The sequence below is a fragment of the Bradyrhizobium sp. 157 genome, assembly GCF_023073815.1.
Classification (GTDB): domain Bacteria; phylum Pseudomonadota; class Alphaproteobacteria; order Rhizobiales; family Xanthobacteraceae; genus Bradyrhizobium.
Genome location: NZ_JADPKF010000039.1, coordinates 1 through 53,724 on the forward strand (window position 1 = coordinate 1; position 53,724 = coordinate 53,724).

Below are 53,724 nucleotides of genomic sequence, written 5' to 3' on the forward strand. Positions count from 1 at the left end.
TCCTTGCGTGAGGCTCTGCCCGGCCCATCCGGGTAACCCTCGCACTCGCATCGAGGGTGAGTCGCCTCCGCATCGGAAGAGGGACATACGGTCTGAGGACCCCGCAGGGCGGGCGTCTCGAAGGATGTAGGCCACAGACCGGGGCCCCATGGTTCGAGACGCGCTTCGCGCTCCTCCACCATGAGGGGCTGTATCGTTCAAGCTACTTGCATTGCGCGGCGTTTCTCACCGCGGTCAGGTCGGCCCCGGAATTGTTCGACGGACGCTTCTTGGCGGCTTCATCCGCTGCTGCGCACGCCGCCGCGTCACCGTTCTGGAAGCGAGCCACGGCGAGATTGGTCCAGGCGTCACCGAAATCCGGCGCATCCTTGACCGCCTGCTCCAGCACGGGCTGGGCGTCGCGCGGGCGCTTTGCGATCAGCAACATGCGGCCATAGTCGGCTCTCAATGCCTTCACCGGATTGGGCTGCTTGAGCGCGATCTTGAAAAGCTCGTCCGCGGCATCGAGGTCGTTGAAGCGAAATTGCGCGACCACCGCGAGGCCGTGATAGACGGCGCTCTGCTCCGGTGAAATGAGAAACGCCTGGTTAAACCGCAGCGCGGCTTCCCGGATCTTGCCGGTATTTACCGCCCTCCAGCCCCGCATGGTTATTTCCTCAAACGCCTTCTCGCGCGAGCCGGTGGCCCCGATGATGGCGCTTACGAATTTCTCGTCGCCGGTCTTTTCCTCCGCATTCCTGGCCGCAAATCCGAAGAATGGCTGCTCGTTGGTCGGCGCTGCTGCATATGTTCGCTTCGTCACCTGCACGCCCGGTGCCACCTCGACGCTCTCAGCGGCGGCAGCAAGCGGCGACGCCAGCATCAACACACATGCGACGGCCCGAACAGCCTGCTTCAGATGGTTCTCGAAACGCTTCATTCGCCTTGGCCTCGTTCCTTACGCAGCTTCGCCCAGTAATCCAGCCGCTTGCGTATTTCGCGTTCGAAGCCGCGATCGGGCGGATCGTAAAAGGTCTGCCGCCCCAGCGCTTCCGGAAAGTAGTCTTGTCCGGAAAAGGCATCGGGCGCGTCGTGATCGTATTCGTAGCCGGAGCCATAGCCTTCCGACTTCATCAATTTTGTCGGCGAATTGAGAATATGTTTCGGCGGCAGCAGCGAGCCGCCCTCTTTCGCCGTGCGCATCGCAGCGCCAAAGGCCTTGTAGGCGGCGTTCGATTTCGGCGCGGTGGCCAGATAGATCACGGCCTGCGCGATCGCGAGCTCGCCCTCGGGATGGCCGAGGAAGTCGAAGGCATCCTTGGCCGCATTGCAGATCACCAGCGCCTGCGGATCGGCAAGCCCGATATCCTCCACCGCCATCCGCACGACGCGCCGGGCCAAAAACAGCGGGTCCTCGCCGGCGTCCAGCATTCGCGCAAGGTAATACAGCGCGGCATCGGGATCGGAGCCGCGCACCGACTTATGCAGCGCCGAAATCAGGTTGTAGTGGCCGTCGGCGGACTTGTCGTAGATCGGCGCGCGGCGCTGCAGGATTTCCTGCAACTGCGCAGCATTGAAGATTTCTTCCTTGCGCGCGGCGCGCCAGACCTCTTCGGCCAAGGTCAGCGCGGCGCGGCCGTCACCGTCGGCCATCCGCACCAGCACGGCGCGCGCCTCGGCATCGAGCGGCAGTTTTCGGCCTTCGACCTTCTCGGCATGCGCAAAGAGCTTTTCGATCGCGGGGGCGTCGAGCGAATGGAACACCAGCACGCGCGCGCGCGACAGAAGCGCGGCGTTGAGCTCGAATGACGGGTTTTCCGTGGTGGCGCCGACCAGCACCACGGTGCCGTCTTCCATTACGGGCAGAAACGAATCCTGCTGCGCGCGGTTGAAACGATGCACCTCGTCGACGAACAGCAGCGTGCCCTTGCCCATCTCGCGCCGGGCGCGCGCCGCGTCGAACACCTTCTTCAAATCGGCGACGCCGGAAAATACTGCCGAAATCTGCTCGAAATGCAATTCGGTGGCGTCCGCCAACAACCGCGCCACCGTGGTCTTGCCGGTGCCCGGTGGTCCCCAGAACACCAGCGACCCCAGCGTGCGCGTCTCCAGCATCCGCGTCAGCGCGCCGTCGGGACCGAGAATGTGATCCTGTCCGACGACATCGGCGAGCGAGCGCGGGCGCAGCCGGTCGGGAAGCGGACGCGGCGCATCCTCCTCCATCCCTGCCGCAGCAAAGAGATTGGTCGCCTCGCGGGGTTTCTTCGGGCTCATCCGCCCAACGTCACGTTGATCTGCTGGCCGCCGCGCACCACGACGATGCGCCAGAGCCTGGATGAAGTTTTCGAAGCCTTGTCGAGGTCGCTGGTCTTGCTGATCTTCTGGTTGTTGACCGCAAGAATGATGTCGCCTTTCTGGAAACCGACGCTTGCCGCAGTACCACCATCGGCAAGATCGATCACCACGACGCCCTCGGCCTGGGAATCCAGATGCAGCTCGTCGGCAACCGCCGGCGAAATGTTGGCGACCTTGGCGCCTTGGAACGGCGAGCGCGCAGTGAGCACGATTTCATCGCGGTTAGTGTCGGGCGCAGTCTCCAGCGGCACCGTCAGCTTGACGGTCTTGCCGGCGCGCTGCACGTCGATCTGCGCAGCGCCGCCGAGCTGCCTTGTAGCGAAGCGGTAGTCGAACGCGTTGGGTTCGTCGATCGGCTGCCCTTCGATGGCGACGATCAGGTCCGACGGCTTCAGACCGGCGCGGGCGGCCGGACTGTTCGGCGCGACATTGGCGACCAAAGCGCCGTTCGGCAGTTTCAGCCCCAGCGTCTCGGCGATTTCAGGCGTCACCGCCTGCAGTTTCGCGCCCAGCCACGGCCGCTTCACGGCCTTGCCGCCGCTCTTGGCGGAGGCCACGACGACGCGCACCATGTTGGCGGGAATCGCAAAGCCGATGCCCTGCGAGCCGCCGGAGCGCGAGAAGATCGCGGTGTTGATGCCGACGAGCTTGCCGGTCATGTCGACCAGCGCGCCGCCGGAATTGCCGGGATTGATCGCGGCATCAGTCTGAATGAAGAACTGGTAATCGGTGATGCCGACCTTGGTGCGGGCCAGCGCAGAGACGATGCCATGGGTCACGGTCTGACCGACGCCGAAAGGATTGCCGATCGCGAGCACGACGTCGCCGACCAGCAATTCATCGGAATTGGCAAAATCCAGCGTCGCAAATTTCTCTCGTCCGTCCTTCACGCGCAGCACGGCCAGATCCGTGCGGCTGTCCTTCAGCACGATCTCGGCCTCGAATTCGCGCTTGTCGGCGAGCGATATCTTGACCTGATCGGCGCCCTCGATGACGTGGTTGTTGGTGACCACGAGCCCCGAAGCATCGACCATCACACCCGATCCCAGCGAGCGCTGCATCTGTTCGGGCTGCATTCCGGGCACGCCGAAGAAGCGGCGGAAGATCGGGTCGTCCAGGAGCGGGTTACGATTCTGTACGGTCTTGGCGGCATAGACGTTCACGACTGCCGGCTGCGCGCGCTGCACGATCGGCGCGTACGACAGACGCAGTTCGGCGCCCGAGGTCGGCACGCGCCGATCCTGCGCCAGCGCCGGCGTTGCAACGACTGCGGAAACCAGCAGCAAGGCGAAAGAGCGGATCGTCAACGTCATGCAAGGAATCCCAAAATTGATGGCCTCAGATATAGATGCGAGGCAGCAACGAGAGAAGATAAGGCGGTACACAATACTGCCGGTCAGGCCGCGCGGTCTGACGTTTTGACGGTGTCGGAGGCCGGCGCACAGGATAGCCGTTCCTGATGGCCCTCGCCCCATGCCCTGAGCGTCTCGATCACAGGCCGCAGGCTCTCGCCGATTTCCGACAGCGTGTATTCGACCCGCGGCGGCACTTCGGCGTATACCTTGCGGATCACGAGCTTGTCGTCCTCGAGCGCGCGAAGCTGCTTGGTCAGCATGCGCTGGGTAATCCCGGGCATCCGCCGCCGCAACTCCCCGAAGCGCTGGGTGCCGGCCTGCAGATGAAACAGGATCACGCCTTTCCACTTGCCGTCGATCAGATCGAGCGTCGCTTCAACCGCGCAGCCCGGCCGACGGGCAAAATTCCGCCGTTTCATGGTTTTTTCCTGGAATTTTCCCAATAGTATCCAAACAGGGACTAGTTCCCCGAATTTACAGTACTTGCCAATCCGATGCCAGCGCGACAGTTAAGCAACTATCCTCAAGCAAGGCAGGAGAAACGGGCATGAAGGCCGTCGGATACAGAAAATCGCTCCCCATCGAAGATGCGAATGCGCTGATCGATTTCGAAGCTCCCACGCCGGAACCGAAGGGCCGCGACATCAGAGTCGCCGTCAAGGCGATCTCGGCCAACCCGGTCGATTACAAGGTCCGCAAGCGCGCCGCCCCGCCCGAGGGCGAGACAAAAATCCTGGGCTACGACGCTGCCGGCATTGTCGATGCCGTCGGCCCGGACGTCACGCTGTTCAAACCGGGTGACGAAGTGTTTTACGCCGGCTCGATCCTGCGCCAGGGCACGAACGCGGAATTTCACCTGGTCGACGAGCGGATCGTCGGCAAGAAGCCGAAATCTTTGTCGTTCGCGCAGGCCGCGGCGCTGCCGCTAACCTCGATCACATCAGGGGAATTGCTGTTCGACCGGCTCGGCGCCGTACCGGGCAAGAGCCTCGATCCGCGCACGCTGCTGATCACCGGCGGCGCCGGCGGCGTCGGCTCGATCCTGATCCAGCTCGCGCGCCGCCTGACCGGGCTGACGGTGGTTGCTACTGCCACGCGTCCCGAATCGCAAAAATGGTGCATCGAGCTCGGCGCGCATGCGGTGATCGATCATTCCCAGCCGATGAAAGAGCAGATCGAGAAACTGAAAGTGCCGCCTGTCGGCCTGGTCGCGAGCCTCACCTTCACCGACCAGCACTACAAGGCGATCGCAGATTTCATCGCGCCACAGGGCAAGTTCGGCCTGATCGACGATCCCCCGGAATTCACCGTCAGTGCCTTCAAGGGCAAGGCGGTCTCCATCCACTGGGAATCGATGTTCACGCGCTCGTCGTTCCAAACGCCTGACATGATCGCCCAGCATCACCTGCTGAACGACGTCTCCGACCTCCTGGACAAGGGCGTGCTGCGCACCACGCTCGACCAGACCTTCGGCACCATCAACGCCGCCAATCTGAAACGCGCGCATGCGCTGTTGGAAAGCGGCAAATCGCGCGGCAAGATCGTGCTGGAGGGGTGGTAGGTGGTTGCTCGCCAATTCCACCCCGAGTTCCAGATCGGAAAAAATGGCGGATTCGCCTCCTCTGACGACTTGACTGTCGGGCCTCGCCTGAACACACATTCATCAAAATTAAATTTACCGCCAAAGGCCTTTGAAAGCGGGCACTTAAGCAACAAACTTCACCCCAATGTGTTTAGCGAGTGTCTGTTTTACGGAAAGGAGTAGTCCATGAGGAAAGCACCTTTAGCCTTGGCCGCGGCGGCGGTCCTGGGCTTGACGGCCGTAACGGCACCGTCGCCGGCCGAGGCCCACTGGCGCGGAGGAGGATTTTTTCCGGCCGTGGCTGGCGGATTGATCGCGGGCGCGGTGATCGGCGGACTGGCTTCGAGCGCCTACGCCTATAGTCCCGCATATTACGGCGGGTATTACCCGGCCTACTATGGCGGATATTACGACGAGCCGTACGTGCCTGTGGTTCGCTACCGTCGCGTCGTTCGCCCGGCATTCGCCTACTATGGCGGCCCGCGGTTTTACCACCGCCACCACCACCACTGGGGTCACCACCACTGGGGTCACCGCCACTGGCGTCATTGGTGATCAAGCAAAAGAAAAGGGCCGCCGAGTTGGCGGCCCTTTTTATGGATGAAGCGTCAGTCGATTTCATGCACCACGGTGCGGGTGGCGGGGTCGACCAGCATCACGCGGTTGTTTGAGTACACATAGCGATACTTCGTCACTGACGGGCCCCAATCGGACGGCACCGGCGCGAGTTCGACATCGGTCGGTACCTTGGCGCCAACCACGATCCTTTCACGCGTTTCCACCGGACGGACCTTGTGCTCGGTCACGTAGCTCTTGATCTTGGTGCGATATTCCGGCTCGATCCGAACCGTGGCGCCCGCAGCTCCGGTCGTCGTCTCAACGGTGGTGGTCTGTGCATTGGCCATCGTCGCAACCAGCGACGCTGCCGCCGCAATCATGAACAGCTTCTTCATCTAGTTCCTCCTCAAACCGCATAAGCGCGGCTACAGGAAAAACAGATTTTCCACTCACTTGTTCCGGGAAGAATGCGGCACAGCAACGCGTTGAGCGCGCAGCAATATCGCCGACGCACCCCCGTTGTCAGCGCGACATTGCAGTGCAAGCTCAAGCCAACGGGACGCCGTCAACGAAGATCAACCGCCGATCGAACGCGGTCTGCCGCCCGTTCAGCGCCTCCGCGTATTCCGGCGAGGCGTACCATTCGCGCAAACGCTCCATCCTGGGAAATTCGACGACAATGATGTTTTTCGGCGGTGGGCCACCTTCGATCAAATTGGCGGCGCCGCCACGGATCAGATAGCGGCCGCCATAATGCGCGATCGCCTTCGCGGCGAGGCTGCGATAGACTTCGAACTCTGCCGGATCGCGCACATCATCGACTTCGGAAATAACGTAAGCTGACATCCTTCGCCTCACGGACGGTGTTACGCTTCACCGGATTTCGACGATCTCCGCTTCACCTCCGGCGATGGCGACGACATCACCGACACCCTTGCCGAACAGCGCGCGCGCCAGCGGCGATCCGTGCGAGATCGTCCCATGCGCGGGCTCGGCCTCGTCTTCACCGACGATCCGGAACGTCTGTCGCCGGTCATCCTCGCGCACGATGGTGACGGTGTGGCCGAAACGCACGACGGAATTGTCTGATGGCTCGGGCGCCACCCTCGCCGTGGCGCGGCGAGCATTCCAATAGCGGAAGTCACGGCGGGCGCTGGCCAGCGCCGCGCGATCGCCAGCGGATTGCGCCGCAGCCTGGGCCGCCTCGGCCGCGGCCAACGCCTGCTCGATCCGGCGCAGGCCTTCAGCCGTCACGTCATTCGGAAGATCGGAGATTGGCCGGTCAGGCAGACCTTCGACGTCCTCTGTGTCTTTGACGAACGCCCTACTCATACATGTTGAACGTTCATCGGCCCGGGAGGGTTCCTATGAATCACGCGCCGGCGCGATGGCGGGCACGGGCAACAAAAAAGCGGCGCCCGCGGCGCCGCTTTTGAAAACTGCGATTTGGAAGAGTTACGCCGCTTCGGCGGACTTCTCCTCCACCGGGCCGGAATCTTGGCCCTTCGCATCAACGTCGCGGTCGACGAATTCGATCACGGCCATCGGCGCGTTGTCGCCGTAGCGGAAGCCGGCCTTGATGATGCGGGTGTAGCCGCCCTGGCGGTCCTTGTAGCGGGGCGCCAGCGTGTCGAACAGCTTCTTGACCTGGTCGACGTCGCGCATCTCGGAGATCGCCTGACGGCGCATGGCGAGCCCACCCTTCTTGCCGAGGGTGACGAGCTTCTCGACGATCGGACGCAATTCCTTGGCCTTCGGCAGCGTGGTGACGATCTGCTCGTGCTTGATCAGCGCGGCGCACATGTTGGCGAACATCGCGCGGCGATGCTCGGCGGTGCGGTTGAGCTTACGATGAACCTTGCCGTGACGCATTGATCTGTTCCTTGACTTGTCTTCGTCGCGACGGTTCGTCGGACATGTTGCTCAGGTGGGCTGCCTGCGTTCGCCCCAGTCATTCCGGGGCGCGCGTGAGCACGAACCCGGAGTCTCGAGATTCCGGATCGCCGCTTCGCGACGTCCGGAATGACGAAATCAGTAGTGATCCTCGAAGCGCTTGGCGAGTTCGTCGATGTTCTCCGGCGGCCAGCCCGGCACTTCCATGCCGAGATGCAGACCCATCTGGGCCAGCACTTCCTTGATCTCGTTCAGCGACTTGCGGCCGAAGTTCGGGGTGCGGAGCATTTCCGCTTCCGACTTCTGCACGAGGTCGCCGATATAGACGATGTTGTCGTTCTTCAGGCAGTTTGCCGAACGCACCGACAGCTCGAGCTCGTCGACCTTCTTGAGGAACGCCGGGTTGAAGGCGAGATCGGGAATGATCTCCTGCGCGACTTCCTTGCGCGGCTCTTCGAAGTTCACGAACACGTTGAGCTGATCCTGCAGGATGCGTGCGGCATAGGCCACCGCGTCCTCCGGCGAGATCGCGCCGTTGGTCTCGATCGTCATGGTCAGCTTGTCATAGTCGAGGATCTGGCCCTCGCGGGTGTTCTCGACCTTGTAGGAGACCTTGCGCACGGGCGAGAACAGGCTGTCGACCGGGATCAGGCCGATCGGCGCATCCTCGGGCCGGTTGCGCTCGGCGGCGACGTAGCCCTTGCCGGCGGCGACCGTGAACTCCATGCGGATTTCAGCGCCCTCGTCCAGCGTGCAGATCTGCAGCTCGGGATTGAGCACCACGATGTCGCCGACGGTCTGGATGTCACCGGCGGTGACGACGCCCGGACCCGACTTCTTCACGACCATGCGCTTGGGGCCCTCGCCCTGCATCTTGATCGAGATGTCCTTGATGTTGAGCACGATGTCGGTGACGTCCTCGCGAACGCCCGCGATCGAGGAGAACTCGTGCAGCACGCCGTCGATGTGCACCGACTGCACGGCGGCGCCCTGCAGCGACGACAACAGGATGCGGCGTAGCGCGTTGCCGAGCGTCTGGCCGAAACCGCGCTCGAGCGGCTCGGCGACGACGGTCGCAAACCGGGTCGCGTCGGAGCCCGGCGTTACCTGCAGCTTGTTCGGTCGAATAAGTTCTTGCCAATTTTTCTGGATCGTCACTTTGTCACCCCTTCGGGTCAATAGACCGGCCAGTCGATCCGCCTTCAGATCACTGGCGTTGGAGATCGCGGGTCAGTCCGCGGAAAAATTCCAAAAGCAATCGCGAGCGGCATAACCGCGCGCGACCAGTATCAAACGCGCCGGCGCTTGCGCGGACGGCAACCATTGTGCGGGATCGTCGTCACGTCGCGGATCGACGTCACGGTGAAGCCCGCCGCCTGCAGCGCGCGAAGCGCCGATTCGCGGCCCGAACCGGGGCCGGCAACTTCCACTTCCAGCGTGCGCATGCCGTGTTCCTGCGCCTTCTTGGAAACGTCTTCGGCCGCGACCTGCGCGGCATAGGGGGTCGACTTGCGCGAGCCCTTGAAGCCCATCGTGCCGGCCGAGGACCAGGCAATGGTGTTGCCCTGGGCGTCCGTGATGGTGATGGTCGTGTTGTTGAAGGACGAATTCACGTGCGCGATGCCGGAGGCGATGTTCTTGCGTTCGCGACGGCGGACGCGGGTGGCTTCCTTGCCCATATTACCTAAAACCTTTCCTGTGATCTCAACGCCGCCGTAATGCCAGCGGCTACACCTAAAAACGCGAGTGGCGAACGGCGAGTAGCGAATAGGTTTCTATTCGCCGTGCCCTATTCGCAATTCGCCGAATTACTTCTTCTTGCCGGCGATTGACTTGGCCGGGCCCTTGCGCGTGCGCGCATTGGTGTGGGTACGTTGACCGCGCACCGGAAGTCCGCGGCGATGACGCAGACCGCGATAGCAGCCGAGGTCCATCAGACGCTTGATGTTGATGCCGGTCTCGCGGCGAAGGTCGCCTTCGACGAGATAGTCGCGGTCGATGACTTCGCGGATCTGCAGGACTTCCTGGTCGCTCAACTGGCTGACGCGACGATCAGCCGGGATCTTGACCTTCTCCATGATCTCGGACGCGTTCTTCTGGCCGATGCCATGGATGTACTGGAGCGCAATCAGAACGCGCTTGTTGGTCGGGATATTCACGCCGGCTATACGGGCCACGGACTTCTCTCCTGTCGCCGATCCCTCATGGATCGGGCTATGTTCTTGCTAACTCGGGCAGGTGTGTCCGCAAACGCGAACACGACGCCCTTCCCCTCATCTCTTTCGGGGCCCGGCATCGTCAAAAAACTATCCGACTTGGATGCGGGGCTTATTAAAGGATTCAACTTGGTTTCGTCAACCGTCTCTATCGCTTAGCTCGCTTTTTCGTGACCTTTTTGGCAACCTTGCGGACGGTCTTCTTGGCGGTCTTTTTGGCCTTGCCGGCCGCCCGCCCCTTGGCAGTACCTTTGGCAGCCGAGGCGGCGGTGCGGGTCACCTTCAGAGCCCCCTTGGAAGCCGCTTTCTTGCCTTTTCCGGCCGCTTTGGCCGCCTTCCCGACGGTTTTGGCAGCTTTTTTACCCGCCAGCTTCGCGCTCTTGCTGGTGCCCGCCCTGGCCTTCCTGGCCGGTGCCGCGGACCTGGCCGCCTTGGGTTCCACCGCACCGACGGCGGACAGGATCCGGTTAATCTCCCGTGTGACCTGCTCGATGGTCATCATGCCGTCGACGGTGGCCAGCTTCCGACGCTCGGAATAATAGTGGATCAGCGGCTCGGTCATCGAACGGTAGCTCGCGAGCCGCTTCGACAGCACTTCCGGGGTGTCGTCGATTCGCACTTCCTCGCCGCGGGCCTGCATCTCGGCGACGCGCGTCTCGACGCGATTCAGAAGCGCGCTCTCGTTGACGCGCAGTTCGATCACGGCGTCGAGCTTGATGTGCTTCTTCTTCAGGAGTTCGTCGAGGGCCGCCGCCTGCGGCACGGTGCGCGGAAAGCCGTCGAGAATGAAACCCTTCTTCATGTCGGGCTGGTCGAGACGGTCGGAGATAATCCCGATCACGATCTCATCCGGCACCAGCGCGCCGCTCGCCATGATGTCCTTGGCCTGAAGGCCGACCGGCGTTTCGGCGGCGACTGCAGCGCGCAGCATCTCGCCGGTCGAGAGCTGCACGATGCCGTACTTCTGGACCAGCCGCTGTGCCTGGGTCCCCTTGCCCGCGCCCGGCGGACCCAAAAGGATCAATCTCATGACTATTCGCCCCCCGGCTTGGTGAGCGAATCGCCGCACACCTTGTCTTGAATTTCAGACCACGCGTGTCCGCGAAATCAGCGGCGGCGGCCCCTCAGCTTGGATTTCCGGATCAGCCCCTCATACTGATGGGCCAACAGATAACCCTGCACCTGCGCCACCGTATCCATCGTCACGCTGACGACGATCAGAAGCGAGGTTCCGCCGAAATAGAACGGCACCGAGGCGTAGGAAATCAGGATTTCGGGAATCAGACATACGATCGCCAGATAGATCGCGCCCAGCACGGTGACGCGCGACAGCACGTAATCGATATACTCGGCTGTGCGTTCGCCCGGACGAATGCCCGGTATGAAGCCGCCATGCTTCTTCAGATTGTCTGCGGTCTCGGTCGGGTTGAACACGATCGCGGTGTAGAAGAACGCGAAGAACACGATCAGGCCCAGATAGAGGATCAGGAACAGCGGACGGCCGTGGCTGAGTTGGGTGTTGAGCCACTGGAACCATTCCGGGCCCTGGCCGGCGTTGAAGTTTGCGACGGTCGCCGGCAGCAGCAGCAGCGACGAGGCGAAGATCGGCGGGATTACGCCCGAGGTATTGAGCTTGAGCGGCAGATGCGAGGACTGGCCCTCGAACATCTTGTTGCCGACCTGCCGCTTCGGATACTGGATCAGAAGCCTGCGCTGCGCGCGCTCCATGAACACGATGAAGGCGATCACGACGACCGCCATCACGATCACGAGCAGGATCAGGCCGGTCGACAGCGCGCCCTGGCGTCCCAATTCCAGCATGTTGGCGAGAGCAGACGGCAGCTCGGCAACGATGCCGGCCAGGATGATCAGCGAAATACCGTTGCCGATGCCGCGCGAGGTGATCTGCTCGCCGAGCCACATCAGGAACATGGTGCCGCCGGTCAGCGTGACCGTGGTGGAAATCAGGAAGAACAGCCCGGGTTCGCTGACAACGTTGCCGGCACCCTGGAGGCCGACGGCGATGCCGTAGGCCTGGAACGTGGCGAGAATCACCGTGAGGTAGCGGGTATACTGGTTCAGCGTCTTGCGGCCCGCCTCGCCTTCCTTTTTCAAGGCTTCGAGCTTGGGCGATACCGTCGTCAGGAGCTGGATGATGATCGATGCCGAGATGTACGGCATGATGTTCAGCGCGAAGATCGCCATGCGGTTGATGCCGCCGCCGGCGAACATGTTGAACATGCCGAGAATGCCGCCGGCCTGCGACTTGAACACCTGCTCCCAGGCCGCGGGATCGATGCCGGGCAGCGGGATATAGGTACCGAGCCGATAAACAAGCAGCGCACCCAGCGTAAACCAGATGCGCTTCTTCAGTTCGTCGGCTTTGGCCAAAGCGCCGAAATTGAGGTTTGCCGCAAGTTGTTCTGCTGCTGAGACCATGTTCAGGCTTTCTCCCGCCGCCCTCGCGCCGTCGCTCCGATAACGGGCGACCGGCAGACGCCGGACATTATTTGGTGCTCGGCTTCGATAAGTCCATCATCCTATCGTGCGTAACGCCCGCGGTCAGCGGGCGATGACGCAGATTTTACGCCGCCTCGCCTTCTTCCTTCTTGGCCGGGGCCAGGATCTTCACCGTGCCGCCGGCCTTCTCGACCGCCGCAACCGCGGATTTCGAGGCGCCGTGCACCTCAATCGCGAGCTTGGACTTGAGTTCGCCGCGGCCGAGCAGCCGCACGCCGTCCTTCACGCGACGGATCACGCCGGCCTTGACCAGCGATTCCGCTGTAATGGTTTCCTTGGTATCGACCAGCTTGGCGTCGATCGCCTCCTGCAGCCGGTCGAGATTGATCTCGGCAAAGTCGAGCCGGAAGATGTTGTTGAAGCCACGCTTCGGCAGGCGGCGATGCAGCGGCATCTGGCCGCCCTCGAAGCCCTTGATGCGCACGCCCGAACGCGCGGTCTGGCCCTTGCCGCCGCGGCCCGAAGTCTTGCCCTTGCCGGAACCGATGCCACGGCCAACGCGCATGCGCTTTTTGCGCGAGCCGGCGTTGTCGGCGATATCGCTGAGCTTCATCGCCCTGTCTCCTTACTTACTTCTCGCCGACGATACGGACGAGATGTTGAACCTTGCTGATCATGCCGCGAACTTCAGGGGTGTCCTGCAGCTCGGCAACCCGGCCGATCTTGTTGAGCTTGAGGCCGATCAGCGTCGAACGCTGCGAGTGGTGGCGGCGAATCGCGCTGCCGGTCTGCTCGACCTTGATCGTCTTTGCGGCCTTGGCCATCGTCTTAACTCCAAATAGCGCTTAAAGTTCGCGCCGGTTATTCAGCCACCGCTTCGGCGTCGCCGCCGACGCGGCGCGATTGCAGCGTGGACACCTTGATGTTGCGGCGCGCCGCGACCGAGCGCGGCGAATCCTGATGCTTCAGCGCGTCGAAGGTCGCGCGAACCATGTTGTAGGGATTCGACGAGCCGATCGACTTCGCCACCACGTCCTGGATGCCGAGCGTCTCGAACACCGCGCGCATCGGGCCGCCGGCGATGATGCCGGTACCGGCCGGAGCGGCGCGCAGGTAGACGCGGCCGGCGCCGTGACGGCCGGCAATGTCGTGATGCAGCGTGCGGCCTTCGCGCAGCGCCACGCGGGTCAAATTACGCTTGGCCGACTCGGTCGCCTTGCGGATCGCCTCGGGCACTTCGCGCGCCTTGCCGTGGCCGAAACCGACGCGGCCCTTCTGGTCGCCGATTACGACCAGCGCCGCAAAGCCGAAGCGCTTGCCGCCCTTGACGACCTTCGCCACGCGATTGATGTGGACGAGCTTGTCGACGAACTCGCTGTCGCGCTCCTCGCGATCCCTGCTCCGTTCGCGTCCGCCGCGTTCGCGTTCACCTGCCATGGTGTTTTCCAATCTTTAGGGGAAGAAAGCCCCTGTCCTCGTAATTATCCAAAACCGTTTCGTTAGAAGCTCAGTCCGCTTTCGCGGGCAGCGTCCGCGAGCGCCTTGACGCGCCCGTGGTAGAGATAGCTGCCGCGATCGAACACCACTTCCTTGACGCCGTTCTTCACGGCGCGTTCCGCCAGCAGCTTGCCGACGGCCTTGGCCGCATCGATGTTGGCGCCGGTGTTGCCGGCCTCGCGCATGGTCTTTTCCAGCGATGAGGCGGAAGCCAGCGTCTCGCCCTTCAGGTCGTCGATGACCTGGGCGTAGATGTGCTTCGACGAACGGAACACCGACAGACGCGGGCGTCCATTGGCGGACCGGCGCAGCGAGTTGCGCACTCGCTGCTTGCGCCGGGCATTCGTGACCTTGAGTGACATGACCGGCTCCGTTACTTCTTCTTGCCTTCCTTGCGGAAGATGAATTCGTTGGCGTACTTCACGCCCTTGCCCTTGTAGGGCTCCGGCGGACGGTAGGCGCGGATCTCGGCGGCGACCTGACCGACGCGCTGGGAATCGGTGCCCGAAATCGTGATCTCGGTCGGCTTCGGCACCGCGATGGTGATGCCCTCCGGGATCGCATAGACCACGTCGTGGCTGTAGCCGAGCGCGAGCTGCAGGTTCTTGCCCTGCATCGCGGCGCGATAGCCGACGCCGGTGATCTCGAGCTTCTTCTCAAAACCCTTGGTGACGCCCTCGACCAGGTTCGCCACCTGCGCGCGCGCGGTGCCATACATGGCTTGCGCACGGTTGGTCTTGAACTTCGGCGCGACCTTGATCGCCCCGCTTTCGGACTTCACCTCGACGTCGTCATGCACGACGAACTGAAGCTGGCCCTTCGGCCCCTTCACCTTGACGGTCTGTCCCTCGACGGTCGCCGTCACACCGGACGGGATCGCCACAGGCCGTTTGCCAACACGTGACATGGCTAAAAATCCTTCCTCAGAACACCGTGAAGAGAACTTCGCCGCCCACATTCGCGTCTCGCGCGGCGTGGTCGGCCATGATTCCCTTCGGCGTCGACAACACCGAAATGCCGAGACCGTTGTTCACGCGCGGCAGGTTCTTCACCGAGGCGTAAACCCGGCGGCCCGGCTTCGAGACCCGCTCGATCTCGCGAATGACGGGCTCGCCGTCGAAATATTTCAGCTCGATCTCGAGCTCGCTGCGCCCCGAGGCATGTTCGACGCTGGCGTAGCCGCGGATGTACCCCTCGGACTTCAGCACTTCGAGCACGCTGGCGCGCATCTTTGAGCCCGGGGTCGAGACCTTGGACTTCGAGCGCATCTGCGCGTTGCGGATGCGGGTAATGAGATCGGAGATCGGATCGTGCGTTGACATGGTTCCGACCCTCCTTACCAGCTCGACTTCACGAGCCCGGGAACCAGGCCCTTGGAGCCGAGTTCACGCAGCGCGATGCGGGAAAGCTTGTTCTTGCGGTAAATCGAGCGCGGACGTCCGGTCATTTCGCAGCGGTTGCGAATCCGCGTGGTCGAGGAGTTGCGCGGCATCTGGGCGAGCTTCAGCGTCGCCGCGAACCGCTCTTCCATCGGCTTGGTCTTGTCGGCAATGATCGCCTTCAGCTTCGCGCGCGCAGGCGCGGCGTTCTTGGCCATCCGCTTGCGCCGGTTGTTCTTCTCGATCGAACTCTTCTTTGCCATGCTTGGCTCCTGGGTTTCCGCGTTTGAGAGGCTTAGCTGCGTCTCACTGCCGGAACGGGAAATTGAATGCGGTCAACAAGGCGCGCGCCTCGTCGTCGGTCTTCGCCGTGGTGCAGACCGTGATGTCCATGCCGCGGGCTTCCGAAACCTTGTCGAAATCGATTTCGGGGAAAATGATGTGCTCCTTGAGGCCGAGCGAGTAGTTGCCGCGGCCATCGAAGCTCTTCGGATTGAGACCACGGAAGTCACGCACGCGCGGCAGCGCCACGTTCACCAGCCGATCGATGAACTCGTACATCTTGGCCTTGCGCAGCGTGACCTTGCAGCCGATCGGCTGGTTCTCGCGCAGCTTGAAGGTCGCAATCGCGATCCGCGAATAGGTCACGATCGCCTTCTGGCCGGCGATCAGCGTCAGTTCGGCAGCCGCGGTCTCGGCCTTTTTGCGGTCGTTGACGGCATCGCCGACGCCCATGTTGAGCACGACCTTGTCCAGCCGCGGCACCTGCATGACGTTGGCATAGCCGAACTGTTCGGTCAGCTTGCCGCGAATGCTCTTGTCATACTCCGCGCGCAGGCGCGGCACGTAAGCGGTATCAGCCATCGATCTCTGCTCCCGAGCTCTTGGCAATGCGTACCTTCTTGCCATCAGCCTGAATCTTGAAGCCGACGCGGGTCGGCTTTCCGTCCTTGCCGACATAGGCAAGGTTGGACAGGTGGATCGGCGACTCCTTGGAGATGATGCCGCCTTCCTGGTTCTGGGTTTGCTTCTGGTGACGCTTCACCATATTGACGCCGCGCACCAGCGCCTTGTTCTCGGCGGGGCGGACCTCGAATACTTCGCCGGTGCGACCCTTGTCGCGACCGGTCATCACCATGACCTTGTCACCTTTCCGGATCTTGGCGGCCATCACAGCACCTCCGGCGCAAGCGAGATGATTTTCATGTGGTTCTTGGCGCGAAGCTCGCGCGGCACCGGCCCGAAGATACGGGTGCCGACCGGCTCCGACTGGTTGTTGATCAAGACGGCGGCGTTGCGGTCGAAGCGGATGACCGAACCGTCGGCGCGGCGGATGTCCTTGCGGACCCGCACCACGACGGCCTTCATCACGTCGCCCTTCTTCACCTTGCCGCGCGGAATCGCTTCCTTGATCGACACGACGATAACGTCGCCCACGGTGGCATAGCGGCGCTTGGAGCCCCCCAGCACCTTGATGCACATGACACGGCGTGCGCCTGAATTGTCGGCCACGTCGAGGTTGGTCTGCATCTGAATCATTGATGCACCTCGTCCTCTTTCTGCGCTTCAGCGCGCTCAAAATTTCCCTGAAATCCCTCGGTTAAACCGAAGTTATCAGGCCGTTTTCTTCTGTTCGCCCCGGACCACGGTCCAGCGCTTCAACTTCGAGATCGGCTTGCTTTCCTCGATCCACACCATGTCGCCCGGCTTGAACTCGCTGTTCTCGTCGTGCGCGTGGTAGTTCTTGGAGCGGCGGATCGTCTTCTTGTAGATCGGATGGGTGAAGCGGCGATCGACGCGCACCACCACCGTCTTGGCTTGCTTGTCGCTCACGACCACGCCCTGAAGGGTACGTTTCGGCATAATACGGCCTCTTACTTCTTCTTCGCGCGAAGCTGCGCGGCGATGGTCTTGATGCGGGCGATGTCGCGGCGGGCTTCGCGCAGCCGCGAGGTGTTTTCCAACTGCCCGGTGGCGCGCTGGAAACGCAGGTTGAAGCGTTCCTTCTTCAGATTGAGGACGGCATCCTCTCTCTGGTCGTCGCTCATCGCGCGGATGTCTTCAACTTTCATCGGGGCCATGAGTGTTACTCCGCAATGCGCGCGACGAAGCGCGTCTTGATCGGCAGCTTGGCGGCGGCGAGCGTGAGCGCTTCCTTCGCGGTCTGCACGTTGACGCCGTCGATCTCGAAAATCACCCGGCCCGGCTTGACCCGCGCCACCCACAATTCCGGCGTGCCCTTGCCGGAGCCCATGCGGACCTCGGCGGGCTTCTTCGACACTGGCACGTCCGGGAACACGCGGATCCAGACGCGGCCGGCGCGCTTCATGTGGCGGGTCAGCGCGCGGCGCGCGGCTTCGATCTGTCGGGCAGTGACGCGCTCGGGCGCCATCGCCTTCAGGCCGAACTGGCCGAACGACAACGTCGCACCCGAAGTCGCAACGCCGTGGATACGGCCCTTATGCGCCTTCCGGAACTTCGTTTTCTTTGGTTGCATCATGGCTTTGAGCCCTCAAACCTTCCTAATGTCTCACGCTGCGGCGGTGTCGCGGCGCGGACGCGCGGTATCGCCTTCGGCCATCTTCTTGTCCTGGGCCATCGGATCGTGCTCGAGGATCTCGCCCTTGAAGATCCAGACCTTGACGCCGCAGGTGCCGAACGTGGTGAACGCCGTCGCCACGCCGTAATCGACGTCGGCGCGCAGCGTGTGCAGCGGCACGCGGCCCTCGCGATACCACTCCATGCGCGCGATTTCGGCGCCGCCGAGACGGCCCGAGCAGTTGATGCGGATGCCTTCGGCGCCAAGACGCATTGCCGATTGCACCGCCCGCTTCATGGCGCGGCGGAACGCGACGCGGCGCTCGAGCTGCTGCGCAATCGACTCGGCAACCAGGGTGGCGTCGAGTTCGGGCTTGCGGATTTCGACGATGTTGATGACGACGTCGGAAGCCGTGATGTCGGCAACCCGCTTGCGCAGCTTGTCGATGTCGGCGCCCTTCTTGCCGATCACGACGCCCGGACGCGCCGAGTGGATCGTCACGCGGCACTTCTTGTGCGGACGCTCGATCACGATGCGAGCGACGGCCGCCTGCTTGAGCTCCTTGTGCAGGATCTCGCGGATCTTGACGTCTTCATGCAGCAGCTTGCCGTATTCGTTCTTGCCGGCGAACCAACGCGAATCCCACGTGCGGTTGATGCCGAGACGCAGTCCGATTGGATTGATCTTTTGACCCATCGTTTTCTCCCGCGCCGCTTTAAGCGCTTGCCTCGGCCTCGACCTGACGAACCACGATGGTCAGGTGCGAGAACGGTTTATAGATACGGCCCGAACGGCCACGGCCGCGGGGCGAAAAACGCTTCATGACGATGCCGTTGCCGACATGGGCCTCGGCGACGACGAGATCGTCAACCTCGAGGTCATGGTTGTTTTCGGCATTCGCGATCGCCGATTCCAGGCACTTCTTGACGTCGACCGCGATCCGCTTGCGCGAGAACTGCAGGTCGGCGAGCGCAGCAGACGCCTTCCGGCCGCGGATCAACTGCGCGACAAGATTGAGCTTCTGCGGGCTGACGCGCAGCATCCGGGCGACTGCCTTGGCCTCGTTGTCCGCGAGGCTACGTTCGCGCTTTGGTTTGCTCATCGTCTATTCCTCAAGCCTTCTTGGCTTTCTTGTCGCCCGAGTGGCCATGGAAGGTACGGGTCGGCGAGAACTCGCCGAACTTGTGACCCACCATTTCCTCGTTGACCGAGACCGGCACGTGCTTCTGGCCGTTGTAGACGCCGAACACCAGGCCGACGAACTGCGGCAGGATGGTCGAGCGGCGGCTCCAGATCTTGATGACGTCGTGACGGCCGGACGCGCGCGCAGCATCTGCCTTCTTGAGCAGAGAGGCTTCGACGAACGGGCCTTTCCAGACTGAACGAACCATGTCCGGCGTTCCTTACTTCTTCCGCTTATGGCGGCTTAGGAGGATGAATCGATTGGTCGACTTATTCGAACGGGTCTTCTTGCCCTTGGTCGGCTTGCCCCACGGCGTGACCGGGTGGCGGCCGCCCGAGGTGCGGCCTTCGCCGCCGCCGTGCGGATGGTCGATCGGGTTCATGACGACGCCGCGGTTATGCGGACGCCAGCCCAGCCAGCGGGTGCGGCCGGCCTTGCCGATCGAAATGTTCATGTGATCGGGGTTCGACACCGCACCGATGGTGCCGCGGCAACGACCGTGCACCAGGCGCTGTTCGCCCGAGTTCAGGCGCAGAATGACGTATTCCTGGTCGCGCCCCACGATCTGGGCGTAGGTGCCGGCGGAACGGGCGATCTGGCCGCCCTTCCCGATCTTCATCTCGATGTTGTGGACGATGGTGCCGACCGGCATGTTGCCGAGCGGCATGACATTGCCGGGCTTCACGTCGACATAGTTGCCGGCAACCACCGTGTCGCCCGCAGCCAGACGCTGCGGCGCCAGGATGTAAGCCTGCTCGCCGTCCTGATACTTGATCAGCGCGATGAACGCGGTGCGGTTCGGATCATACTCCAGCCGCTCGACGACGGCGGGAACGTCGACCTTGTTCCGCTTGAAGTCCACCAGGCGGTAGGCCTTCTTGTGGCCGCCGCCGCGGAAGCGCACGGTGATGCGACCGGTGTTGTTACGGCCGCCATTGCCGAGCTTGCCCTCGGTCAGCGCCTTCACCGGCTTGCCCTTGTAGAGCGCCGAACGGTCGACCATCACCAGTTGGCGCTGGCCCGGCGTCGTCGGATTGTATGTTTTCAATGCCATCGCTGTGTCGCCTTATAGTCCGGTGGTGACGTCGATGCGGTGGCCCTCTTCGAGGGTCACGACAGCCCGCTTCACGTCCGACTGCGAACCGAAATTGCCGCGGAACACCTTGGTCTTGCCCTTGCGGACCAGCGTGTTCACGCTCTTCACCTTGACGTCGAACAGCTTCTCGACGGCTTCCTTGATTTGCGGCTTGGTCGCCTTGCTGGCGACCTTGAACACGACCTTGTTGTGCTCGGACGCTACCGTCGCCTTTTCGGTGACGACAGGAGCTACGATCACGTCGTAATGGCGCGGATCGATGTTCTTCATTTGAAGCGCGCCTCCAGCGCATCGACTGCCGCCTTCGTCAGCACGAGCTTCTGACGACGCAGAATGTCGTAGACGTTGATGCCCTGGATCGGCAGCACGTCGATGTTCGGAATGTTGCGGGCCGCGGTCGCGAAACCCTGGTTGAGCTCGGCGCCGTCGATGATCAGCGCGTTGGTGAGCCCAAGGCCGGAGAAGTGACCGACCAGCGCCTTGGTCTTGGCTTCCTTGACTTGCGCGCTGTCGATCACGATCAGGCCGCCATCCTTGGCCTTCGCCGACAGCGCATGCTTGAGCGCGAGCGCACGCACCTTCTTCGGCAGGTCGGTCGCGTGCGAGCGAACCACCGGACCGAACGCACGGCCACCACCGCGGAACTGCGGCACGCGGGCCGAGCCGTGACGGGCGCCGCCGGTGCCCTTCTGCTTGTACATCTTCTTGCCGGTACGCCAGACGTCGGCGCGGCCCTGCGTCTTGTGCGTGCCGGCCTGGCGCTTGTTGAGCTGCCATTGCACGCAACGCTGGATGATGTCGGCGCGCGGCTCGAGACCGAAGATCGCGTCCGAGAGCTGGACCGATCCGGCTTCCTTGCCCTCAAGGGTCGTGACTTTCAGTTCCATCTCACGCGCCCTCCTGCTCGGCCGGCGCAGCAGCAGCCTGCTCACCGCCAGCAACCCTAAACTTGCCGGGCTTCGGAGCTTCCTTCGGCAACGGCTTCTTCACGGCGTCGCGCACCGAGATCCAGCCGCCCTTGGAGCCGGGAACGGCGCCCTCGACCAGGATCAGACCGCGCTCGACGTCGGTCTGCACCACACGCAAATTAAGCGTGGTGATGCGATCGACACCCATGTGACCGGGCATCTTCTTGTTCTTGAAGGTCTTGCCGGGATCCTGACGTCCGCCGGTCGAACCGATCGAACGGTGCGAAACTGACACGCCGTGGGTGGCGCGCAGGCCGCCGAAATTCCAGCGCTTCATGCCGCCGGCAAAACCCTTACCAACCGAGGTGCCGGTGACGTCGACGAACTGGCCGACCACGAAATGGTCCGCCTGGATCTCGGCGCCAACCGGAATCAGCGCATCTTCCGAGACGCGAAATTCGGCGACTTTCCGCTTGGGCTCGACCTTGGCCGCGGCAAACTGGCCGCGCTCCGCCTTGGGCAGATACACGGTCTTGCGGGTGCCCGCACCGAGCTGCAGCGCGACGTAACCGTTCTTTTCGGTCGTGCGGTGGCCCAGCACCTGACAATTGCCCAGCTTCAGCACGGTCACAGGGATATGTTCGCCGGCCTCCGTAAAGACCCGCGTCATCCCGACCTTTTGTGCGATCACTCCGGAGCGCATCGGCGTGCTTCCTGTTCTTTCTGTCCGCTAAATTCGGACGAGCTAAAAAATCTTAGAGCTTGATCTCGACGTCGACACCGGCGGCCAGATCGAGCTTCATCAGAGCATCGACGGTCTGCGGGGTCGGGTCGACAATGTCGAGAAGGCGCTTGTGGGTGCGCATCTCGAATTGCTCGCGGCTCTTCTTGTCGACGTGCGGCGAACGGTTGACGGTGAACTTCTCGATGCGGGTGGGCAGCGGAATGGGTCCGCGAACCTGGGCACCGGTGCGTTTCGCCGTGTTCACGATCTCGCGGGTCGACGTATCGAGGATTCGATGGTCGAACGCCTTGAGACGGATGCGAATATTTTGGCCGTTCATTGCCGTTTGTCTTTCTTTGTCGCGTAGGGCGAGTGGTGAGCAGCGAATAGCGAATGGAACCAGTCCACTCGCTACTCGCCATTCCCTATCCGCTTATTCGATGATGGCGGCGACGACGCCGGCGCCGACGGTGCGGCCGCCTTCGCGGATCGCGAAGCGCAGCTTTTCTTCCATCGCGATCGGAACGATCAGGTGCACTTCCATCGCGATGTTGTCGCCCGGCATCACCATCTCGGTGCCTTCGGGCAGGTGCACGACGCCGGTCACGTCGGTGGTGCGGAAGTAGAACTGGGGCCGGTAGTTGGTGAAGAACGGGGTGTGACGACCGCCCTCTTCCTTGGTCAGGATATAGGCCTCAGCCTTGAACTTGGTGTGCGGCTTGACCGAACCCGGCTTCGCCAGCACCTGGCCACGCTCGACTTCCTCGCGCTTGGTACCGCGGAGCAGCGCGCCGATGTTGTCGCCGGCCTGACCCTGATCGAGCAGCTTGCGGAACATTTCGACGCCCGTGACGATGGTCTTCTGGGTGTCGCGCAGGCCGATGATTTCGATTTCCTCGCCGACCTTGATGATGCCGCGCTCGACACGGCCGGTGACGACGGTGCCGCGGCCCGAGATCGAGAACACGTCTTCCACCGGCATCAGGAACGGCTGGTCAATCGGACGCTCGGGCTGCGGAATGTATTCGTCGACATTGCGCATCAACTCGAGAATGGCGTCGTGGCCGAGCTTCTTGTCCTTGTCTTCGAGGGCGGCGAGCGCCGAGCCCTTGATGATCGGGATCTTGTCGCCGGGGAATTCATACTTCGAGAGCAGTTCGCGAACTTCGAGCTCGACGAGCTCGAGCAGCTCCGGATCGTCGACCATGTCGCACTTGTTCAGGAACACGACGAGCGCGGGAACGCCGACCTGACGGGCGAGCAGGATGTGCTCGCGGGTCTGCGGCATCGGGCCGTCGGCGGCCGACACGACCAGGATCGCACCGTCCATCTGGGCGGCGCCGGTGATCATGTTCTTCACATAGTCGGCGTGGCCGGGGCAGTCGACGTGGGCGTAGTGCCGGTTCTTGGTTTCGTATTCGACGTGGGCGGTCGAGATGGTGATGCCGCGCGCCTTCTCCTCCGGCGCCTTGTCGATCTGGTCGTACGCCGTGAACGTCGCACCGCCGGTTTCAGCCAGCACCTTGGTGATCGCTGCGGTCAGCGATGTCTTGCCATGGTCGACGTGACCGATGGTTCCGATGTTGCAGTGCGGTTTAGTACGTTCAAACTTTGCTTTGGCCATTTGACTCTCCGTTCAGTCGTTAGCTTGCAACCAACGACAATCAGGCAAACTTCTTCTGGACTTCTGCCGACACGTTCGCCGGTGCTTCGGCGTAGTGATCGAATTGCATCGTGAAGGTCGCGCGTCCCTGGCTCATCGAGCGCAGGTTATTCACGTACCCGAACATGTTCATGAGCGGCACCATCGCGTTGATGACGTTGGCGTTGCCCCGCATGTCCTGGCCCTGGATCTGGCCGCGCCGAGAATTCAGGTCGCCGATGACAGAACCGGTATAGTCTTCCGGGGTCACCACTTCGACCTTCATGATCGGCTCGAGCAGAACAGACTTGCCCTTCTGCAGCGCTTCGCGGAATGCCGCGCGCGCCGCGATTTCGAAGGCCAGCGCCGACGAGTCGACGTCGTGATACTTGCCGTCGACGAGCTGAACCTTGACGTCAACCACCGGGAAGCCGGCAACGACGCCCGAGCCCATCACGCTGTTGAGGCCCTTTTCGACGCCGGGGATGTATTCCTTCGGCACCGCGCCACCGACGATCTTGGACTCGAACTCGTAGCCCTTGCCGGGCTCGTTCGGCTCCACGATGATCGACACTTCGGCGAACTGACCGGTACCGCCGGTCTGCTTCTTGTGCGTGTACTTGACTTCAGCGCGCTTGGTGACGCGCTCGCGGAACGCCACCTGCGGCGCGCCGATGTTGGCGTCGACCTTGTAGGTTCGCTTGAGGATATCGACCTTGATGTCGAGATGGAGTTCGCCCATGCCCTTCAAAATGGTCTGGCCGGACTCCTGGTCGGTCGACACACGGAACGACGGGTCTTCGGCAGCGAGCTTCGCCAACGCGACGCCGAGCTTTTCCTGGTCGGCCTTCGACTTCGGCTCGATCGCGATTTCGATCACCGGCTCCGGAAATTCCATCTTTTCGAGGATCACCGGCTTGTCGGGATCGCACAGCGTGTCACCCGTGCGTGCCTCCTTCAGGCCCGCCAGTGCGACGATGTCGCCGGCATAGGCTTCCTTGATGTCTTCGCGGTTGTTCGCATGCATCAACAGCATGCGGCCGATACGCTCTTTCTTCTCGCGGGTCGAATTGATGACGCCGGTGCCCGACTGCAGGATGCCCGAATAGATTCGGCAGAAGGTGATGGTGCCGACGAACGGGTCGTCCATGATCTTGAACGCGAGCAGAGCCAGCGGCTCCTTGTCGTCGGCCTTGCGCACCACTTCGTTGCCGTCATCGTCGGTACCCTTGATCGCGGGCACGTCGATCGGCGACGGCAGGTAGTCGACGACGGCGTCGAGCAGCGGCTGCACGCCCTTGTTCTTGAATGCCGAACCGCACAGCACGGGATAGAACGCGCCGGTCAGCACGGCTTTACGGATCAGGCGCTTCAGCGTCGCCTCGTCCGGCTCCTTGCCGTCGAGGAAAGCGGCCAGAGCGTCGTCGTCGAGTTCGACGGCGGCTTCCACCATCTTCTCGCGGTATTCCTTGGCTTGGTCGACGAGGTCGGCCGGGATGTCGACATAGTCGAACTTGGCGCCGAGCGATTCATCGTTCCAGATGATGCCCTGCATCTTCACGAGGTCGACGAGGCCCTTGAAGTTGTTCTCGGCGCCGATCGGAAGCTGGATCGCGATCGGCTTGGCGCCGAGGCGGTCGACGATGTCGGCCAGACACTTGAAGAAGTCGGCGCCGGTCTTGTCCATCTTGTTGGCGAAGACGATGCGCGGAACCTTGTACTTGTCGCCCTGGCGCCACACGGTTTCGGTCTGCGGTTCGACGCCCTGGTTGGAATCGAGCACGCATACCGCGCCGTCGAGCACGCGCAGCGAACGCTCGACTTCAATGGTGAAGTCGACGTGGCCGGGGGTGTCGATGATGTTCAGGCGCTTGCCGTTCCAGAACGCGGTGGTCGCAGCCGAGGTGATCGTGATGCCACGCTCCTGCTCCTGCTCCATCCAGTCCATCGTCGCGGCACCTTCGTGCACTTCGCCGATCTTATGGCTCTTGCCGGTGTAATAGAGGATGCGCTCGGTGGTCGTAGTCTTGCCGGCGTCGATATGCGCCATGATACCGAAGTTACGGTAGTCCTCGATGGCATGTTGGCGGGGCATGGGCTGTTCCTTAAATCCGTTCTTCGCCGTTACCAGCGATAATGCGAGAAGGCGCGGTTGGCTTCCGCCATCCGGTGCACGTCTTCACGCTTCTTGACGGCGTTTCCCCGGTTGTTCGACGCGTCGAGCAACTCGGCCGAGAGCCGCTCCGTCATCGTCTTTTCGTTGCGCTCGCGCGCCGCGGTGATCAGCCAGCGAATGCCCAGCGCCTGGCGGCGGACCGAACGCACTTCGACCGGCACCTGGTAGGTGGCGCCACCGACGCGGCGCGACCGCACTTCGATGGTCGGCATGACGTTTTCCAGCGCCTGCTCGAACACCGTGAGCGGCCCCTGCTTGGTCTTGGCCTCGATCATGGCGAGCGCGCCATAGACGATGTTTTCGGCGGCGGACTTCTTGCCGTCGTACATGATCGAGTTCATGAACTTCGTAATGATGACGTTCCCGAACTTCGGATCCGGGTTGACTTCACGCTTTTCAGCAGAGTGGCGACGCGACATCGTGTCTGTTCCCGCTTATTTCGGACGCTTCGCGCCGTACTTCGAACGACGCTGCTTACGGTTCTTGACGCCCTGGGTATCGAGGACGCCGCGGAGGATGTGGTAGCGCACGCCGGGCAAATCCTTGACGCGGCCGCCGCGGATCATGACCACCGAGTGCTCCTGAAGGTTATGGCCTTCACCCGGGATGTAGCCGATCACCTCAAAGCCGTTGGTCAGGCGCACCTTGGCGACCTTACGAAGCGCCGAGTTCGGCTTCTTCGGGGTCGTGGTGTAGACGCGCGTGCAGACGCCACGCTTCTGCGGCGACTGCTGCAGCGCCGGCACCTTCTTGCGCGACTTCTGTACCGTACGCGGATTTGCGATCAGCTGGTTGATCGTCGGCATGTCAGCCTTCACCCTTTAGTTCACGCGAAACCTTGAATGGCTTTCGCAAATTCTTCTCGGAACTAGCCGTTCCGTTCGGCCCGCCTCACGCGAAAAAACATTCGCGCAAAACGAAATCGCGCCAACCACCCATCGCTGAGCGGAAAGCGCTTCGACGCCACAGAGGACCGCGAATTAGGACCGATCAGCGTTCGCTGTCCGGCCCGCTACCGAGATCATGCATCCGAGTTCACTCTCAAGAGGACGTGCTCAAGAGAACTAAAATCGTCCTGGCATTGCCTAGCTATATGATCGACAGCGTTTGAGCGGCATTCGTCGAGGTTGGTGCCCGTCCAGTACCTTTAGGAATTGCCCATAAGGATTTGAAAGGGTGTTCCGTTCCGACGTTGGCGTAGCTCACCGCCTGTCGTTAAGTGGGCGTCTTCTATAAGCGGTGGATAGCTAAGTCAAGCAAAACGAGAACGCTGGAAATGCCTATGGCGTCTGCGGATTCGACGTTTGCCGCGAACTCGGAAAAGCCGAACGGCGGTGCCCTGCCCCTCTTCGGAGCGCGTCGAGTCGCATATTTTTATCCGGGTAAATACAATCGGAACATAATTCCCTGGTTCCAGTTTTTCCCGGCCCAGCATTTATTTGCCTTTCCGGGCGCAAAACTTGCGCAACAGAGCCGGAAGGACACCGATATTGCGGTCGTCGGGGGCGGCCTCGCCGGTTCGACCGCGGCCGCCATGCGCGGGTGCACGGGAATTTCGACCGTTCTGATCGACCCGCCTTCAGGTCAATCCATTCGATTTCCGCGTCGAAAAAATCAGCGGCGACGAGCAGCTCGGCCGCCTCTACCGGACCGGAATCGCCGATTCGGTGCTGCGCTCGGCCACCCATGACGGCGAAAACCGGATCGCGCGATTCGGCTACCTGCGCGTCAGCGCGCGGTCAAACCGCCCTGCTCACTCCTCGTCGTCATCCTCATCATCATCGTCGTCTTCGTTGTCGTCGTCGGCCTGAGCGGCGGCGTTATGCGCCATATGGCCCTGGTCGCCCCATGCGCCGTTGGCGGCGCGCAACTGCGCTCGGGAGCCGCACTCGATCCGCTTGGATCGGCGAAAAAGGCGGCGGATTACGCCTTCGGCTCAATCCGCCCTACGGGCTGCAGGGAGAATGATACGACGATTGCACCTGTAGCGCCTGCGTGTCCCGGCGGACTAATCCTGGAGAACGATATCGTCACCCGGGCGAACCAGACCCGCCACCAGCACAGCGGCGTAGACGCCGGCCGTCCCGTCATGATTTTTTGCTACATACCGCAAAATCTCGGGATTCTCGTCGAGCGACTCCGGATCAATGCTGATCATGCGACAACGGATATCGCGTTCCAGAATGTGAACCGTCAGTTTCGGACCGATCCGCAGTCGCCGGCCGACGAATGCGTCTTCGGCAAAGCTTTCACCGGAATTGAGATCGACATAGAGGTTTTCGCGAAAGCGACGCTTGTCGAGCGTCAAGCCCACCGCGCGGCCAATTCCGTCAATCGTCTGGGTTGCAAGCAACGAAAGCGGGCGACAGTCCGTTATGGCGCGGTCCGAGCGTATGATGGTCAGGTCGGAAGCGTTGAGCTGATCACCTCCGATCAGACCCAGTAGCGCCGGATCGGACGCTGACAGAGTTTTTCTGTTCGGCGCCTCGATCTCAAGCGCCAGATCTTCGCTAGAGGGAAACAGCGGTGTCAGGCCAGGACCACGGGTTTCTGCATCGGTCAGGTTGCCCGGTACAAGCGTCAGCTCGGGACGGCGAAACCTCGGGCGAAATCGCAGCATTTCCCTCCTGCTTCGTGCGGTGAGAAATGGAAAGGCCTTGGGCGCGCCCGCATGATGGACAGCGTAGAGCCGGTCGCCGAGCACGCCGGCAAAGCTGACATAGGCTTCGGATAGGGATTCTCCCAGCATGCTCTTTACCGGGTAACGCCAAACGCTTTCAAGTCGCCCAACAACCTTCATTACAATTCTCGTCTGACATTTCCCGGTCGCGGCAGTCTAGACTAGTCGTCATCCTCACCATCATCGTCGTCTTCGTTGTCGTCGTCGGCCTGAGCGGCGGCGTTATGCGCCACATGGCCTTGGTCGTCCCAGAGCTTGCGATAGACGCCGTTGGCCGCGAGCAACTGCGCATGCGAGCCGCGCTCGATCGCCTTGCCGCCTGAAATCACGATGATCTCGTCCATCTCGACCACCGACGTCAGGCGGTGCGTCGACCAGATCATGGTGCGCCCTTCCGCCACCTTCATCAGCGTGCGGTTGATCGCGGCTTCCGTGGTCTGGTCGAGCGCCGAGGTCGCTTCATCGAGCAGCAGCAGCGAGGGATTGCGGATGATGGCGCGCGCGATCGCGATGCGCTGGCGCTGGCCGCCCGATAGCGTGTCGCCGCGCTCGCCGACCGGCGTGTCGTATTTCTGCGGCAGGCTCATGATGTAGCGGTGAATCTCGGCCTTGCGCGCGGCTTCCTCGACCTCCTTGTCGGTGGCGCCTTCCTTGCCAAGCCTTATGTTCTCGCGGATCGACATATTGAACAGCATGTTCTCCTGGAACACGACGGCCATGCTTGCGCGCAGCGATTCGCGGGTCACGCGGCGGATATCGACGCCGTCGATCGCCACCCGCCCCTCGTCCGGCGTGTAAAGGCGCAGGATCAGGTTGAGCAGCGTGCTTTTGCCCGAGCCGCTCGGCCCCACGATCGCGATGCGCTTGCCAACATCGAGCTTGAGGCTGAAATTGTCGAGCACCGGCGTCTCGCTGCCTTCATACGCGAAGGTGACGCGTTCAAAGGTGATGTCGTTGGTGATCGGCGGCAAATCCGGCGCGCCCGGCCGATCGGCGCCGCGGGTCGGCTCATCCAGCAGTTCCTGGATGTGCCGCACCGCTGCCGCCGACTGGATCGACACCGGGATGAAGTGCATCAGATGGGCGATGTTGTAGGACACCTCCCAGAATGCGCTCTCGAAGGTGACGAAGGTGCCGATGGTGATCTGGCCCTTGGTGGCGAGATAGGCGCCGATCGCCAGCACCACGAGATGCAGCAACAGCACCGAAATGGTGACGGTGCGCTCTACCATGGTCGACAGGAACACGGCGGACGCCGTCTTGATGCGGACTTCCTGGTTACGCAGGGTGAACCAGCCGAGCGTGCGGCGCTGCAGGCTGAACGCCTTGATCACGGCCTGCGCAGCCACGTTTTCCTGCACCGTGCCGAGCAGTGCTGCTTCATTGAGCTTCTGCTCGTAATTCGCCTGCACCGCCTTCGGCGTCAGGATTCGCGGCCCGATCAGCGTGATCGGGAATACCAGGAGGGCGACCGCCGCGAGCTGCCAGTTCAAAAACAGCATCAGGATGATGCCGGCGACCAATTCCAGGAACGGCAAAGCGGCGCTGTTGGCGAACGTCTTGACCGAGCCCTCGAAGGCGGCGAGGTCGATTGAGAAGCGCGAGAGGATTTCGCCGCGCTTGGTGCGGGCAAAATACGACGCCGGCAGGTTCTGGACATGCTCGAACAGCCGCGACCGCACATCGGCAATGATGCACGCCGCCAGCCGCGCATCCCAGCGCTCGTACCAGACCGCGATGATCGAAGTGATGATACCGGCGACCGCGAGCACGCCGAGGATCTTGTAGAGCGCCTGAAAATCCTCTTCGCCCAGCGCATCGTCGATCAGGAATTTCAGGCTCAACGGCATGATGACGTTGAACAGTGTCTCGACGAGAACGCCGAAGGTCACGAAGACGAGCAGCTTCCTGTAATTGCCCAGATACGGCTTGACGAAGCCGTAGATGGTCGCCAGCGCGCCGGCGGCTTCCTTGGCGGTGAAAACGACGAGATCCTCGTCATCATCATCATCGTCGAGCTCTATCTCGTCCTCTTCGTCGTCCTTGTCAGCGCCGGGGGAGATGCCGGCCGCCTTACCACCGGCAACGGGCGCAGCCGCAGCCCGGGCCGCGAGCTTCTTCGCAAGCTCGGGATCGTCCGCCGGCGCGGGATTCTGATCATCCGAGGACGGAGGCTTGGGCGCCATGAAACCAACCGATGCTGCACGGCCGGCATGACCGCAAATCGAAGGCGGCAGCGGCGAGCGCTACCGCAACGATTCTATGCGATCGGGATCAATTCGGCAAACATTTGGCATGACCGGCTCTGCTTCAGCGGTCACGCTCAACATAACCAGTCGGAGCTCAATCGTCTGATTCGACCTTGTCAAAAAACGAATAGCGCAGACTGTCGGCGTCGGCATACCACTGCCCCGGCCCCTTGTTGGCAGCCAGCGTCGCTGCCCATACCGCATCGGTGCAATCGCGCCGGTGCATCGAGAGGTCGAATCCGTTGCCGAAGAATAGTTCAGACCATTCCCACCAGGTGCCGAGTTTCTTCACGCCGCGCAACAGGTCGTAACGGTCGATCAGTGCAGGCGCCATGTCCGATGTCACCGACCCGAACACCAGGCCGGTCTTCACGACGCGGTTCAGTTCGCGCACCGCCCGCGGGACCTGCTTCTCGGCGACATGACACAGGCTTGTCTCGAACACGAAGTCGAACTCGTCGCCCCTGAACGGCATGTCGACGATCGAGCCGAGCTTGTTGAACTTCTTCAGCGCCTTCGGCGTCTTGGCGTGGATCGCCTTGTTGTTTTCGATACCCCAGGCATCGATGCCGCGCTCGCGCAGCGCGCCGACCAGTTCGCCGCTGGCGGAGCCAGCAACGAGCAGCTTGTAGCCCTTGGCCCTGCTCCAGACGATCTTGATCAGTTCCGTCAGATAGTCCGGATCGGTAAACCGGCTCCAGACTTCGCTGTAGGGGCCTAGGCCGCGGTAATTCTCGAAATAGCTGCGATCGATCCTGTCGAGCGATACCTCGCCCTGTTGCGCACGCGCGCGGCGCAGCCGCATCATCTCGGTCAGAACGATATCGGTGGCGGCGTCGGAGGAATCGAGCAGGCCATTGAGCGTCGAATCGAACAGATAATCGCCGACCACCACAATCCCCGGATGCTGCTTCGGTTCCGGACGGTGGTTAGTCATGACGTCACGCACCGGCATACCGCCCGGCAGCGCGTTCACCGACGACAGCCAGCGGTGAATCTTGCCTTCCAGGAAATGATCGCGGGCGTTGCCGAACGAAGCCGGCAGCGACTTGATGGCGGCGTCGATCAATTCCTCGTCGCTGAGATTGGCAAATGCCAGCGCGTCCGATCCCGCGATCAGCCAGTTGAGCACGCCGTGCCGGCCGACGTCGTGGCGGGCGCCCTCGTTGTAGATGCAGCAGCCGCCGAACGCTTCCGACATGAACCAGGCGCCGGGGATCTTCTCGCCCCAGAACGGTTCGTCGAACAGGATCGAGACCCGCAAGTAATGCGCCGGACGGTCGAAATAGGCGACGTGCTTGACCATCGACTTGCGCAGTTCCTCGCCGTCCCACCGCATGGTGGCGAGCCAGGAATGCGGCAGACACATCAAGACCAGATCGAAATCCCGTGTCTCGGGGCCCTTCCCGTTCATCATGTTGAGCTGATAGCGGCCGGCAGCGGTCTTTCCGACTTTCAGCACGCGGTGATTGAGCTGGATGTCGGCATCGACTTCCGAGCGCAGGCATTCGATCAACTGCTCATTGCCGTTCTGGATCGAGTACAGGCCGATATAGCCGTCGATATCCATCACGAAGTTCTTCAGCGCATTCAGCCCGTTGGTATTGTGGGCCTCGGTTGCGATATCCGAACGCGCCATCACCTTGAAGAAACGTTTGGCCGTGGGATCGTCGACTTCCTTGTCGAGCACTTCCTCGCAGGTCATGTAGGCCCAGGGATGCTCGTTGTCGTGGGCGCCGACGCCTTCGTAATATTCGATCGGCGACACCATGTCGGCGCAGCGCTTGCGGAACGCCTCGATCGCAGCCGCGGTCTTCTCGCCATATTTGCGGCGCATCCCCCGGACGTCGTTGAGCAACTCGCCGTCAAGGTGCACCAGCTCGGCATCCATCGGAATCGTCTGCAGACCGAAATGCTGGATCAGTTCCCGTAAGGGATCTGGACCGGTCATCGAATAATCGTAGATTTCGGCGACGCCTGCCTCATACATCGCCGGCGCGGAATCGAATTTGCGCGAGACGATCTTGCCGCCGACACGGTCGGACGCCTCGTAAATCGTGACGCGGCAGAGATCGCCGAGCTTTTTCTTCAAGTACCAGGCGCTCATCAAGCCGCCTGGGCCGCCGCCCACAATTGCAAGATCCAACATGTCTTTCCAGTCGCCCCTCCGGCTCCCCCTGCCCTTAGGAAAGCAGCCGGTCTAGTCCACATTAGCAAAGGCGCTTTTCACCCTGAAGGGAAGATGAACAAAGCAGGTCCTCGCAACGCAGCAATGAAAGAAAGCAGCAAAATGACCGGCTTGCGCCGGCCTTTTGTCTTCTCACCGTATTCTTGCGGAAGCACTATGCTGGCAGCGGCGCGGTCGGCCGTTTCCACTCCAGTGCTGCGCGGCAAGGTTGTCTATCCGCCACGAAACGCTTTGCCGGCGAGCAGACTGACAAGCTCCTGCTGGCGTGACAGGCCGGTCTTCGATAGCACGGCCTTGAGCTGGCTGCGCACGGTCTCCCGATTGACGCCGGTCGCATTCGCAAGCGCATCGATGGTTACTGTCTGGCCGATGCCCCGCGCCACGCGCGCCTCCGCCGGCGTCAGGTCGAACAGGCCTTGCAGGACTTCCGCCGTCGGCACCGCAGCGCGATCGACCGGCGTCACCACCAATAGCGCAGTGGCCTGCGTGAAAATATCGCGTGCATCGCCCCGCACAGGGACGACATGCAATACCATCGGCACGCGGTCCGCCGTCGCGGCGATCGGTATCGACTTGACGGTCCGGCCGCCGGCAAGGGACTGACCGAGCGCCTCTGCAAGCAGCACGTCCGACGTGACATCCGTCACCGTTACGCGCTCGATACGATCCTGAAACAGCGAAGGGACAAGCGCTTCGAACAAGCCGTTTGCCGCGAACACCTTGCCGCGCCCGCGCAGCACTGCGCCCGGCAGGCCAAGCACCTGCAACGCGTCAGCCTGGGCACGGGCGCGCTCGAAGCCAATGCGGTTTGCTGCAAGGGAGGCCCGGGCCAGATGCGGCCGCAGCCCGTCCAGCAGATCGACGACCTGTTGCGGCACCGGGCCGTGATCCTGATGCCGCGGCATCACGATCGCGATTGAATCGCCGGTCGGCATCGGAATGATCGTCCCGGCGCGGTAGCCAATGCCGTATTTGCGGTAGAAGTTGCAGTAGACGTCGTTGGTCGCAATCTCCTCCTCCGAAAGGAGGTCATAGTCGGTGACGAAGCCCGCATGATTGAGGGCGATGGCGCGCGGCAGATTTGGATCGCGCTCGCTCCATCCGTCTCTCCAGAACACGGGCATGAGCTGGTCATATTCGGCAGAATTGACCGCGCTCGTGTAGCCGTCGCGCACGCCGAACAGAAAGCCGCCGTTGCCGCCGATCGCGGCACCGAGTTCGCCGAGCACAGCCGGCCAAAGCGACGGAATGAGCCCCGCCTCGTAGATGCGGTCGATCAGGGGTTCAAAATGATCCGACTCGCTCATGGGGAATTGCAAATATTACCGTTATGGCAGGAGGGCATTTCCTGACTTGATAGCAGCGGTCACCCATCCGGGTGAAGCACTATCCTCACTCGTAAAAAGAAAAAGCCGGCTTCGCAGCCGGCTTTCCTGTTGATCGGAGTGGAACCCTTACTCCGCTGGCGGCAGCGCCAGCGGTTCGGCTTCCGGAGCGGTCGGCACGATCGCCGCCTGCTTCTCGCGCTCGTCCAGAATCAGCTTGTCGCGTTTGACCGCGACTTCGCGGATCTTGGCCATCGAGGCGCCGGTGCCTGCCGGGATCAGCCGGCCGACAATGACGTTCTCCTTGAGGCCTTCCAGCGGGTCCACCTTGCCGTTGACGGCGGCTTCGGTGAGCACGCGGGTGGTCTCCTGGAACGAGGCCGCCGAGAAGAACGAGCGGGTCTGCAGGCTCGCCTTGGTGATGCCGAGCAGAACCGGCGTTCCCGTGGCGGGCTTCTTGCCCTCTTCCTTTGCCTTCAGGTTGAGCGCGTCGAACTCGATCTTGTCGACCTGCTCGCCCGAGATCATGTCGGTGTCGCCCTGATCGGTGACCTCGACCTTCTGCAGCATCTGACGGACAATCACCTCGATGTGCTTGTCGTTGATGAGCACGCCCTGCAGCCGATAGACCTCCTGGATTTCGTTGACCAGATAGGCAGCGAGTTCCTCGATGCCCTTGATCGCCAGGATATCGTGCGGCGCCGGATTGCCTTCGACGATGAAATCGCCCTTTTCGACGATGTCGCCGTCCTGCAGATGGATGTGCTTGCCCTTCGGGATCAGGTACTCGCGCGGCTCCTCGGTCTTGTCCATCGGCTCGATCGAGATGCGGCGCTTGTTCTTGTAGTCGCGGCCGAAGCGGATCGTGCCGGCGATTTCCGCGATGATCGCCGCGTCCTTCGGCTTGCGGGCCTCGAACAGTTCGGCCACCCGCGGCAGACCGCCGGTGATGTCGCGGGTCTTGGCGCTTTCGGTCGAGATACGCGCCAGGATGTCACCGGCCTTGACCTTCGCGCCGGTATCCACCGACAGGATGGCGTCGACCGACAGCATGTAGCGGGCATCGCCGCCACGCGCGAGCTTGAGCACCTTGCCGTCCTTGCCCTTGACCACGATGGCCGGACGCAGGTCGGCACCACCGCGCGACGCACGCCAGTCGATGACGACGCGCTTGGCGATACCGGTGGATTCGTCGAGCGTTTCCGAGATCGACTGACCCTCGACCAGGTCCTCGAACCCGATGGTGCCCTCGACTTCGGTGAGAACCGGACGGGTGTACGGATCCCACTCCGCGATGCGCTGGCCGCGCTTGACCATGTCGCCCTCGTCGACGTGCATGCGCGCGCCGTACTGAATGCGGTGGGTCGCACGCTCGGTTCCGTCGGCATCGACGATCGCAACGACCATGTTGCGAACCATCGCGATCAAGTGGCCTTCGCTGTTTCGGGCGATGGACTTGTTCTTGATGGTGACCTTGCCCTCGAAGTTCGATTCGACGAACGACTGCTCGTTGATCTGCGCCGCGCCGCCGATATGGAACGTGCGCATCGTGAGCTGCGTGCCCGGTTCACCGATCGACTGGGCGGCGATGACGCCGACCGCCTCGCCGTGGTTGACCGGCGTGCCGCGGGCCAGATCGCGGCCGTAGCACTTGCCGCAGATGCCGTTGACGAGTTCGCAGGTCAGCGCCGAGCGAATCTTCACTTCCTGGATGCCGGCCTGCTGGATGGCGTCGACATGCGTCTCCTCCATCAGCGTGCCGCGCTTGACCACGACCTTGTTGGTCGCAGGATCGCGCAGATCCTCGCCCGCGGTGCGGCCGAGAATACGCGAGGCCAGCGAAGCGACCACCGTGCCGGCATCGACGATGGCGCGCATCTTGATGCCGAGCTTGGTGCCGCAATCGTCCTGCGTGATGATGCAGTCCTGCGCCACGTCGACCAGGCGGCGGGTCAGGTAACCGGAGTTCGCGGTCTTCAACGCGGTGTCCGCGAGACCCTTGCGGGCGCCGTGGGTCGAGTTGAAGTATTCGAGCACCGACAGACCTTCCTTGAAGTTGGAAATGATCGGCGTCTCGATGATCTCACCCGACGGCTTCGCCATCAGGCCGCGCATACCGGCGAGCTGACGCATCTGCGCCGGCGAACCGCGCGCGCCCGAATGCGCCATCATGTAGATCGAGTTGATGTCGGCGTCGGCACCCTTCGGCGTCTTCTTGGTCGAGGAGATTTCCTTCATCATCTCCTTGGCGATTTCTTCGGTCGCCTTCGACCAGGCGTCGACCACCTTGTTGTACTTCTCGCCATGGGTGATCAGGCCATCGTTGTACTGCTGCTCGAAATCCTTCGCCAGCGTACGGGTGGTGTCGACGATCTTCCACTTGCTGTGCGGCACCACCATGTCGTCCTTGCCGAACGAAATGCCGGCCTTGAACGCATTGTAGAAGCCGAGCGCCATGATGCGGTCGCAGAAGATCACGGTCTCCTTCTGACCGCAGTGACGGTAGACCTGGTCGATCACGCCGGAGATTTCGCGCTTGGTCATCAGCTTGTTGATGATGTCGTACGAAATCTTCGCGTTCTTCGGCAGCACGTTGCCGAGCATGACGCGGCCCGCGGTGGTCTCGATCCAGCGCTTCGCCGGCTTGCCGTTCTCGTCGGTGCCCTCCCACCGGTACTTGATCTTGGTGTGGAGGTGGATGACCTTCGAATGCAGAGCGTGCTCGAGCTCGGCCATGTCGCCGAAGATCTTGCCCTCGCCGGGCAGGCCTTCACGCATGATCGAGAGATAGTAGAGGCCGAGCACGATGTCCTGCGACGGCACGATGATCGGCTGACCGTTCGCCGGATGCAGGATGTTGTTGGTCGACATCATCAGGACGCGCGCTTCCAACTGCGCTTCGAGCGACAGCGGAACGTGCACGGCCATCTGGTCGCCGTCGAAGTCGGCGTTGAACGCCGCGCAAACCAGCGGATGGAGCTGGATCGCCTTGCCTTCGATCAACACCGGCTCGAACGCCTGGATGCCGAGGCGATGCAGCGTCGGCGCGCGGTTGAGCAGCACCGGATGCTCGCGGATCACCTCGTCGAGGATATCCCAGACCTCGGGACGCTCCTTTTCGACCAGCTTCTTCGCCTGCTTCACGGTGGTGGACAGACCCTTGGCGTCGAGCCGCGAATAGATGAACGGCTTGAACAGTTCGAGCGCCATCTTCTTCGGCAGGCCGCACTGATGCAGCCGCAGCTCGGGACCGACCACGATCACCGAACGGCCCGAATAGTCGACGCGCTTGCCGAGCAGGTTCTGCCGGAAGCGGCCCTGCTTGCCCTTGAGCATGTCGGCCAGCGACTTCAGCGGGCGCTTGTTGGCGCCGGTGATGACGCGGCCGCGGCGGCCGTTGTCGAACAGCGCGTCGACAGCCTCCTGCAGCATGCGCTTTTCGTTACGGATGATGATGTCGGGCGCGCGCAGCTCCATCAGCCGCTTCAAGCGGTTGTTGCGGTTGATGACGCGGCGGTAGAGATCGTTGAGGTCCGAGGTCGCGAAGCGGCCGCCGTCGAGCGGCACCAGCGGACGCAGGTCCGGCGGGATCACCGGCACCACGGTCAGGATCATCCACTCCGGCTTGTTGCCGGAATAGCGGAACGCTTCGACGATCTTCAGCCGCTTGGCGAGCTTCTTGTGCTTGATGTCGGACTCAGTCTCCTGCATCTCGGCGCGCAGGGACTGCTCGAGCTTTTCTAGCTCAAGGCCCTTCAACAGCTCGCGGATCGCTTCCGCGCCGATCATGGCGGTGAACGAATCCTGGCCGTATTCGTCCTGCGCCTTCAGGTACTCGTCTTCCGACAAGAGCTGACGGTCCTTGAGCGCGGTCAGGCCCGGCTCCAGCACGACGTAGTATTCGAAGTACAGGATCCGCTCGAGATCCTTCAGCGTCATGTCGAGCAGAAGGCCGATGCGCGACGGCAGCGACTTCAGGAACCAGATGTGGGCAACAGGTGCCGCCAGTTCGATATGGCCCATGCGCTCGCGCCGGACGCGCGACAGCGTCACTTCGACCGAGCACTTTTCGCAGATGATGCCCTTGTACTTCATCCGCTTGTACTTGCCGCACAAGCACTCGTAGTCCTTGATCGGCCCGAAGATGCGGGCGCAGAACAGGCCGTCGCGCTCCGGCTTGAAGGTCCGGTAGTTGATGGTCTCTGGCTTTTTGATCTCGCCGTAGGACCAGGACAGAATCTTCTCCGGGGACGCAATCGAGATCCGGATCTGGTCGAAGACCTGGGCCGGGGTCGTCGGATTGAAGAGATTCATAATTTCTTGGTTCATCGTCTTCTCCTCGCGTGCCGGTCGTCACCGGCAGCAAATTCGAAACTCTTTTAGTGCGCCCCACTCAACGTCCGAGCGAAGCGCGAATGTCCGGCCCTTTGCGCGAAGGCTTGCCTCGCGCTTTGGGCCGGACATGGAATCTTAAGCGTTACTCAGCCGCCTCGGACGTCGGCGCCGGTCCCATCTTGGAATTGTGCAGGTCGACGTTGAGGCCGAGCGAGCGCATTTCCTTGACCAGCACGTTGAACGATTCCGGAATACCCGCCTCGAACGTGTCGTCGCCGCGCACGATCGCCTCGTACACCTTGGTACGGCCGGCGACGTCGTCCGACTTCACGGTCAGCATTTCCTGCAGCGTGTAGGCCGCGCCGTAGGCTTCCAGCGCCCACACCTCCATTTCGCCGAAACGCTGGCCGCCGAACTGCGCCTTGCCGCCCAGCGGCTGCTGGGTGACGAGCGAGTACGGACCGATCGAACGCGCGTGGATCTTGTCGTCGACCAGATGGTGCAGCTTGAGCATGTAGATGTAGCCCACCGTCACCTTGCGATCGAAGGCGTCGCCGGTGCGGCCGTCATAGACGGTCGACTGGCCGGAGGCGTCGAAGCCCGCGAGCTTCAGCATCTCCTCGATGTCGGCTTCCTTGGCACCGTCGAACACCGGCGTCGCGATCGGCACGCCGTGGCTCAGATTGCGGCCCAGCTCCATCAGCTCGTTGTCGTTGAGCGTCTTGATGGTTTCATCGTCGCCATAGATCTTCTTCAGGGTCTCGCGCAGCGGCTTGAGGTCCTGCTTCTGATAGTAGCCATCGATGGTCTGGCCGATGCGCTTGCCGAGGCCGGCGCAGGCCCAGCCGAGATGCGTCTCCAGAATCTGGCCGACGTTCATGCGCGAGGGCACGCCGAGCGGATTGAGCACGATGTCCGCATGCGTACCGTCCTCAAGGAACGGCATGTCCTCGATCGGAACGATCTTGGACACCACACCCTTGTTGCCGTGGCGGCCGGCCATCTTGTCGCCGGGCTGGATCTTGCGCTTCACCGCGACGAAGACCTTGACCATCTTCATCACGCCGGGCGGCAATTCGTCGCCACGCTGCAGCTTTTCGACCTTGTCGAGGAAGCGCTGTTCGAGGCCCTTCTTCGATTCGTCGTACTGCTTCCGCATCGCCTCGATTTCGGCCATCAGCTTGTCGTTCGGTGACGCAAACATCCACCACTGCGACTTCGGATACTCCTCGAGCACGGCGCGCGTGATCTTGGTGTCCTTCTTGAAGCCCTTCGGACCCGCGATGCCCTGGCGGTTTTCCAGGAGCTCGGCCAGGCGGCCGTAAACGTTACGGTCGAGGATCGCCTGTTCGTCGTCGCGGTCCTTGGCCAGACGCTCGATCTCTTCGCGCTCGATCGCCAGCGCACGCTCGTCCTTGTCGACGCCGTGCCGGTTGAACACGCGCACTTCCACGATCGTGCCCTGCACGCCCGGAGGCACGCGCAGCGAGGTGTCGCGGACGTCGGAAGCCTTTTCGCCGAAGATGGCGCGCAAAAGCTTTTCTTCCGGCGTCATCGGGCTCTCGCCCTTCGGTGTGATCTTGCCGACCAGGATGTCGCCGGCGCGGACTTCGGCGCCGATATAGACGATGCCGGCTTCGTCGAGGTTCTTCAGCGCTTCTTCCGAGACGTTCGGAATGTCGCGGGTGATTTCCTCAGGTCCGAGCTTGGTGTCGCGGGCCATCACCTCGAACTCCTCGATGTGGATCGAGGTGAAGACGTCGTCCTTCACGATCCGCTCGGAGAGCAGGATCGAGTCTTCGAAGTTGTAGCCGTTCCACGGCATGAACGCGACCAGCACGTTGCGGCCGAGCGCGAGCTCGCCGAGATCGGTCGAGGGACCGTCGGCAATGATGTCGCCCTTCTTGACGATGTCGCCGACCTTCACCAGCGGACGCTGGTTGATGCAGGTCGACTGGTTGGAGCGCTGGTACTTCATCAGCCGGTAGATATCGACGCCCGACTTGGTCGGATCGAGATCTTCGGTGGCGCGGATCACGACGCGGGTGGCGTCGATCTGGTCGACCACGCCGGAACGGCGGGCGGCGATGGCGGCACCGGAGTCACGGGCCACCACGCCCTCCATGCCGGTGCCGACGAACGGCGCCTCGGCGCGAACCAGCGGCACCGCCTGGCGCTGCATGTTCGAGCCCATCAGCGCGCGGTTGGCGTCGTCGTTCTCGAGGAACGGGATCAGCGCCGCGGCCACCGAGACGAGCTGCTTCGGCGACACGTCCATATAGTCGACTTTGTCCGGCGTGATCGGCAGCACTTCGCCGGCATGACGGCAGACGATCAGGTCTTCGGTGAAGCGGCCCTTGGCGTCGAGTGGCACGTTGGCCTGCGCGACGCGATAGCGCCCCTCCTCCATCGCCGAGAGATACACGACCTCGTCGGTGACGCGGCCGTCCTTCACCTTGCGGTAGGGCGTTTCGACGAAGCCGTACTTGTTGACGCGCGCGAACGTCGCCAGCGAGTTGATCAGGCCGATGTTCGGACCTTCCGGCGTCTCGATCGGGCAGATGCGGCCGTAATGGGTCGGATGCACGTCGCGGACTTCGAAGCCGGCGCGCTCGCGGGTCAGGCCGCCCGGTCCAAGCGCCGACAGACGGCGCTTGTGGGTGATCTCCGACAGCGGGTTGGTCTGGTCCATGAATTGCGAGAGCTGGGACGAGCCGAAGAACTCGCGCACCGCGGCAGCCGCCGGCTTGGCGTTGATCAGGTCCTGCGGCATCACGGTGTCGATGTCGACGCTCGACATGCGCTCCTTGATGGCGCGCTCCATGCGAAGGAGGCCGATGCGGTACTGGTTCTCCATCAACTCGCCGACCGAACGCACACGGCGGTTGCCGAGATGGTCGATGTCATCGATCTCGCCCTTGCCGTCGCGCAGGTCGACCAGCGTCTTGATGACGGCCAGGATGTCTTCCTTGCGCAGCGTGCGATGGGTGTCGGGCGCGTCGAGCTCGAGGCGCATGTTCATCTTGACGCGGCCGACCGCGGACAGGTCGTAGCGTTCCGCGTCGAAGAACAGCGACTGGAACATGGTCTGGGCCGAATCGATCGTCGGCGGCTCGCCCGGACGCATCACGCGGTAGATATCGAACAGCGCGTCTTCACGCGTCATGTTCTTGTCGGCATGCAGTGTGTTGCGGATGTAGGCGCCGACATTGACGTGGTCGATGTCGAGCAGCGGCAGCTCCTTGTAGCCCTGCTCGTTGAGCGCCTTCAGCGACTTCTCGGTGAGCTCCTCGCCGGCCTCGGCGTAGATTTCACCGGTCTTCGGATTGACGAGATCCTCGGCGAGATAGTTGCCGATCAGCTCTTCATCCGACAGGCGCAGGGCTTTCAGGCCCTTTTCCTGCAACTGGCGCGCCGCGCGCACGGTCAGCTTCTTGCCGGCCTCCAGCACCACCTTGCCGGTATCGGCGTCGATCAGGTCGTTGATGGTCGAGTAGCCGCGGAAACGGGCGGCGTCGAACGGCACGCGCCAGCCGTCCTTGGCGCGCTTGAAATTGATCTTCTTGTAGAACGTCGAAAGGATCTGCTCGCCGTCGAGACCGAGCGCGTACATCAGCGAGGTCACGGGGATCTTGCGGCGGCGGTCGATGCGCGCGAACACGATGTCCTTGGCGTCGAACTCGATGTCGAGCCAGGAACCGCGATACGGAATCACGCGCGCGGCAAACAACAGCTTGCCGGACGAATGGGTCTTGCCCTTGTCGTGGTCGAAGAACACGCCAGGCGACCGGTGCATCTGCGAGACGATGACGCGCTCTGTACCGTTGACGACGAAGGTACCGTTCATGGTCATGAGCGGGATATCGCCCATGTAGACGTCCTGCTCCTTGATGTCCTTGACCGACTTGGCGCCGGTTTCCTCATCGATATCGAACACGATCAGGCGCAGCGTCACCTTCAGCGGCGCAGCATAGGTCATGCCGCGCTGGCGGCACTCGTCGACGTCATATTTCGGCGGCTCGAATTCGTAGCGGACGAACTCTAGCATCGAGGTGCCGGAGAAATCCGAGATCGGGAACACCGAGCGGAACACCGCCTGCAGGCCCTCGTCCAGCCGGCCGCCCGGAGGTTCATCGACCATCAGGAATTGGTCATAGGATGCCTTCTGAACCTCGATCAGGTTCGGCATCTCGGCGACTTCCTTGATGTGTCCGAAGAACTTGCGGACCCGTTTGCGACCGGTGAATGTCTGCTGCGCCATCGTGGCCTCTCATTTTCGTCGCCTTAGTAGGCGAACCTTCCGAAGCGCGACTGCCATCGCCCCCGGGTTGAATTGTCGAATCGCTCAAAAGGAACAAAGCCCACTTTCAGGAATTAAATCCTGAACCCGCACTTTAGACCTTCAAAACGCAAAACGACGCGCGGGCGCATGACTGCACCCGCCCGTCACAACTGGTTGCTTCACGGACTGAAAAAGCCCGAAATCTGACTGTCTCCCAACGGCTTACGCCGGGAACCCTGCCGTCCCCGCCGCCTACCGCCTTTTCCTGCTGCCGCCCTGATATGGGGCAGAAACGTGGAGATTCGAGGGGCTAACCCCGCGAATCCCCACACTTTTCTGTGTAGTACGCTTACTTCAACTCGACCTTGGCGCCAGCCTTTTCGAGCTGGGCCTTGAGTTTGTCGGCCTCTTCCTTGTTCACGCCTTCCTTGACCGGCTTGGGCGCGCCTTCGACGAGGTCCTTGGCTTCCTTGAGGCCCAGGCCGGTGATGGCGCGGACTTCCTTGATGACTTCGATCTTCTTTTCGCCGGCGGAAGCGAGAACGACGGTGAAGTCGGTCTTTTCTTCAACCGGAGCAGCGGCGGCGCCGCCACCCGCGGGACCGGCAACCGCCACGGCGGCAGCGGCGGAAACGCCCCACTTTTCTTCGAGGAGCTTCGCGAGCTCGGCAGCTTCGAGCACCGTGAGGCTCGAGAGGTCGTCGACGATTTTCTGTAGGTCAGCCATTGATCAGTTCCTTAAAGGTTTGGTTCGAACCAGATTTGATTAGCGAAGGGTCAGGCCGCTTCGCTCTTTGAGGCATAGGCCTGGACGACGCGCGCGAGCTTGGCCGCGGGCGCAGTGGAGAGCTGAGCGATCTTGGTCGCCGGCGCCACTAGGAGGCCGACAAGCTTGCCGCGCAGTTCGTCCAGCGAGGGCAGCGAGGCAAGTGCCTTCACGCCGTTCACATCCAGGACGGTTTTACCCATCGAGCCGCCGAGAATGACGAACCGCTCGTTCGTCTTGGCGAACTCCATGGCAACCTTCGGCGCCGCTACCGGATCGTTTGAAGTCGCGATCACGGTCGGCCCCTTCAAAAGGGAGCCAATGGCAACGACGTCCGTGCCTTCAAGAGCAATTTTGGCGAGACGGTTCTTCGAGACCTTCACCGACGCGCCCGCCTGCTTCATCTGCGTACGCAGCTTCTGCATCTGGGCCACGGTGAGGCCGGAATAATGGGCGACGACTGCAACGCTCGTGGTCTTGAAGACCTCGTTCAGCGCCTCAACCGCGTCCTTTTTTGCCGCTCTTTCCACAGCAAGCTCTCTCCGGTTGGCGGCCTTCGCTTAAGAGCGAGACCGCCGGGTTGCACCCATCGTCTCGCCCAAAACCTGACCTCTAGACACCAGTCTCAAGGACACGCCGGGCAGACGACATTTGAAAAGCCTGCCCTCCCGAACCAGATGGTGCGGGGTGTCGAGGTTCGAACCAAATCAGCCATGGCGCCGCGCGAGGCGACGCTAAAGCGAAATCCGGTCTTCACCCGTCTATGCAGGCTATAAGATTAAGCCGTTGAAGAACTTGCGTTTCTTCGCGGGCGCCTGCAGTCTCGGACAGGATCGGGGCCATCCGGCAAGCCGAAGGACCCCTGCCGCATTCCACGAAACGATGAGCTTTCCTTCCTTTCGAGCAATCCATGCGGATGTCCTGAAAGGAATGATCTCCTACCGTAACGGGTTTTCGGAATGCGCGCACGGACGTGCCAGCTACGGCCAGCACGCCTGGAAGCCGTTGTTTAACGAGTCTTGCCCGGCTTGCCAAGAGCAAAATTCACACCAGTTTGTCGGCGCAGCCCAGGCAAAGTTCCTCGGCAAAATTTTCGCTCGAAACGCGCGCCAATTTTTGACCCGCGCCGTCACACTACCCTCCCCACGCTCGTCTTGGTCGCAGGAGGTTCCCATGCGGCGTCAAATAGCGGCGATCCTTGCGATACCGGCCGTTCTGAACGGACTGGCGATGCTTGTTGCCGGCCCCCTCTGGTACCACAACGTTCCCGGCGTCACCGATACCGGTCCCTTCAACCCGCATTTCGTGCAGGACGTCGGCGCAGCATTTCTGGTGGCCGGTCTGGCGCTGGCCGCGCGGGCATGGCGACCACGGTACTGGCCGGCGGCGGTGGCGGGCGCCGGCTTCCTAGCCGCGCATGGCCTGATCCACCTGGTGCTGATCGTTAGCGGGCACGTCCATCACGCCGTGTTCGATCTTCTTGCCGTGGTCCTGCCCTCCGCACTCGCCCTCTATTCCGCCTTCCCCAACAAAGGAGAACAATATGCGTAGTTGGATCGCCCGCCGCAGTTTGCGTGCATTCGCCAAACGCTATGGTTACGACGTCAGCTATCTCGAGGCGATGCTGAACGAATCGCCTGCCGCCTTTTTCAAGTTCGCGCCCATCATGAAGGCGGCCGCGCATCGCGAGGCGGTCCCGACCGATGCCAGCTTCGCTGCCAAAATCGTCGGCGCGCTGGCGGAGGATTGCGGTCCCTGTACGCAACTGGTCGTCGACATGGCGCTGGAAGCGGGCATGGCCAAGGACCAGATCGAGGCGGTTCTTCGCCGCGATCCGCACGCAATGAATGATGCGACCATGCTCGGGTTCCGGTTTGCCGATGCCGTGGTGCGCCGCTCCGCCAATGACGATGAGTTTCGCGACGCCATCCGCGCCCAATGGGGCCCGAAAGGCGTGATAGACCTGACGCTGGCGCTCCAGCTCGGTCGCATGTTCCCGATGGTGAAAGCAGGGCTCGGCTACGCCAAGGAGTGCCGCCGCGTCTCGGTGAATGGGCACAATGTCGATGTCGTCAAACAGGCCGCATGACGACCCGCTGGCGCCCCATCGCGGGCGCCTGCTCGGGCTCGCCTATCGCATGCTCGGCAGCCGCAGCGACGCCGAGGACGTCGTGCAGGACGCCTATCTCCGCTTTGCCGGCGCGCAGGATGTCCGCAACGCGGAAGCGTTTCTCGTCACCGTCGTGACCCGGCTCTGCCTCGATCGCCTGAAGAGCGCAAAGGCGCAGCGGGAGATCTATGTCGGGCCCTGGCTTCCGGAGCCGGTGTTCGACGCGGAAAGTCTGTCGGCCGAAGCCGCCACCGAACTGGCTGACGATCTATCGTTCGCCCTGTTGCTGGCGTTGGACCGGCTTTCTCCGATGGAGCGCGCGGCCTTCCTACTTCACGATGTGTTCGACACGCCGTTCTCCGAAATCGCCGCGATGCTCGACCATAGCGAGGCCGCCTGCCGTCAGCTTGCCTCGCGCGCCCGCCGAGCGGTGCGCGACAACCGCCCGGCGCCTGCGGCCGCGCCGGACAGTCACGCGCGCCTGCTGCATGCTTTCAGCGAAGCAGTGGCCAGCGGTGACGTCAGCCGGCTGGCCGAATTGCTGCGCGAGGATGCGGTTGCAATCACCGATGGCGGCGGCCGTAAATTCGCGGCGCGCAATCCGATTGTCGGGAAAGACAAGGTCGCCCGCTTCTTCGTCGGCATTGCCGGCAAAACCGCCGGCCAGGACGTCCGTATCGAGCCGGCTGTCATCAACGGCGCCATTGGCGCGCTACTCTATCTGGATGGCGAACTCGACCTCACCCTGAGCATGGCGATCGATGGCGAGAAAATCGCTGCGATCTACGTCGTCCGCAATCCCGACAAGCTGCGCCACATCCGACCTGCCGGGATACACTGACTCAAGTTTAACGATTGCGCTAACCGCCTCCTAATCTCGCAGTTCAGATTTGCAGCGCTCAGGTCGCGCGTTAACCGCAGCACAACCGCCGGCCTGCAGTTTCAGGCCGGAGCTGCGCCGGACGCCCCGTTCCGTTGTCGCGCCAGGGGGAGCGTCGCCATGCCCGTTATCCGTAATTCCGCCCGTGCTTTCATCGCGGCGCTGATCGTGCTCGTCATATTCCACGGCATCATGTCGGTGCTGGGTCTTGGCGTATTCCTGGCCAACAAGCTCGAACCGCCCTCCCCGGACCGCGCATTTCAGATTTTCGCGGCGCGCGTCGTGGTCGATGCCGTCCTGCTTGCCGCTGGGCACTGGCTGCTGCGTTCATTCGGCCTTGCCACCCGCATGGCCTATGGGCTGATGGGCGGAGCCGCCGCAGCGGTCGGGTATGCCTTTGCGCTTTCGCAAGACCTCAATATCGCGCCGGCGCTGGACGGCACTCACCTGACGGCATCGATATTGCCGATCATCGTCGGCATGATCAGCGCAACTCTGTACGCCCAGTTTGCCGGCCGCGAGATGCTCGGCGCCCGCCGCGGCGCTATTGCAAATGCCGATGCGCCAACGCCGTCCGTCCCTGCAAATTTCGATGGACCGGTTCAGGTCCGCACCTCGATGGCTGCAACCGCCATCGCCTCTGTGGTGCCGGCCGCCTTGGTCGCGTTGATCACAATCCCCTTCGTGACGTTCTTTCTGACGCAATGGGACACCGGTAGTTCGCAGAATCCGGCCTGGGCCAACCAGATTTCGCAAATGGCGCTACCGGCCTATTTCTTCATGGCAACCTTGCTCGCAACAGCCATCCCGTCCGCCATCATTGTGAGCGTTACACACGCCGCCGCGCGAGCTTTCCGGCGCACGGGCGGAATGGACTACGCCATCATCGGCGCCGTCGTCGGCGTGATCGCCTCCATTGCACTGCTGGTGTTGTTTCCGACCCCCCTCCTGGCGCTGGTCGTCGTTGCCGCGGCCATCATGGGCGCCGCCTATCGCCGCTTCGCAGGCCTGGAGCCGCTGCCCTTACCGGAAGCTGTGTTGGCGACCGACCCTGCTGCGCTCGTCGGCGAGCATGATGCCGCGCGCCGAACCCGCGCCGTGATCATGAACGGCTGAACCAGCCGGCTGGTGTGAACTACGCCACCTTGTACGGCAGCGGCTTGCCGGCGAAGAACGCGTCGAGATTAGCGAGTACGCAGTTCTGCATCGCCACATGCGATTCCAGCGTATGACCGCCGATGTGCGGAGAGAGCACCACGTTGGGAAGTGCGGTCAGGGCGTCCGGCGCATGCGGCTCCTTCTCGTAGACGTCGAGGCCCGCGCCGGCGATGGTCTGATCGGTCAGCGCCGCAATCAGCGCAGGCTGGTCGATCACCGAGCCGCGCGAAATATTGACGACGTAACCATCCTTGCCGAGCTTGCGCAGAATATTGGCATCGACAACGTGATGGGTATCCGCCCCTGCCCGCACCGCGATCATCAGGACACTGCACCATTCGGCCAGCGCATCCAGGCTCGGAAAATACCGATACGGCACATCGTGCGGGCGGCGGCTAAAATACCCGACCTCGGTCTCGAACGCGGCAGCCCGCGAGGCAATCTTGCGGCCGATCTCGCCCATGCCGTAGACGCCGATCTTGCGGCCGAGCATCCCGGCTTGCGGGCGCATCATCGGCGACGGTTTTGCGGCCGCCCAACTCCCGCCGCGCACATAGTCGTCAGCCACGAGCAGCCGCCGCGTGGCCGCCAACATCAGCGTGACCGCGATATCGGCGACTGACGCCGCATTGGCGCCGGGGCTGTGGCCGACGGCGATGTTGCGCTTCGCCGCAGCGTCGAGGTCGACGCCGTCATAGCCGGTGCCGTAGCAGATGATCGCGCCCAGTTTCGGCATCATGTCCATCGCCTCGCTGCGAAGCGGCGTCCCGCCCGCCGTGATCAGCGCGCGAATGTCGGCGAGCTGATCGGCCGAGAACACCTCGTTGGGCGCCTTGCCCGCGGCGTTCAACAACTCGAAGCGCTCGCCAAAACGTTCCATCTGGGCTTTGGGAAAACGCGAATAGATCAGGACTTTCTCGGGCATTCTTTTTCCTTCTTGCCAAGTCCGGCGACGCAACGACTACGAAAACGCGACTTCAAACGCAAAGGGCGGAATCGGTCACCCGATTCCGCCCCTGCAATTCACTCAGACCGCCACGGACTAGCCGAGCAGTGTGCCCGGCTCGACCTTGACGCCCGGGCCCATGGTGGAGGAGACCGCCACGCGCTGGATGTAGGTGCCCTTGGCGCCGGCCGGCTTTGCTTTTGCCACCGCATCCGCCAGCGCTTTCACGTTCTGCACCAGCTTTTCCTCGGAGAACGACGCCTTGCCGACACCGGCCTGCACGATGCCGGCCTTTTCGACGCGGAATTCGACCGAGCCGCCCTTGGCGCCCTTCACGGCTGACGTGACGTCCATCGTCACGGTGCCGATCTTCGGGTTCGGCATCATGCCGCGCGGGCCGAGCACCTTACCGAGGCGGCCAACCAGCGGCATCATGTCGGGGGTTGCGATACAACGGTCGAAGTCGATCGTGCCGCCCTGGACCTTCTCGACCAGGTCTTCGGCGCCGACGACGTCAGCACCGGCAGCCTTGGCTTCGTCCGCTTTGGCGCCACGGGCGAACACGCCGACGCGCAGCGTGCGGCCGGTGCCGTTCGGCAGGTTGACGACGCCGCGAACCATCTGGTCGGCGTGGCGCGGGTCGACGCCGAGATTGATCGCGATCTCGATCGTCTCGTCGAACTTCGACGTGGCGCGTTCCTTGACCATCTTGATGGCATCCGCGAGCGGATAGAGCTTCTCGCGGTCGATGCCCTCACGGACCTTCTTCAAACGTTTTCCGATTGCCATGGTCCGTTACCCCGCAACTTCCAGACCCATCGAACGGGCGGAGCCCTCGACCATCTTCATGGCCGATTCGACGGAATCGCAATTGAGATCCTTCATCTTCTTCTCGGCGATCTCGCGCACCTGCGCGCGTGTCACCTGGCCCGCCTTGTCGCGGCCCGGAGTTTTCGAGCCGGACTGGATCTTGGCAGCCTGCTTGAGGAAGTAGGACATCGGCGGCGTCTTCATCTCGAAGGTGAAGGAACGGTCCGCATAGATGGTGATGATCACCGGGATCGGGGTGTTCTTTTCTTCCTTCTGCGTCTGCGCGTTGAACGCCTTGCAGAATTCCATGATGTTGAGGCCGCGCTGACCAAGCGCGGGACCGATCGGGGGCGACGGATTTGCCGCACCGGCCGGGACCTGAAGCTTCAGGTATCCGGTCACTTTCTTTGCCATTTATTGCTCCTCATGTTGCTCCGGACAATCCGGAAGCTTCACAGGACCGTGGTACGGTTCGCATGACGGCTGGCGACCGTCAGTCCCCTTCCACGGCATTCCAAAGGCGTCGCCGCCTCCACTCTTGTCATGCCCGGGCTTGACCCGGGCATCCTTCCCTCTTCGAGAAGAGCTTCTCAAGCAAGATGGATTGCCGGGTGATCCAGTGCGAAGACGCGCTTCGCGCTTTAGCACGGCAATGACAGCATCGATCAGACCTTCTCGACCTGACCGAATTCCAGTTCGACCGGCGTGGCGCGGCCGAAGATCGACACAGCGACCTTCACGCGCGAACGCGCCTCGTCAATTTCTTCAACCACGCCGGAGAACGACGCGAACGGGCCATCGGCCACGCGGACGTTCTCGCCGATTTCGAACGACACCGACGCCTTCGGCCGTTCGACGCCTTCCTGCACCTGGTGCAGGATCCGCATCGCCTCGGACTCGGAGATCGGCATCGGCTTGTTTTCGGCGCCGAGGAAGCCCGTCACCTTCGGCGTGTTCTTGATGAGATGGAACGCCTCGTCGGTCAGTTTCATCTTCACCAGCACGTAGCCCGGGAAGAACTTGCGCTCGGCGTCGATCTTGCGGCCGCGGCGCACCTCGGTGACCTTTTCAGTCGGCACCAGCACCTGGTCGAACAGTTCCTCGAGGCCGCGCTGCTTCGCCTGCTCCCGGATCGATTCCGCCACCTTCTTCTCGAAATTCGAGTAGGCGTGAACGATATACCAGCGCTTGTCCATCGTAAGGGTTCCGGTGCTCATCATTGGACGCCCAGCAGGAAGGTGACGACGTAGCGGATGATCAAATCCGATATGAAGAAAAAGATCGAAGCCAAGGCAACCATCACGAACACCATGATCGTGGTGATCGTCGTCTCGCGGCGGGTCGGCCAGGTGACCTTGGCGGTCTCCGAGCGCACTTCCTGCAGGAATTTGAACGGGCTGAAAGCCATCGTTGGTTACCGCGTCCTTCGTGAGACCATTGTGATTTAAAGCGAATCCGAACAGCCCTCTAGTGCCCAGCCCTCTCTCGAAGGTGAGCCGCCAAGCGGGCTCGATTGTTCGGGGGAATTCAAGGCCGCGCCGGATATCCGCATCTAACGGGCCGGCAGCAGGTGGCGGCTATCTACTGCCGGCCGGGCAAAAGGTCAAGGTACGGGGTGCCGCGGCCCCTGTCGGCAGACTGAAACGGGGCGGAGCCATTGGTTAACCGCCGGTACCGGGTCGGCTCAAATGCACACAAGGCCACGACCCTGATTTTAAAAGCTCTTGGATATCCTGTTTGCTCCCCTGGGGAGTGACACGACCATGGCACTGTTGGGCCAAGACTGCGAAAGACCTTCGGGCGAGACCGCGTGGACCATTCTCGACGCGGCAAACGATCTCGGCGACACCGTTACCGTCGATGCCTGCCGACGGGTCATCGATGCCGACCTGCGCGGCGACACGCCCGCCACGTCGGACATGGCAGTCCTCACCGCATTCTTCGGCTAGCTTCGCGACAGCGCTAGAAAATTGGTCCAACTAATTGACCTAACAGCAATTTTTCCCCGCCGACGCTCGCTGCCTAGGACCCTACTTTCTGTCGGGCCGCATCCATTGCATCCCGGCCCGCCTGTTGCACCCGATCGGATAATTCGGCGCCGGCGTCCCCGAGTTCCGCTTGGAGCGTGTCGGAGGCCTCTCTGACGCTTTGAGACACGGCGCCGGCGCGGGCGTTCACGTCCGCCTTCAAACTGTCGCTGAGCTCGCCGACCCACTCATCTTCGAGATGGGACTTCGCCAACGCCCCGGCCACCGTGGCACCGATCGCCAGACCGACGGCACCGAGGACCAGCGGTTGTCGTTCGAGGAGCTCGGAAAGCGAGGATTGCGCCTGAGCCAGCGTTTCCCTCCGTGGCAGGGCCCTGCCCAGCCGGTCCCACATTTCCCGCGCACCGGAGACGCCTTCCTCGAACCGATCGCTGATCGTATCCGCCGCATCCGACATCGCATCGGAAGCCCCGCTTCTGGCGTTGCGCACCGTCTCATTGACGCCCCGCGACGCTTCGTCCTGCATTCGGGAGGTTCGATCCCGGATGGACTCATAGCTATTCTCGAATTTCGAGGCGGCGGCCCGTGAACCGCGCGCAGCCGTATCGGCAAGCGGCGCGGCAGCGGCCCTGACCGAGTTCGCCGCGTTCTTCAACTTGTCATTGCCGATAAGTAGCCAAAGCGCACCGCCTCCGATCAGAGCCGCAGCAAGCGGATTGTCGCGGGCAGCAGCCGTCAGGCCATCTATGAAACTCCCTTGTGTTCCGCTCATCGCACCATTCCCTTCACGGTATCCTTGTCCTTTTCGAGCTGCCGCAGCGTTTCACGTGGCGCCAGTTTCCGCGCGTCCAGCCGGTTCATGCCGATCGCAAGCAGGATCGCTGCAACCACCGCGGCCACGATCGCGGAGATCAGATACGAGACGGGCTGCGACCATCCTCCCGCGATCAAGGCCGCGGAAAGGGCGAACAGGGCCATGACAATCGCTGGAACGACGAGAATGGCGCCAGCCGCGACGAGACCAACGGCGACACCGATTTGCTGAACCTTTTCGCCAAGCTCAGCCTTGGCGAGATCGACTTCGTTTTGAAACAGCTTGGCGAATTGCGAAAGTGCATCGCCCAGCAGGCTGGAGATCGTCCGAATATCCGTTTTAGTGCTCATGATGCCTCCGCTTTGTAGGAGGACGAGGTGGAGGGTGATGGCGTGTACGATGAAGGCGAGTACGATGAGGAAGAGCTTTGCGGTGAAGAGCTCTGACTGCCGGATGCCTTCAGGAAGCGGACCGCGGCGAAACCGGCAAGCACCGAGAGACCGAGAAAAGCCGCAGGCTGCCGTCTCGCAAAATCGGTCGCGCCATCGACGAGATCGCGGAGACTTCCGTTGCGGATCTTGTCGGCGGCCTCGTCAACATATTCAGCCGCGGAATTGATGCTGCGGGCAGCAAACGGTGCGTCATTCTCGAACGCGCGCGCCGCATTCCTGATATCGCCGGCAAGCCGGCCGATGAAATCCGCGCCCGTGCGCTGTTGTTCGCCAGCCTGCTCCTGCAGACGATCGGCAGTTCCTGACGCCACGTCCTTGGCGACATCCGCCGCTTCCTTGAATTTTTCGCGTGCCATATCCGTCGACGCCTTCAGCGCGTCGCCGGCGCGCTGCTTCATCTCTGCGCCGGCTTCGGTAGCCTGGTCCTTCAAGTCCTGGGACGACGTCGTCGTATTCTGGTTCTGAGAGGAATTGGTGTTACGGGTGTTGAGATCCAAATCGCTCATGGCGGTCTCTTTTTCAGCTATGCGGGTTACGGGAAGGATCAAATGCCGTCGTCACGACGTCGTCGGCCACTTCTTGGAGCCTCTCGGTCACGCCTTCCGTGATCCGACTGGCGTGCTTGCCGAGGTCGGCGTCGGAAACGCTTTTCGCCGCGGCGTCCGCAGCCGACATAGCGGCGTCTTTGGCGGCATCAAATCCGGATTGAGCTGCCGTGCCTGCGGCGCGTTTAACGCTGTCGCTCGCTTTACCCAATACGCCGGCCTCGGCCCTGGTACTTGGAAGCGAAGCAGCAAGGATCGCACCAATCGCCACTCCCAGGCCGCCGATCAATGCAGCGTTGTCGCGGATCACCTTGCTTGCCGCTGCGGGTGCCGCGGTCGCTGCCCGGGTGGCGGAGGAGCGAGCGCGCTCCATCTTTTCTTTCGCCATTTCCATGGTGTCATTTGCCATTTCAGAAGCGGCATCCATGCCGGCCCTGACCTTGCCGCTGACGGCGTCGGCGGTCTCGGCGGCCCGATTCCTCGTCTCGCTCGCCATCTCGCCCGCGGCCTCCTGTGCGTCGCCGGCCCTAGCGGCTGCCTCGCTCTGGGTGGAGGATACCGCCTGACGCAGGCTATCGCCGAGTGACTGCGCGCGTGCGGTGGTCTCATCGATCGCCTCCTTGGCTCTTTCGATGGCCGGTGCCACTGATTCCG

The 53,724-nt window shown here is 62.4% G+C and carries 62 protein-coding genes and 1 pseudogene (1 of these 63 only partly in view); 8 read left to right on the forward strand and 55 right to left on the reverse strand.

All coding sequences use genetic code 11. The features are described from left to right. Nucleotides 1-202 precede the first annotated feature (202 nt). The 4 genes from IVA95_RS09315 to IVA95_RS09330 form a co-directional block, all read right to left on the reverse strand. Entirely contained in the window at nucleotides 203-919 is a 717-nt protein-coding gene (locus IVA95_RS09315; protein WP_247510245.1) for a tetratricopeptide repeat protein, read from the reverse strand. Next, on the reverse strand, nucleotides 916-2,253 hold the full coding sequence (locus IVA95_RS09320; protein WP_247510246.1) for a replication-associated recombination protein A: 1,338 nt from the start codon (nucleotides 2,251-2,253) through the stop codon (nucleotides 916-918). Before IVA95_RS09320 ends, IVA95_RS09315 begins: the two co-directional genes overlap by 4 nt. After that, a complete protein-coding gene (locus tag IVA95_RS09325) occupies nucleotides 2,250-3,647 on the reverse strand; it encodes a DegQ family serine endoprotease (RefSeq protein ID WP_247510247.1) in 1,398 nt (465 codons plus the stop codon). The genes IVA95_RS09320 and IVA95_RS09325 overlap by 4 nt, the downstream gene beginning before the upstream one ends. An 83-nt stretch (nucleotides 3,648-3,730) precedes the next feature. Then, nucleotides 3,731-4,108 carry a helix-turn-helix domain-containing protein gene (locus IVA95_RS09330; protein WP_213245474.1) on the reverse strand — a complete coding sequence of 126 codons (378 nt, stop codon included), beginning with the start codon at nucleotides 4,106-4,108 and terminating at the stop codon, nucleotides 3,731-3,733. A gap of 128 nt (nucleotides 4,109-4,236) precedes the next feature. Between IVA95_RS09330 and IVA95_RS09335 the strand changes: the two genes are divergently transcribed. Next, nucleotides 4,237-5,250: a zinc-binding alcohol dehydrogenase family protein gene (locus IVA95_RS09335; protein WP_247510248.1), complete on the forward strand. Its 1,014-nt coding sequence runs from the start codon at nucleotides 4,237-4,239 to the stop codon at nucleotides 5,248-5,250. Between the two features lie 207 nt (nucleotides 5,251-5,457). After that, entirely contained in the window at nucleotides 5,458-5,826 is a 369-nt protein-coding gene (locus IVA95_RS09340; RefSeq protein ID WP_213245478.1) for a hypothetical protein, read from the forward strand. 53 nt (nucleotides 5,827-5,879) lie between these two features. On the opposite strand, the gene IVA95_RS09345 is transcribed toward IVA95_RS09340, so the two are convergent. The 34 genes from IVA95_RS09345 to rpsL all read right to left on the reverse strand — a co-directional run bounded on the left by IVA95_RS09345 (nucleotide 5,880) and on the right by rpsL (nucleotide 26,348). Then, nucleotides 5,880-6,224: a DUF1236 domain-containing protein gene (locus IVA95_RS09345; RefSeq protein WP_247510249.1), complete on the reverse strand. Its 345-nt coding sequence runs from the start codon at nucleotides 6,222-6,224 to the stop codon at nucleotides 5,880-5,882. 151 nt (nucleotides 6,225-6,375) lie between these two features. After that, nucleotides 6,376-6,675 carry a DUF1330 domain-containing protein gene (locus tag IVA95_RS09350; protein ID WP_247510250.1) on the reverse strand — a complete coding sequence of 100 codons (300 nt, stop codon included), beginning with the start codon at nucleotides 6,673-6,675 and terminating at the stop codon, nucleotides 6,376-6,378. A 27-nt stretch (nucleotides 6,676-6,702) separates the two neighbouring features. After that, nucleotides 6,703-7,161, reverse strand: a complete 459-nt coding sequence (greA, locus tag IVA95_RS09355) for a transcription elongation factor GreA (RefSeq protein WP_247510251.1) — start codon at nucleotides 7,159-7,161, stop codon at nucleotides 6,703-6,705. Between the two features lie 123 nt (nucleotides 7,162-7,284). Continuing rightward, complete coding sequence (gene rplQ, locus IVA95_RS09360; protein ID WP_028349036.1) at nucleotides 7,285-7,701, reverse strand: 50S ribosomal protein L17; 417 nt, start codon at nucleotides 7,699-7,701, stop codon at nucleotides 7,285-7,287. Between the two features lie 159 nt (nucleotides 7,702-7,860). After that, nucleotides 7,861-8,901, reverse strand: a complete 1,041-nt coding sequence (locus IVA95_RS09365; RefSeq protein WP_213245484.1) for a DNA-directed RNA polymerase subunit alpha — start codon at nucleotides 8,899-8,901, stop codon at nucleotides 7,861-7,863. A gap of 110 nt (nucleotides 8,902-9,011) precedes the next feature. Then, on the reverse strand, nucleotides 9,012-9,401 hold the full coding sequence (rpsK, locus tag IVA95_RS09370; protein WP_006021048.1) for a 30S ribosomal protein S11: 390 nt from the start codon (nucleotides 9,399-9,401) through the stop codon (nucleotides 9,012-9,014). Nucleotides 9,402-9,530: 129 nt separating this feature from the next. Further along, the gene (gene rpsM / locus IVA95_RS09375; RefSeq protein ID WP_028349038.1) at nucleotides 9,531-9,899 is read right to left on the reverse strand and encodes a 30S ribosomal protein S13; all 369 of its coding nucleotides are present in this window, start codon (nucleotides 9,897-9,899) and stop codon (nucleotides 9,531-9,533) included. 187 nt (nucleotides 9,900-10,086) lie between these two features. Continuing rightward, entirely contained in the window at nucleotides 10,087-10,968 is an 882-nt protein-coding gene (locus IVA95_RS09380; protein ID WP_247510252.1) for an adenylate kinase, read from the reverse strand. A 77-nt stretch (nucleotides 10,969-11,045) separates the two neighbouring features. After that, complete coding sequence (gene secY, locus IVA95_RS09385) at nucleotides 11,046-12,377, reverse strand: preprotein translocase subunit SecY (protein ID WP_213245488.1); 1,332 nt, start codon at nucleotides 12,375-12,377, stop codon at nucleotides 11,046-11,048. Between the two features lie 145 nt (nucleotides 12,378-12,522). Then, nucleotides 12,523-13,011, reverse strand: coding sequence for a 50S ribosomal protein L15 (rplO, locus tag IVA95_RS09390; protein WP_213245490.1), 489 nt, complete (start codon nucleotides 13,009-13,011; stop codon nucleotides 12,523-12,525). 16 nt (nucleotides 13,012-13,027) lie between these two features. Beyond that, complete coding sequence (gene rpmD / locus IVA95_RS09395; RefSeq protein ID WP_028349042.1) at nucleotides 13,028-13,222, reverse strand: 50S ribosomal protein L30; 195 nt, start codon at nucleotides 13,220-13,222, stop codon at nucleotides 13,028-13,030. 37 nt (nucleotides 13,223-13,259) lie between these two features. Next, nucleotides 13,260-13,835, reverse strand: a complete 576-nt coding sequence (gene rpsE, locus IVA95_RS09400; protein ID WP_029081759.1) for a 30S ribosomal protein S5 — start codon at nucleotides 13,833-13,835, stop codon at nucleotides 13,260-13,262. A gap of 62 nt (nucleotides 13,836-13,897) precedes the next feature. Continuing rightward, nucleotides 13,898-14,257 carry a 50S ribosomal protein L18 gene (rplR, locus tag IVA95_RS09405; RefSeq protein WP_065728824.1) on the reverse strand — a complete coding sequence of 120 codons (360 nt, stop codon included), beginning with the start codon at nucleotides 14,255-14,257 and terminating at the stop codon, nucleotides 13,898-13,900. An 11-nt stretch (nucleotides 14,258-14,268) separates the two neighbouring features. Next, nucleotides 14,269-14,802, reverse strand: coding sequence for a 50S ribosomal protein L6 (rplF, locus tag IVA95_RS09410; protein WP_213245495.1), 534 nt, complete (start codon nucleotides 14,800-14,802; stop codon nucleotides 14,269-14,271). A gap of 16 nt (nucleotides 14,803-14,818) precedes the next feature. Beyond that, a complete protein-coding gene (rpsH, locus tag IVA95_RS09415; protein WP_247510253.1) occupies nucleotides 14,819-15,217 on the reverse strand; it encodes a 30S ribosomal protein S8 in 399 nt (132 codons plus the stop codon). Between the two features lie 14 nt (nucleotides 15,218-15,231). Further along, nucleotides 15,232-15,537, reverse strand: a complete 306-nt coding sequence (gene rpsN / locus IVA95_RS09420; RefSeq protein ID WP_247510254.1) for a 30S ribosomal protein S14 — start codon at nucleotides 15,535-15,537, stop codon at nucleotides 15,232-15,234. A gap of 43 nt (nucleotides 15,538-15,580) precedes the next feature. Next, nucleotides 15,581-16,138, reverse strand: a complete 558-nt coding sequence (gene rplE, locus IVA95_RS09425; protein ID WP_213245497.1) for a 50S ribosomal protein L5 — start codon at nucleotides 16,136-16,138, stop codon at nucleotides 15,581-15,583. After that, nucleotides 16,131-16,445: a 50S ribosomal protein L24 gene (rplX, locus tag IVA95_RS09430; protein ID WP_213245499.1), complete on the reverse strand. Its 315-nt coding sequence runs from the start codon at nucleotides 16,443-16,445 to the stop codon at nucleotides 16,131-16,133. The genes rplE and rplX overlap by 8 nt, the downstream gene beginning before the upstream one ends. After that, complete coding sequence (gene rplN / locus IVA95_RS09435; protein ID WP_011473865.1) at nucleotides 16,445-16,813, reverse strand: 50S ribosomal protein L14; 369 nt, start codon at nucleotides 16,811-16,813, stop codon at nucleotides 16,445-16,447. Before rplN ends, rplX begins: the two co-directional genes overlap by 1 nt. A gap of 75 nt (nucleotides 16,814-16,888) precedes the next feature. Next, a complete protein-coding gene (rpsQ, locus tag IVA95_RS09440; protein ID WP_057843583.1) occupies nucleotides 16,889-17,137 on the reverse strand; it encodes a 30S ribosomal protein S17 in 249 nt (82 codons plus the stop codon). A gap of 11 nt (nucleotides 17,138-17,148) precedes the next feature. Then, nucleotides 17,149-17,355, reverse strand: a complete 207-nt coding sequence (gene rpmC, locus IVA95_RS09445; RefSeq protein WP_171578048.1) for a 50S ribosomal protein L29 — start codon at nucleotides 17,353-17,355, stop codon at nucleotides 17,149-17,151. A gap of 5 nt (nucleotides 17,356-17,360) precedes the next feature. Continuing rightward, nucleotides 17,361-17,774: a 50S ribosomal protein L16 gene (gene rplP, locus IVA95_RS09450; protein WP_057843582.1), complete on the reverse strand. Its 414-nt coding sequence runs from the start codon at nucleotides 17,772-17,774 to the stop codon at nucleotides 17,361-17,363. Between the two features lie 30 nt (nucleotides 17,775-17,804). Next, nucleotides 17,805-18,509: a 30S ribosomal protein S3 gene (gene rpsC / locus IVA95_RS09455; protein WP_057843581.1), complete on the reverse strand. Its 705-nt coding sequence runs from the start codon at nucleotides 18,507-18,509 to the stop codon at nucleotides 17,805-17,807. 19 nt (nucleotides 18,510-18,528) lie between these two features. After that, nucleotides 18,529-18,915 carry a 50S ribosomal protein L22 gene (gene rplV, locus IVA95_RS09460; RefSeq protein ID WP_028349054.1) on the reverse strand — a complete coding sequence of 129 codons (387 nt, stop codon included), beginning with the start codon at nucleotides 18,913-18,915 and terminating at the stop codon, nucleotides 18,529-18,531. 10 nt (nucleotides 18,916-18,925) lie between these two features. Beyond that, nucleotides 18,926-19,204, reverse strand: coding sequence for a 30S ribosomal protein S19 (gene rpsS, locus IVA95_RS09465; protein WP_025588653.1), 279 nt, complete (start codon nucleotides 19,202-19,204; stop codon nucleotides 18,926-18,928). A 12-nt stretch (nucleotides 19,205-19,216) separates the two neighbouring features. Further along, nucleotides 19,217-20,050, reverse strand: coding sequence for a 50S ribosomal protein L2 (rplB, locus tag IVA95_RS09470; protein WP_247510255.1), 834 nt, complete (start codon nucleotides 20,048-20,050; stop codon nucleotides 19,217-19,219). 12 nt (nucleotides 20,051-20,062) lie between these two features. Continuing rightward, nucleotides 20,063-20,362 (reverse strand): 50S ribosomal protein L23, encoded by a 300-nt coding sequence (locus IVA95_RS09475; RefSeq protein ID WP_028349056.1) that lies wholly within the window; start codon nucleotides 20,360-20,362, stop codon nucleotides 20,063-20,065. Beyond that, on the reverse strand, nucleotides 20,359-20,979 hold the full coding sequence (gene rplD, locus IVA95_RS09480) for a 50S ribosomal protein L4 (protein WP_213245505.1): 621 nt from the start codon (nucleotides 20,977-20,979) through the stop codon (nucleotides 20,359-20,361). The genes IVA95_RS09475 and rplD overlap by 4 nt, the downstream gene beginning before the upstream one ends. A 1-nt stretch (nucleotide 20,980) precedes the next feature. After that, nucleotides 20,981-21,703 (reverse strand): 50S ribosomal protein L3, encoded by a 723-nt coding sequence (rplC, locus tag IVA95_RS09485; protein ID WP_057843579.1) that lies wholly within the window; start codon nucleotides 21,701-21,703, stop codon nucleotides 20,981-20,983. A gap of 52 nt (nucleotides 21,704-21,755) precedes the next feature. Next, nucleotides 21,756-22,064, reverse strand: coding sequence for a 30S ribosomal protein S10 (rpsJ, locus tag IVA95_RS09490; protein ID WP_002712302.1), 309 nt, complete (start codon nucleotides 22,062-22,064; stop codon nucleotides 21,756-21,758). 93 nt (nucleotides 22,065-22,157) lie between these two features. Then, a complete protein-coding gene (gene tuf, locus IVA95_RS09495; RefSeq protein ID WP_213245507.1) occupies nucleotides 22,158-23,348 on the reverse strand; it encodes an elongation factor Tu in 1,191 nt (396 codons plus the stop codon). A 40-nt stretch (nucleotides 23,349-23,388) separates the two neighbouring features. After that, on the reverse strand, nucleotides 23,389-25,461 hold the full coding sequence (gene fusA / locus IVA95_RS09500) for an elongation factor G (protein WP_213245509.1): 2,073 nt from the start codon (nucleotides 25,459-25,461) through the stop codon (nucleotides 23,389-23,391). Between the two features lie 29 nt (nucleotides 25,462-25,490). Beyond that, entirely contained in the window at nucleotides 25,491-25,961 is a 471-nt protein-coding gene (gene rpsG, locus IVA95_RS09505) for a 30S ribosomal protein S7 (protein ID WP_065728814.1), read from the reverse strand. A gap of 15 nt (nucleotides 25,962-25,976) precedes the next feature. Beyond that, nucleotides 25,977-26,348, reverse strand: coding sequence for a 30S ribosomal protein S12 (rpsL, locus tag IVA95_RS09510; protein ID WP_027536823.1), 372 nt, complete (start codon nucleotides 26,346-26,348; stop codon nucleotides 25,977-25,979). 728 nt (nucleotides 26,349-27,076) lie between these two features. Between rpsL and IVA95_RS09515 the strand changes: the two are divergent. After that, nucleotides 27,077-27,266 (forward strand): annotated as a pseudogene (locus tag IVA95_RS09515) (FAD-dependent monooxygenase); the annotation flags it as partial. A 284-nt stretch (nucleotides 27,267-27,550) separates the two neighbouring features. On the opposite strand, the gene IVA95_RS09520 reads toward IVA95_RS09515, so the two are convergent. The 8 genes from IVA95_RS09520 to rplJ form a co-directional block, all read right to left on the reverse strand. After that, the gene (locus IVA95_RS09520) at nucleotides 27,551-28,342 is read right to left on the reverse strand and encodes an MOSC N-terminal beta barrel domain-containing protein (protein ID WP_256470179.1); all 792 of its coding nucleotides are present in this window, start codon (nucleotides 28,340-28,342) and stop codon (nucleotides 27,551-27,553) included. A 41-nt stretch (nucleotides 28,343-28,383) separates the two neighbouring features. Beyond that, on the reverse strand, nucleotides 28,384-30,408 hold the full coding sequence (locus IVA95_RS09525; RefSeq protein WP_247510257.1) for an ABC transporter ATP-binding protein: 2,025 nt from the start codon (nucleotides 30,406-30,408) through the stop codon (nucleotides 28,384-28,386). Between the two features lie 157 nt (nucleotides 30,409-30,565). Continuing rightward, complete coding sequence (locus tag IVA95_RS09530; protein ID WP_247510258.1) at nucleotides 30,566-32,620, reverse strand: FAD-dependent oxidoreductase; 2,055 nt, start codon at nucleotides 32,618-32,620, stop codon at nucleotides 30,566-30,568. 251 nt (nucleotides 32,621-32,871) lie between these two features. Then, nucleotides 32,872-33,966 carry a helix-turn-helix transcriptional regulator gene (locus IVA95_RS09535; RefSeq protein ID WP_247510259.1) on the reverse strand — a complete coding sequence of 365 codons (1,095 nt, stop codon included), beginning with the start codon at nucleotides 33,964-33,966 and terminating at the stop codon, nucleotides 32,872-32,874. 147 nt (nucleotides 33,967-34,113) lie between these two features. Next, on the reverse strand, nucleotides 34,114-38,313 hold the full coding sequence (gene rpoC, locus IVA95_RS09540) for a DNA-directed RNA polymerase subunit beta' (RefSeq protein ID WP_213245516.1): 4,200 nt from the start codon (nucleotides 38,311-38,313) through the stop codon (nucleotides 34,114-34,116). Nucleotides 38,314-38,461: 148 nt separating this feature from the next. Next, complete coding sequence (rpoB, locus tag IVA95_RS09545; protein WP_213245518.1) at nucleotides 38,462-42,580, reverse strand: DNA-directed RNA polymerase subunit beta; 4,119 nt, start codon at nucleotides 42,578-42,580, stop codon at nucleotides 38,462-38,464. 370 nt (nucleotides 42,581-42,950) lie between these two features. After that, entirely contained in the window at nucleotides 42,951-43,328 is a 378-nt protein-coding gene (rplL, locus tag IVA95_RS09550; RefSeq protein ID WP_213245520.1) for a 50S ribosomal protein L7/L12, read from the reverse strand. Nucleotides 43,329-43,378: 50 nt separating this feature from the next. After that, the gene (gene rplJ, locus IVA95_RS09555) at nucleotides 43,379-43,897 is read right to left on the reverse strand and encodes a 50S ribosomal protein L10 (RefSeq protein ID WP_213245522.1); all 519 of its coding nucleotides are present in this window, start codon (nucleotides 43,895-43,897) and stop codon (nucleotides 43,379-43,381) included. Nucleotides 43,898-44,540: 643 nt separating this feature from the next. Between rplJ and IVA95_RS09560 the strand changes: the two genes are divergently transcribed. From IVA95_RS09560 to IVA95_RS09575, 4 genes are all read left to right on the forward strand, one after another. Beyond that, entirely contained in the window at nucleotides 44,541-44,918 is a 378-nt protein-coding gene (locus IVA95_RS09560; protein WP_247510260.1) for a hypothetical protein, read from the forward strand. Then, on the forward strand, nucleotides 44,911-45,456 hold the full coding sequence (locus IVA95_RS09565) for a hypothetical protein (protein WP_247510261.1): 546 nt from the start codon (nucleotides 44,911-44,913) through the stop codon (nucleotides 45,454-45,456). Before IVA95_RS09560 ends, IVA95_RS09565 begins: the two co-directional genes overlap by 8 nt. Further along, nucleotides 45,434-46,318, forward strand: a complete 885-nt coding sequence (sigJ, locus tag IVA95_RS09570; protein ID WP_247510262.1) for an RNA polymerase sigma factor SigJ — start codon at nucleotides 45,434-45,436, stop codon at nucleotides 46,316-46,318. The genes IVA95_RS09565 and sigJ overlap by 23 nt, the downstream gene beginning before the upstream one ends. A 159-nt stretch (nucleotides 46,319-46,477) precedes the next feature. After that, nucleotides 46,478-47,473 carry a hypothetical protein gene (locus IVA95_RS09575; protein ID WP_247510263.1) on the forward strand — a complete coding sequence of 332 codons (996 nt, stop codon included), beginning with the start codon at nucleotides 46,478-46,480 and terminating at the stop codon, nucleotides 47,471-47,473. A 19-nt stretch (nucleotides 47,474-47,492) separates the two neighbouring features. On the opposite strand, the gene IVA95_RS09580 is transcribed toward IVA95_RS09575, so the two are convergent. The 5 genes from IVA95_RS09580 to secE all read right to left on the reverse strand — a co-directional run bounded on the left by IVA95_RS09580 (nucleotide 47,493) and on the right by secE (nucleotide 50,679). Continuing rightward, a complete protein-coding gene (locus tag IVA95_RS09580; RefSeq protein ID WP_247510264.1) occupies nucleotides 47,493-48,440 on the reverse strand; it encodes a 2-hydroxyacid dehydrogenase in 948 nt (315 codons plus the stop codon). 117 nt (nucleotides 48,441-48,557) lie between these two features. Next, nucleotides 48,558-49,250 (reverse strand): 50S ribosomal protein L1, encoded by a 693-nt coding sequence (gene rplA / locus IVA95_RS09585; RefSeq protein ID WP_057843562.1) that lies wholly within the window; start codon nucleotides 49,248-49,250, stop codon nucleotides 48,558-48,560. Nucleotides 49,251-49,256: 6 nt separating this feature from the next. After that, complete coding sequence (rplK, locus tag IVA95_RS09590; protein ID WP_247510265.1) at nucleotides 49,257-49,685, reverse strand: 50S ribosomal protein L11; 429 nt, start codon at nucleotides 49,683-49,685, stop codon at nucleotides 49,257-49,259. 251 nt (nucleotides 49,686-49,936) lie between these two features. Beyond that, nucleotides 49,937-50,467 (reverse strand): transcription termination/antitermination protein NusG, encoded by a 531-nt coding sequence (gene nusG, locus IVA95_RS09595; RefSeq protein WP_057849226.1) that lies wholly within the window; start codon nucleotides 50,465-50,467, stop codon nucleotides 49,937-49,939. 20 nt (nucleotides 50,468-50,487) lie between these two features. Continuing rightward, nucleotides 50,488-50,679 carry a preprotein translocase subunit SecE gene (gene secE, locus IVA95_RS09600; protein WP_057849148.1) on the reverse strand — a complete coding sequence of 64 codons (192 nt, stop codon included), beginning with the start codon at nucleotides 50,677-50,679 and terminating at the stop codon, nucleotides 50,488-50,490. A 355-nt stretch (nucleotides 50,680-51,034) separates the two neighbouring features. On the opposite strand from secE, the gene IVA95_RS09605 reads away from it, so the two are divergent. Further along, entirely contained in the window at nucleotides 51,035-51,220 is a 186-nt protein-coding gene (locus IVA95_RS09605) for a hypothetical protein (RefSeq protein ID WP_247510266.1), read from the forward strand. 73 nt (nucleotides 51,221-51,293) lie between these two features. Here the strand turns inward: IVA95_RS09605 and IVA95_RS09610 are convergent, their stop codons facing one another. The 4 genes in view from IVA95_RS09610 to IVA95_RS09625 are tightly spaced (at most 13 nt apart) and all read right to left on the reverse strand, a layout consistent with a single transcriptional unit that may run on beyond the window. Then, nucleotides 51,294-52,031, reverse strand: coding sequence for a hypothetical protein (locus tag IVA95_RS09610; RefSeq protein ID WP_247510267.1), 738 nt, complete (start codon nucleotides 52,029-52,031; stop codon nucleotides 51,294-51,296). Further along, on the reverse strand, nucleotides 52,028-52,423 hold the full coding sequence (locus IVA95_RS09615; protein WP_247510268.1) for a phage holin family protein: 396 nt from the start codon (nucleotides 52,421-52,423) through the stop codon (nucleotides 52,028-52,030). Before IVA95_RS09615 ends, IVA95_RS09610 begins: the two co-directional genes overlap by 4 nt. Beyond that, entirely contained in the window at nucleotides 52,420-53,031 is a 612-nt protein-coding gene (locus tag IVA95_RS09620; protein WP_247510269.1) for a hypothetical protein, read from the reverse strand. Before IVA95_RS09620 ends, IVA95_RS09615 begins: the two co-directional genes overlap by 4 nt. Before the next feature lie 13 nt (nucleotides 53,032-53,044). After that, nucleotides 53,045-53,724: the 3' portion of a DUF3618 domain-containing protein gene (locus IVA95_RS09625; protein ID WP_247510270.1), read on the reverse strand. The gene runs 130 nt beyond the window's last position; the window shows 680 of its 810 coding nt (coding positions 131-810); its start codon lies beyond the right edge, outside the window; it ends in the stop codon at nucleotides 53,045-53,047.

Excerpts from the sequence above, each read along its gene's own strand:
- IVA95_RS09315 (WP_247510245.1), bottom strand. The coding sequence starts at position 919 with ATGAAGCGTTTCGAGAACCATCTGAAGCAGGCTGTTCGGGCCGTCGCA.
- IVA95_RS09320 (WP_247510246.1), bottom strand. The coding sequence starts at position 2,253 with ATGAGCCCGAAGAAACCCCGCGAGGCGACCAATCTCTTTGCTGCGGCA.
- IVA95_RS09325 (WP_247510247.1), bottom strand. The coding sequence starts at position 3,647 with ATGACGTTGACGATCCGCTCTTTCGCCTTGCTGCTGGTTTCCGCAGTC.
- IVA95_RS09330 (WP_213245474.1), bottom strand. The coding sequence starts at position 4,108 with ATGAAACGGCGGAATTTTGCCCGTCGGCCGGGCTGCGCGGTTGAAGCG.
- IVA95_RS09335 (WP_247510248.1), top strand. The coding sequence starts at position 4,237 with ATGAAGGCCGTCGGATACAGAAAATCGCTCCCCATCGAAGATGCGAAT.
- IVA95_RS09340 (WP_213245478.1), top strand. The coding sequence starts at position 5,458 with ATGAGGAAAGCACCTTTAGCCTTGGCCGCGGCGGCGGTCCTGGGCTTG.
- IVA95_RS09345 (WP_247510249.1), bottom strand. The coding sequence starts at position 6,224 with ATGAAGAAGCTGTTCATGATTGCGGCGGCAGCGTCGCTGGTTGCGACG.
- IVA95_RS09350 (WP_247510250.1), bottom strand. The coding sequence starts at position 6,675 with ATGTCAGCTTACGTTATTTCCGAAGTCGATGATGTGCGCGATCCGGCA.
- greA (WP_247510251.1), bottom strand. The coding sequence starts at position 7,161 with ATGAGTAGGGCGTTCGTCAAAGACACAGAGGACGTCGAAGGTCTGCCT.
- rplQ (WP_028349036.1), bottom strand. The coding sequence starts at position 7,701 with ATGCGTCACGGCAAGGTTCATCGTAAGCTCAACCGCACCGCCGAGCAT.
- rpsK (WP_006021048.1), bottom strand. The coding sequence starts at position 9,401 with ATGGGCAAGGAAGCCACCCGCGTCCGCCGTCGCGAACGCAAGAACATC.
- IVA95_RS09380 (WP_247510252.1), bottom strand. The coding sequence starts at position 10,968 with ATGAGATTGATCCTTTTGGGTCCGCCGGGCGCGGGCAAGGGGACCCAG.
- secY (WP_213245488.1), bottom strand. The coding sequence starts at position 12,377 with ATGGTCTCAGCAGCAGAACAACTTGCGGCAAACCTCAATTTCGGCGCT.
- rplO (WP_213245490.1), bottom strand. The coding sequence starts at position 13,011 with ATGAAGCTCAGCGATATCGCCGACAACGCCGGCTCGCGCAAAAAGCGC.
- rpmD (WP_028349042.1), bottom strand. The coding sequence starts at position 13,222 with ATGGCCAAGGCCGCAAAGACGATCAAGGTCGAGCAGACCGGCAGCGCG.
- rpsE (WP_029081759.1), bottom strand. The coding sequence starts at position 13,835 with ATGGCAGGTGAACGCGAACGCGGCGGACGCGAACGGAGCAGGGATCGC.
- rplR (WP_065728824.1), bottom strand. The coding sequence starts at position 14,257 with ATGTCACTCAAGGTCACGAATGCCCGGCGCAAGCAGCGAGTGCGCAAC.
- rplF (WP_213245495.1), bottom strand. The coding sequence starts at position 14,802 with ATGTCACGTGTTGGCAAACGGCCTGTGGCGATCCCGTCCGGTGTGACG.
- rpsH (WP_247510253.1), bottom strand. The coding sequence starts at position 15,217 with ATGTCAACGCACGATCCGATCTCCGATCTCATTACCCGCATCCGCAAC.
- rpsN (WP_247510254.1), bottom strand. The coding sequence starts at position 15,537 with ATGGCAAAGAAGAGTTCGATCGAGAAGAACAACCGGCGCAAGCGGATG.
- rplE (WP_213245497.1), bottom strand. The coding sequence starts at position 16,138 with ATGGCTGATACCGCTTACGTGCCGCGCCTGCGCGCGGAGTATGACAAG.
- rplX (WP_213245499.1), bottom strand. The coding sequence starts at position 16,445 with ATGGCCGCCAAGATCCGGAAAGGTGACAAGGTCATGGTGATGACCGGT.
- rplN (WP_011473865.1), bottom strand. The coding sequence starts at position 16,813 with ATGATTCAGATGCAGACCAACCTCGACGTGGCCGACAATTCAGGCGCA.
- rpsQ (WP_057843583.1), bottom strand. The coding sequence starts at position 17,137 with ATGCCGAAACGTACCCTTCAGGGCGTGGTCGTGAGCGACAAGCAAGCC.
- rpmC (WP_171578048.1), bottom strand. The coding sequence starts at position 17,355 with ATGGCCCCGATGAAAGTTGAAGACATCCGCGCGATGAGCGACGACCAG.
- rplP (WP_057843582.1), bottom strand. The coding sequence starts at position 17,774 with ATGATGCAACCAAAGAAAACGAAGTTCCGGAAGGCGCATAAGGGCCGT.
- rpsC (WP_057843581.1), bottom strand. The coding sequence starts at position 18,509 with ATGGGTCAAAAGATCAATCCAATCGGACTGCGTCTCGGCATCAACCGC.
- rplV (WP_028349054.1), bottom strand. The coding sequence starts at position 18,915 with ATGAGCAAACCAAAGCGCGAACGTAGCCTCGCGGACAACGAGGCCAAG.
- rpsS (WP_025588653.1), bottom strand. The coding sequence starts at position 19,204 with ATGGTTCGTTCAGTCTGGAAAGGCCCGTTCGTCGAAGCCTCTCTGCTC.
- rplB (WP_247510255.1), bottom strand. The coding sequence starts at position 20,050 with ATGGCATTGAAAACATACAATCCGACGACGCCGGGCCAGCGCCAACTG.
- IVA95_RS09475 (WP_028349056.1), bottom strand. The coding sequence starts at position 20,362 with ATGAAGAACATCGATCCGCGCCATTACGACGTGATCGTAGCTCCTGTC.
- rplD (WP_213245505.1), bottom strand. The coding sequence starts at position 20,979 with ATGGAACTGAAAGTCACGACCCTTGAGGGCAAGGAAGCCGGATCGGTC.
- rplC (WP_057843579.1), bottom strand. The coding sequence starts at position 21,703 with ATGCGCTCCGGAGTGATCGCACAAAAGGTCGGGATGACGCGGGTCTTT.
- rpsJ (WP_002712302.1), bottom strand. The coding sequence starts at position 22,064 with ATGAACGGCCAAAATATTCGCATCCGTCTCAAGGCGTTCGACCATCGA.
- tuf (WP_213245507.1), bottom strand. The coding sequence starts at position 23,348 with ATGGCCAAAGCAAAGTTTGAACGTACTAAACCGCACTGCAACATCGGA.
- fusA (WP_213245509.1), bottom strand. The coding sequence starts at position 25,461 with ATGCCCCGCCAACATGCCATCGAGGACTACCGTAACTTCGGTATCATG.
- rpsG (WP_065728814.1), bottom strand. The coding sequence starts at position 25,961 with ATGTCGCGTCGCCACTCTGCTGAAAAGCGTGAAGTCAACCCGGATCCG.
- rpsL (WP_027536823.1), bottom strand. The coding sequence starts at position 26,348 with ATGCCGACGATCAACCAGCTGATCGCAAATCCGCGTACGGTACAGAAG.
- IVA95_RS09520 (WP_256470179.1), bottom strand. The coding sequence starts at position 28,342 with ATGAAGGTTGTTGGGCGACTTGAAAGCGTTTGGCGTTACCCGGTAAAG.
- IVA95_RS09525 (WP_247510257.1), bottom strand. The coding sequence starts at position 30,408 with ATGGCGCCCAAGCCTCCGTCCTCGGATGATCAGAATCCCGCGCCGGCG.
- IVA95_RS09530 (WP_247510258.1), bottom strand. The coding sequence starts at position 32,620 with ATGTTGGATCTTGCAATTGTGGGCGGCGGCCCAGGCGGCTTGATGAGC.
- IVA95_RS09535 (WP_247510259.1), bottom strand. The coding sequence starts at position 33,966 with ATGAGCGAGTCGGATCATTTTGAACCCCTGATCGACCGCATCTACGAG.
- rpoC (WP_213245516.1), bottom strand. The coding sequence starts at position 38,313 with ATGAACCAAGAAATTATGAATCTCTTCAATCCGACGACCCCGGCCCAG.
- rpoB (WP_213245518.1), bottom strand. The coding sequence starts at position 42,580 with ATGGCGCAGCAGACATTCACCGGTCGCAAACGGGTCCGCAAGTTCTTC.
- rplL (WP_213245520.1), bottom strand. The coding sequence starts at position 43,328 with ATGGCTGACCTACAGAAAATCGTCGACGACCTCTCGAGCCTCACGGTG.
- IVA95_RS09560 (WP_247510260.1), top strand. The coding sequence starts at position 44,541 with ATGCGGCGTCAAATAGCGGCGATCCTTGCGATACCGGCCGTTCTGAAC.
- IVA95_RS09565 (WP_247510261.1), top strand. The coding sequence starts at position 44,911 with ATGCGTAGTTGGATCGCCCGCCGCAGTTTGCGTGCATTCGCCAAACGC.
- sigJ (WP_247510262.1), top strand. The coding sequence starts at position 45,434 with ATGTCGTCAAACAGGCCGCATGACGACCCGCTGGCGCCCCATCGCGGG.
- IVA95_RS09575 (WP_247510263.1), top strand. The coding sequence starts at position 46,478 with ATGCCCGTTATCCGTAATTCCGCCCGTGCTTTCATCGCGGCGCTGATC.
- IVA95_RS09580 (WP_247510264.1), bottom strand. The coding sequence starts at position 48,440 with ATGCCCGAGAAAGTCCTGATCTATTCGCGTTTTCCCAAAGCCCAGATG.
- rplA (WP_057843562.1), bottom strand. The coding sequence starts at position 49,250 with ATGGCAATCGGAAAACGTTTGAAGAAGGTCCGTGAGGGCATCGACCGC.
- rplK (WP_247510265.1), bottom strand. The coding sequence starts at position 49,685 with ATGGCAAAGAAAGTGACCGGATACCTGAAGCTTCAGGTCCCGGCCGGT.
- nusG (WP_057849226.1), bottom strand. The coding sequence starts at position 50,467 with ATGGACAAGCGCTGGTATATCGTTCACGCCTACTCGAATTTCGAGAAG.
- secE (WP_057849148.1), bottom strand. The coding sequence starts at position 50,679 with ATGGCTTTCAGCCCGTTCAAATTCCTGCAGGAAGTGCGCTCGGAGACC.
- IVA95_RS09605 (WP_247510266.1), top strand. The coding sequence starts at position 51,035 with ATGGCACTGTTGGGCCAAGACTGCGAAAGACCTTCGGGCGAGACCGCG.
- IVA95_RS09610 (WP_247510267.1), bottom strand. The coding sequence starts at position 52,031 with ATGAGCGGAACACAAGGGAGTTTCATAGATGGCCTGACGGCTGCTGCC.
- IVA95_RS09615 (WP_247510268.1), bottom strand. The coding sequence starts at position 52,423 with ATGAGCACTAAAACGGATATTCGGACGATCTCCAGCCTGCTGGGCGAT.
- IVA95_RS09620 (WP_247510269.1), bottom strand. The coding sequence starts at position 53,031 with ATGAGCGATTTGGATCTCAACACCCGTAACACCAATTCCTCTCAGAAC.